Source organism: Streptomyces sp. NBC_00273 (assembly GCF_036178145.1).
GTDB lineage: Bacteria > Actinomycetota > Actinomycetes > Streptomycetales > Streptomycetaceae > Streptomyces.
Map to the genome: position 1 here is coordinate 9749212 of NZ_CP108067.1, position 54856 is coordinate 9804067.

The window sequence follows — 54856 nt, forward strand, 5'->3', positions numbered from 1 at the left end:
GCGTTGGCTGCGAGCAGACCGGTGGAGCCGACGAGGTGCACGCCGATCGCGGCGGCGCCCACGGGTGCCCACATGGCCCACCCCGAGCTCGCGATCCTGGCACCTTCCTCCCAGCTCTTGCCTTGAGCTTTCGCGGCACCGTTGAGGCCGACCGCACCCATCAAGGAACCGCCGAACCAGGCGGCCAGGCCAACGTCGTGCAGGCTGCGCAGGACGGTGTTGCGTTCCGGCATCGGGTGACTCCTCGCGCGCGCGGGAGTGTCGACGGGCCGCCGACACTCCCGCCACCGTCACCCTGAGAGCCGTGCCGTGCCACTGTGGCTGCTCCGAACGGGGGCTTGGGCTCGTTGCGCGCGTTCCTCGATCAGGCGGCGGAAGCCAGCCAGGGTGTATCGCTTACCTGTCGAGGAGGAGGGGCCCGGCTTCCCGGCGACCTGTGCCATGAGTTCCTGGGGCTGGCTCTGCCAGCCGACGACCAGAACCCGCAAGCCCAGGCATTCACCCTGCCGGTGCGAGTCCAGAAGCGCGAGGAGTCCCGTGACGTCCATGGACGTCACGTTGTGCAGATCGATCATGAGGTCCCGGTCCGAGGCGGTGACCTGGTCCAGGGCCTGCTGCAGTGCAATGTCAGCCTGCTCCCCGAGGTGCCCGTCGACGCCGATCAGGAGCGAGTTTCCGCAACGCTGCACCTCCGTAGTGATCACTCTGGGGCCCCTTCCTCCGGTGCCCACCGCTGTCGAGCACCACTGGCAGCCCATCGTGGCCTGCCGATCTCGGCAACGGTGCCCGGCACGCCGCCTGCCCGGAGCTGGACTCGAAGGCGACCACGTCCCGCATGCGCGCGGCCCCCAACGGGTTCGTCCGCCCCGGGTTTGGTCGATAACAGCCGCTCGCCTCACGCGGGCAACGGGCCCGGGGCCTGGCATCAGGTGCGGGGCCGGCTGGCGGTGTCGAGGTAGAAGGAGTCGATGCTCTGCACCGCCTGCTCGAATTCCTCACGTTGACGGGCTTGGTCACGTACGCGTTCACGTGGCTTTGGTAGGCGCCGGCGACGTCGTCCGGCGCGGAGGAGGTGGTGAGAACCACCACGGGGATGGTCTGGAGGTCCTCGTCGGTCTTCAGGACGCGGAGCAGGTCGCGCGGAGTTGCTGGATGTGCCGGGTCAGAGCGTCGATGCGTTCGGCAAGTTCGGCGTCCTGGGGCCGCAGGTGGGTCCGGGTGTCGGTCAGGGGGCGCACGAGGTGGGCGGCGCCGTCGTGGCCGAGGGCGAGGTTCAGGGCGCCGACCGCGTCTGCGGCGTCGGCGGGAAGGCCGGTGAGGGCGGCGATCTGGCCTGCGAGGCGCGGAGGCCTGCTGCGTTGTCGCGGGCCCAGGCGGTGATCGTTCGGTCGGCGGCGCGGGTGTCGCCCTCCGGTTCTGTTGTCGGTATCGCGCCCTACCTGCTGCCCGGTCCGTTGTGCCCCCGCCCGTAGCCGTTCAACCCGAGGGCACCCGATTACCTCAGAGAGACGCACGCGAAAATCTATGTTGGCCAGAGTAGACATTGGGTGGTGGTGTGGTTATGGTTTCTCTCGTAGCCCAGTCAAGAAAGGCCCGGCAGAGACGAACTGGCGGGCGGCAGTGCCCGCAGTTGCAGTTGTTGGACGGTGCGGCGGTGGAGTTCCGAAGCCAGAGCGGTTACGGCGACGGGACTGACGGCCGGACCGGGTGGCCCGCAGTCATCAGGGGCCGCCGAGGCAATACCGCAGTAACGCAGTGATGGCAGTACCCAGCAGTGAAGTCAGTGAGCAGCACCTCGGTGAAGGCGCCGGCTGCGGGCGCGCGCACCGGGAGGTTCGGCAGTGGGGTTCTAAGCCAGTGCAGATGCAGGATGGGCGACGGGGCTGGCTGCCGGAGCGTGGCGCTCGGTCAGGCCACGAGCAGTATTAGTAGTACCGAGTGGAGCAGTACACGCAGTTCGCAGTTCCCCGCTTGGTAAGCAGTTGATCATCCGAGGGATGAACGGAGGGATTGGGCGCCATCAGGATCGCCCGGGCGGAAGTCTGAGTCCGGGTACCGCAGGACATCGATAGTGAGGTGGTCTCCGGTCAAGCAACCGCGATCCCCGCACCCCCGGCACCGTGCCGGTCGGGTCAGCGGATATGAAACGCCGGCGCAGTATGAGGGTCGGCAGATGGTGTAGCAGTTCCTTCGGGGCCCTGGTGCCATACGGCACCAGGGCCCCTCCACGCGTTCCACGAGAGAGGTGTAAATGACCGCAGACGACTCGTACGACCGTCTCAACGACGACGACTTCCCCGCCTACACCATGGGCCGGGCCGCCGAAATGCTCGGCACCACCCAGGGCTTCCTCCGCGCTCTGGGCGAAGCCCGCCTCATCATCCCGCTCCGCTCCGCCGGCGGGCACCGCCGCTACTCCCGCTACCAGATGCGCATTGCGGCCCGCGCCCGGGAACTCGTCGACCAGGGCACCCCCATCGAGGCCGCCTGCCGCATCATCATCCTCGAAGACCAGCTCGAAGAAGCCCAGAGAATCAACGCCGAATACCGCCGCGCCGCCCAAGCAACCAACCCCTCGAGCGCGACCTCCGAGGGCTAAGCTTGACGTTTAACCTCGCAGGTCACCCGACCTGCTGATCTGCGGTTCTTCCCGGGACAGCAGGGGCGGCCGTTCTCCACGCTTCGAGATGTCGAGTCACGAGGCACCAGAGAACGGCCGCTGCTGATGAGTTTCCCTGCCGCCACGTCCGCAAGCGAGGCGTTGGACGTCTTGTCCCGCTTTCGGGTTGAGTTCTACGAGAGCCTGTACGCCCGCGCGGACGTGCTCTTCGAGCTGACCGACGCGGTGCTGTGCACCGATGGCCCGGTCAAGACACTGGTCGAGCTTTCCCTCGCGCATGAGATGCGGCGCGGGCACGGCGCCCTGTACGCGGCTTTGGACAAGGGCTGGTGCGAACCGGCCCGTATGCGCCGGGCACTGGCCGACCTCCCGCTGCCCCGCGTCACCGACGGCCGCATCGCGTTGGCGGTGGATGTCTCCAATTGGCTGCGTCCCGACGCGAACACCAGCCCTGACCGGCTCTTCTGCCACGTCCACGGCCGCCGCGCCGACCGCAGCTGCGACCAGCTGATCCCCGGCTGGCCCTACTCCTTCGTCGCGGCCCTCGAATCGGGCCGCACCTCCTGGTGTGCCCTGCTGGACGCCGTCCGCCTGGGGCCGGCTGACGACGCCACCACGGTTACCGCCGCCCAGCTGCGTGAAGTCGTCACCCGCATTATCGCCGCAGGCCACTGGCACGACGGTGACCTCGACATGCTGGTTGTGATGGACGCCGGCTACGACAGCGCCTACCTCTCCCACGCCTTGGCCGATCTGCCCGTGGTTCTGGTCGGGCGCCTGCGCTCGGATCGCGTCATGCTCCGCGACGCGGGCCCGTCCCGCTCCGGCCCTCGGGGTGGGCGGCCGCGCAAGCACGGCGGCGTGCTGACCTTCGCCAAGCCGGAGTCCTGGCACGCACCGGCGGTCACCACGTTGACGGACACCACCCGCTACGGGAAGGCGGAGGCGATGGCCTGGGACCGCATGCACCCCCGCCTGACCCATCGCGGACCCTGGCTGGAGCATGCCGCAGAAGAACTCCCGCTGCTGCACGGCACGTTGATCCGTCTCACCGTGGAACGACTGCCCGGCGAGGCCACCCCCAAGCCGGTGTGGCTGTGGTGCTCGGCCACCGGCGCCGCCCCGGCCACCGTGGACCTGTGGTGGCGGACGTTCCTGCGCAGGTTCGACATCGAGCACACCTTCAGAATGATCAAGCAGACACTCGGCTGGACCGCACCCCGTGTCCGTCACCCCGCCGCGGCCGACCTGTGGACCTGGCTGATCATCGCCGCACACACCCAGCTCCGCCTCGCCCGCCCCCTCGCCGAGGTCCTACGCCGCCCCTGGGAACGCCCCGTGAAGACCGAACGGCTGTCCCCAGCCCGCGTCCGGCGGGGGTTTCGCAACCTCCGCCGGAAGGCGGCCCGTCCCGCAGCCGCACCGAAACCGGGCAGGCCCGGCCCTGGGCGTCCGCCCGGCAGCCGCAACCAGCACAAGGCCCGCATCCAGGACGTCGGCAAGACCGTGAAACGCGCCGAAACGATCAAGGAACACGAACAGCAGCGAGGTTAAACGCCAAGCTAAGTAGCCGTTGTTCAATCGAGCTTGGTGATCGTGAGTTCGAGTCTGACGACTCGGTCGGGTGATCCTCTGGTCGGCTGGGCATGGAAGTGGGGCCTCCCGCGCAACTCGGGTGCCAGGACACTGTGTGGCCAGTCCCGCGCCGACACAACGGTTCGAGCCTGCCTACCGAGGGACAGACAGACACCTGACCTGGGAAAACTTGACCCTACCTTCGGATTGGGAACGCTTCTAACAGCCTGCTCAGCCGAGCTGCCCGGTCGGCCGCATGGTGATGTGGTTGATGTCCACGCCGGCTGGTGACGTTGCCGGTGGCGACATCGGCGTCGCCGGTCGCCGGACTGGATCGTCATCGCCAGTTGTGCGGGTGGCTGGTGGGGTGTGGCTGTTGCGTCCTACGGCAGGCGGCTCGCGTCGGTTCAGCCGTCGGTGCGACAACGGTTCGGGCTAATCCCGCCAAAGGCCGTGGTCCTGCGACGGGCATGCCCGCTGGGCGGCCGTGATCCATTCTGCGGCCCTGGCCTGGGCCGTGAGCGGCTCCCTTCCCTACTTACTGACTTCAGCTCGTCGGGGTGAATCTGTGTGAAGTCGCTGACGGGTGTGGGCGGGTGGCTGTATCCGTGGGTGTGTGAGATATGCGGATGGGGGCGGGCTGACTTCGACGGGGCGCCGGCGTCGGGAGTCAGTACGGATGCAGGCGGCGGAACTGTTTGAACAGCAGATCAAGCCGTCGGAGGTTGCGGGGCGGCTGCGGGTGAGTGTGAAGTCGGCCTACCAGTGGCACCAGCTGTGGCGGGATGGTGGTGTCCAGGCCCTGGCCTCTCGTGGTCCGAGCGGGTCGCGTTGCCGTCTGTCTCCGCGGTCTCTGGAGAAGCTGGCCGCGTATCTGGAGGAAGGGCCGGCCGCGCACGGTTGGGTGGAGGACCAGGTGTGGACTGCCTCGAGGGTGGCCACGCTGATCGGCCGGAAGTTCCACATCACCTACAGCGTCTCGGGGGCCACGCGCTTGATGCACCGGCTGGGCTTCAGTCCGCAGGTCCCCGCCCGGCGGGTTGCCGAACGCGACGAGCAGGCCGTCGCCGTGTGGAAGGAGGCGACCTGGGCGGAGGTAAAAGGGCGAGGGCGGCCTGCGGGGGCTATGTCTGCTTCGAGGACGAGGCCGGCTTCACCCGCAGGCCGCCCCGGGGACGGACCTGGGGCCGGCGAGGGATCACCCCGGTCGTGACGGTCAGCGGACGACGCTCGGGCCGGCTCTCGGTGGCCGGCCTGATCGCGATGCGACCAGGCTCGAGGACCCGGCTGTGTCACCGCTTGCGGACCCACCCGGCAGCCAAGGGTGCACGTCGCAGCATGGGCGAGCAGGACTTCATCGCACTCCTCGACGGAGTCCACCAGCTGGTCAAGGCCCCGATCGTGCTGGTCTGGGACCGCCTCAACACCCACGTTTCCCGCAGGATGCAGGGCTTCGTCGCCGAGCGGGAGTGGCTGACCGTGTTCCTGCTGCCCGCCTACTCACCCGATCTCAACCCGGTCGAGTGGGTATGGGCACACGTCAAACGAAGCCTCGCCAACCTCGCCGTCATGGCCCTCGACCGCCTCGAAGCCCTTGTCCGCAACCGCCTCAAACGCCTTCAATACCGGCCCCACACCCTCGACGGCTTCATAGCCGGCACCGGCCTCACCCTCGACAACCCGGCCTCACCCTGATGAGCCGAGGTCAGTAGCGTGATGGGTTCGTGGTTGGTGGGTGACGCTCCGGAGCTGACTTCGGGAGGGGAATTCCCCTTCCGGGAGCTCGACTTGGCGCTCTAGAAGAACCCAACTGCCTTCGGGGAATAGCTGCAATAAAGGTTCTTCGAGTGCTGGTGGTACACGCGCCACACTGCTCCTGACCAGGCAAAATGAAGGCATCTGCCTTAAGTGGGCCTGTGCTGGCCCGCAACTGGCCCGGATCTTGGTCGGCGCCCGAGGCGAGGCCCCGCTCCTGGATGCGGCCTGGCTGCCCGAGCCGTTCGCAGTCGCCGAACGGGTGCTGCTCTGGGCCGTGGCGGGGCTGCCGCATGGACCGAGGCGAGCGGCGCGCCCCGGTCGTCCTGTCGACGTACGGCGCGGCAGGTGCGAGCACGATCTTTCCGCGGACGCGTCCGTTCTCGCTCAGCCGGTGGGCCTTGGTTGCATCGGCCAAGGGCCGCGTCTTCTCAACGAATGGGCGTATGCCGGCGCGGTCCACGAGGTCGGCGAAGCCGGCCAGGTCGGCGGGGGTCGGTTCGAGGTAGTACTCGACGAACCGCATGACGGCAGGACGGGGGGCTGCCCGACGACGGCCGGGCGGCTGCTGTGGCCGAGTGAGTCGAGGTGGTCCCTCAGAGCGGCCGGGTAGCGGTCTGAGGCTTTCGTGGGCCGCGGAACGGCAGCGTCGGACTGAGGACCAGGTTGGTGGTCGTGCTCCCGAACTGGGCCAGCGCGTCGACGATCTCCTCCAGTTGGGCCATCGACGTGGCTGCCACTTTCAGGACGTAGCAGTCCTCTCCAGTGGTGCGCAGGCACTCCAGGATCTCCGAGCGCTCCGCGAGCAGTTGACGCAAGGGCTCGTGCCGGGTGCCTGGATACTTCAGCCGAACCACTGCCAGCGCCATGTATCCGGTCCGCTCGAGGTCCACCTCCGCGCGGTACCCCGTTATCACCTCGGCCGCCTCCAGCCGCCGCACTCGCTCCGTCGTCGCCGACGCGCTCAGATTCACCCGCCGTGCCAGCTCTGTGAACGCGATCCTGCCGTCCCGCTGGAGCTCATCCAGGATCGCCCAGTCGGTCGCGTCAAGATTCTCGGTCATCCGCTCAGATTACCGGTGGATCCACTGGGGAGCCGTGCCTGAACAGGCAGGAATCCCTTCTGGCGGCGCCTGCTCCCTGACTAGCCTTGGTTTCGTGAAGATCGGAATCAACGTCCTCAATTTCGGCCCCGGCACCGACCCGGGCATCCTGCGGAGCTGGGCCCAGACTGTGGAGGGCCTGGGCTTCGACCTACTGATGGTCTCGGACCACATCGCCATCACCCCCGACGTGGCCGAGCGCTATCCGGCACCCTTCTACGAGCCGTTCACCACCTTGTCCTGGCTCGCAGGTCTCACCACTCGGATCCGGCTCGGCACGACGGTACTCATCGCTCCCTACCGGCACCCGCTGCTCACCGCCCGTATGGCGGCCAACCTGGACGAGTTGAGCGGCGGCCGGCTGGTCCTCGGTGTGGGGGTGGGCTGGGCACGGCAGGAGTTCGCCGCCCTCGGGATCCCGTTCGAACGCCGGGGACGGCTGACCGATGATCATTTGCGGGACATCCGGGCGGCCTGGGCGAATACCGCTTCCTATGGGAGCGGAGAGATCCCGGTGTGGGTCGGCGGCAACAGTGACGCGGGGCTGCGCCGTGCCGTGCGGCTCGGCGACGCATGGCATCCACTGCGCTGCACCCTGCCGTGGCTGCGCGAAGCTGCGGTCAGGCTGAAGGGGGCTGCGGACGAGCAGCATCTCCCCGTGCCCGCGCTGGCCCCCCGGATCGCTCTCAAGCTCACCCAGGCGCCGATCACCGGACCGCAACGGCTAGCAGGGGAGGGAACGATCGACCAGATCATGGACGACCTCGACCAACTGCGGCTGCTGGGCGCCGAGACCGTCGTCCTCGACACCTATAGCGGCGACCCCCGCCAGACCTGCCGGCCACAGGCGGCTTGGCAGGCGCTCGCCACGGTGGCCGCTCACTTCTCCTCTCCCCGCACCGGATCGGAACCGTCATGACCACTTCCGACGACCACACCTTCCTCCGGCGGGCCATCGCCCTCGCGGCCAAGGCACGCGAGGGCGGTGACCCGCCGTTCGGGTCGCTGTTGGCGGGGCCGGACGGGACGGTCCTGGCAGAGGCGCACAACACGACCCTCACCGACAGGGACATCACCGCGCACCCGGAGCTGAAGCTGGCGAGGTGGGCCGCGAGGGAGCTGGACGTGGCCACCGCGGCGGAAACCACGATGTACACCAGCTGCCAGCCGTGTGGGATGTGCGCAGCGGTCATCCAACAGGCTGGGCTGCGACGGGTGGTGTTCGCCCTGTCCAACGAACAGCTCCTGGACATCAGGCCGGGCAGCGGGCGGCAGCCGGTGCCTCAGGACGGCCCGGCGTTGCTCGACGAGGTGCGGTCCGTGGTCGAGGGATACTACCGCTGAGCGTCTGCCATAGCCGCCATCTCCCGGTCCCGGTCGTCGCACGGCTGGTCCAGTACCAGCTGTTCTCCCTCGCCCGGCCCGCGGTGCGCCGGACCGCAGCGCCCTGCCCATCGCCGGTGACGACGCGGAGGCCAAGACGGAGGCCACCCGGCTGTTGGACGTCCTCGGTTACGACGCGGTGCGGGAACTGCTCGTACGCCGTCAGCTGCCTGGTGTACTGCCCGCATGGCAGATCAGAAGCAGTGCACGGTCGTGCGGACCGGCACGTATGAAGGAGTCCAGGGCGGCACGTTCGGGGCGGGAATCAGCACCCAGTCAGCGGGCGCGGAGCGGTTGTGTCTGCACCGGCTGGTGATGCTCGCGGGGACGCGGGGGCGTCCTCACCTGCACGAGGGGCACGAGTCGGCCATTTTCATCCAGTCCGGGCAGGTCGAGGTCTGGCACGGGGAACACCTGGCCGAACACGCCGTACTGCGCGCCGGAGACTACATCCACATTCCCGCGGACACGCCCCACATGCCGGTCAACACCGGAGCCGAGGACATGGTGTGCCTGGTCGCACGCACCGACCCCGAAGAACAAGAGGGCGTCCGGCTGCTGGAGCTACCGTCCTGGCTGGAGTCCCGGGTCGCCCCGCTGCCGGTCGGGGCCGGCTGAGCTCGAAGTGACGGGCGTTCAGTGACCCGTGCTGCGCGGGAACGCCTGTTGGGCCACATGCGGGTGCCCGCTCCCGACTGCTCGGCAGGCCAGCGATCTGGGGCGGGACGACGAGCTTGCCGCAGGCCGACCGGACGAGGAGCGACTCGGCATGTCGCGTCGCATTCGACTCGTCGTTGATGAGCAGCTCACCACGACGAGGCCATTCGGACCGGACATGGACCAGATCGTAGTGCTCTGATCACGCACTGTGGGGAGAGCCCCGTGATCCGCAACAACGTCTCCCGCCCTGGGCGGTCAGCCGGCCGATCCGCCGGCGAGTGGAATGGCGGGGCGGTCGGGCATGGCGGCGTGACACCGCCTGACAGGCATCGCCGGGCGCCCGTACGCGGGCGCCGGTGCCCGACGGCCGTCAGGCGGCCCGGACGCGCCTTCAAGATCGCTGATGTGCCAGGCCCGAATCGGGGGCAGGAGCCGGGTTGCAGAGCCATGAAAGAGGCAACGCATGCGGAGCTGGGTGCCGGCGCGCAGCATGGAGGCATGGTGGCACTCCCGCAACCGGATATGCGTTCGAAGGTCTCCGCGTCCGGCGTCGGACCGGTATCCCCGTCGAGCGACTCCCGTACGGGTGCCGACCAGGAGAGCTCCGGGATCCGTGGAAGCCCGATGCCGCCCGGCCTGCCCCGAACGTCCTGCACGGCTCTCGCAGCCCTCCTGACGGCCGTTCTGGCCACCGTGCCGGCAGGCCCCGCCTTTGCCTTCACCGGCGTCAACCACGAGGACATCACCCGGGCCGCACTGCCCTGGGAGCCCATCACACTGACCGCGATGGCCGACGCCCAAGCCGGGGCGATCAACGCCAACGACCACCCTCCGTACTTCGACGTCGGCCCCCTGCACTGCGACAACGCCGACTACCTTGCGCCCCGCAACGCCTCCGATTACCCCCGCACCCGGGACGAGGCAACCACCGAGCTCCTCGCGTGCATCCGTACCTCCGTCACTCGCTTCCGCAACGCGGTCGAGGCCGCCGACGGCCTCGTCGACGCTGACGGCACGGTGCGGGCCGACCAGAGCGACCTGTCTTCGCACTGCACGTGGGACGGGAAGCCCGGGCGGGCCAAGTGCGCCGTTCTCGAACAGCTCGGCCGCGGCTGGCACCAGATCGAGGACTTCTATTCGCACTCCAACTGGAGCGACCGGCCCGCGCCCGGCCCGGTCGGCCTCGACAACCCGCCCGGCCTGGAGCGTACGGACGTCGTACCGTTCCTCGACATCCGTCGCTACAGCGCCATGAAGGACGCCGACTGGACACGGGACGCGCGTGAGCGCATCCCTGCGGACCTCGCCACCGGCTGCTACACCGACACCGATTCCACCGGTGTCAAGCCCGCCGACTGTGACGGGCGCGTCACCCACAACCGTGCCCTGACCAAGGACACCGCCGCATCGCCCCGCTCCAAGACGGGTGACAACTTCCGCCACGCGACGGCCGGCGCCACCGCCGAGATCACGCGCCAGTGGAACGACTTCAAGGCCGAGCTGCTCGCGAAGTACCCGGATCACCGGCGCGGCGCACAGATGGTCTGCGCCCTCGTCCACGACGACCCGGCCGTTGCCTGCCCCTGACAGGGGAGGGAACGGCCGGACGTACGGTCGTTTCGAACTGCTCCACAGTGACCCCAGTAGCCGTGGACCACAGTTCGGCGTCCGGAGCTCTCGACAAGCCAGTACTCGGGATTGGCAGATATGGGCAAATCTGACCTCCACGGTTGGTAGCGCATGCCGGCCGGTTGGCCGCGGGGTGGACGGCGACGGAGGTGGTGCCGGGTACTTTGCCGGGTACCACCCACTGGACTCCGCAGTCCGGTCGCTGCGCCCCGATCAGGCCGTGAGGAGTTTGTTCTTGGCCTGCTGGAACTCGGCTTCCGTGATTTCGCCGCGGTTCTTGAGCTCGGCGAGCCGGGACAGTTCCTCCGCCGCGCTGCCGGCTCCGGCGCTCTGGCGCACGTAGGAGCGGAACTGCTCCTCGTTCCGCTGGGCCTGCTTCAATTCGCGTTCGCCCATTCCACGTCCACGGGCGATCACGTAGACGAACACGCCCAGGAAGGGCACCAGGATCACGAAGATGAGCCATCCGGCCTTGCCCCAGCCGCTCAGCTCGTCGTCTCGGAAGATGTCGCCGATGATGCGGAAGAGCAGGAAGAACCAGAGCACCCAGAGGAAGACCATCATCATGGTCCAGAACATGTTCAGCAGCGGGTAGTCCACTGCCAGGTTCAGCGTCGAGTCCTTCACGGGAGGTCTCCTGTCGGTTGTGACGGGGGCTGTGACAATGCGGCCCCGCGTCATACCGGTTCTGGGGTGAAGGCACACAGCGCATCGGCCCCGGCGTGTACGACGCCGTAGCTGCTCTCGGGTACCTCGTGCCAGGCACCTGGCAGATCGCCGAGAGGTTCGGACACCACCAGGCGGGTCTCGTCGGACACTTCCTGGAGGAACGCCATGTCGGGGTGCAGTTTGCGCAGTGCGTCCACGCGGGTGCTGTAGAAGAGCGACCGTGAGGCGCCCTGGCTGGAGTAGCGGAAGGCCCACACGGTCGTCCCGTCACTGACGGCGACCGTCATTTGTATCGGATACTCCACGCCGTGTTCGCGACCGACGCGTTCCACCAGCCCCACCATCTTGGCGACGGCGCCCGGCGGGTCCTGCTCCAGGCCGAAGGTGAGCGCCAGGTAGAACATCGTCTCCGAGTCCGTCGTCCCCTCGATATCCGAGTACAGCGCGGGATCGACGAGTAGGGTGAGGTCCCGCCGCATCGCGTGGAAGCCGGCGATGGAGCCGTTGTGCATCCACATCCAGCGGCCGTGCCGGAACGGATGGCAGTTCGTCTGCTGTACCGCCGTGCCTGTCGACGCCCGGATGTGGGCGAAGAACAACGGCGAGGTGACGTGGTCCGCGAGCTCCCGCAGGTTGCGGTTGTTCCAGGCGGGGCCGACGTCTCGCATGAGAGCCGGGGTGCCGTCACTGCCTTCCGGATACCACCCGACGCCGAACCCGTCACCGTTCGTCGTCTCGACACCCAGTTTGGAGTGCAGGCTCTGATCGATCAGCGAGTGGGTGGGTTTGTAGAGGATCGTGTCAAGCAGCAGGGGTGTTCCCGAGTAGGCCAGCCATCGGCACATGAGCGATCACCTGTATTTCTCACTTGAAACTGCGGGAGTGCCTTCGTGGCCCGCTCGACCCCCGGCTCCCGGAGTCTGCAAAGAGTTCGCCGCTCACCTCGCTGCCGCGGCCCATTGCCTTGCCGACTCTGTCGTGCGTGCGCCGAGAGTGGAGCGCCGCTATCCCCGTGTCGCGGGCGGCGCCGTGTGCACAGAGCGGGTGGCTCTTGTCCGGCCAACCTCATTTTCGCCTCCTTCGCCGCACATCGCCATGTACCGCGGATCGGACGGCCGCCGCTGCGAGCTCGGGGCGGTGGAACCAGCCGAGCTGTCCGCTCCGAAACCGTCGCGCGACCGACGACCGCCGCGTGGCCGGACTTCGAGGCCCACGCCTTCGACCGGATCGCGAAGCGCGGGACACACCTTCGCCGATTTCCGGCGCAGGAACTCATCACCACCCTGCGCAACCTCAAGGTCGGCTTTGAAGACGGCGTCCGGCACCGCGTGAACCCGACCTGACGGCGTGGCCTCATAGTCCGGGCCGCGATCGCCGGTGGAGAGGGCGGGCCGGAGCGAGTGCGGCGCGAGCACCGGCGCGCCCCCGGTGTGGCCCGGCGCCGGCTGTGCCGAGTGGTCAGGCGGCGGGGAGTTCCTGTGCAGGCAGCCGGCCTGCGTGTACCGCGTCGACCAGAGCTTGATGGTCGCGTTCGTTCTGATCGGCGTAGGCCTCGGCGAATGCGGCGACCGCCCGGTCGAAGACGTCGCCGCGGCCCAGGTACGCGGCGATCGCGATCCGGTCGCCCGACCGCGCGTGCGCACGGGCGAGGGTGATGCCGCACACCTCACCGAACGTCTCCAACTGTGCGGGCGACATCGTCTCCGGCATCGCGATGCCCTTCCAGTCGCGCAACTGGCGGATGTAGAAGTCGCGCTGCTTGCCGTCGATCCCGTCCACCCGCTCCCAGCCGAGGAAGATGTCGCTCGCCGCCTGCATCAGCCGCTGCCCGGAGACCACGCGCTCGCCTTGGTTGCGGTATCTGCTCGCGCCGATGTGGGCGGCGAGCACGGAGGTGTCGGCTTCCTTGGCCTGGAGGAAGAGCGGGTCCTGGCCGTCGCGGCCGAGGAGCAGTAGGATCCAGCAGCGGGTGCCGACGCTGCCGACGCCGACCACCTTGCGGGCGACGTCGACCAGCCGGTAGTCCTCCAGGAGTGCCCGCCGGTCCGACGGCATCGTCAGGCCGTAGCGTTCGACCAGGCGGCGGAGCTGGCGTTCGAACGTGCTGCGCTCGACATCCGGAAGCAGGTCCGCTAGCGGCACCAGCAACGGGGGGTCCGCCGCGATCCTCGGCCGGCCGTCGACCAGTTCCGTGAGTTTGTCGAAGACCTGCAGGGTGTCGTGCGCGCGAGCCTTCGCCATGGCACCGGTCAGCTTCTTCCGCCCGCTCTTGCCGAGCCGACTGGTGGTCAGGGCCTCGAGGCTGTCCGCGTCGATCTTCGCGTACCAGACGTCGAGGTTGCCCATGCCGGCGAAGCCGCGCATCGCCTCGCGGTACGAGCGCACGGCAGAGCTCACGATGCCTGCGCGCTCGGCCTCGTCGAATCCGTTCGCCCGGCCGGCGATGACGAGACTCGCCGACAGCCGTTTGACGTCCCACTCCCAGGGACCGGGCAGGGTCTCGTCGAAGTCGTTGATGTCGAACATTAGCCGGCGCTCCGGAGAGGCCAGCAGCCGGAAGTTCAGCAGGTGCGCGTCCCCGCACAGTTGGGCCGTGATCCCCGAGTCCGGGCTGCCGGCCAGGTCGGAGGCCATGATCGCGGCGGCTCCCCGGTAGAACCGGAAGGGGGACTCCGTCATCCTGCTGTAACGGATGGGGACCAGCTCGGGAACCCGGGCCGCAGACTGTTCCTCCAGTATCGCCAGTGGGTCCGGCCTGTCCGGAGACGGCCGGTACTCGGCGTGCCCGGACCGCGGCGAGCGGCGCCGTGCCTCCTTGCCGTGGTCCGCGCGTTCCTGGGGCGTGCTGTGGGGTGCCGCGCGCATCGCGGTGGTTGCGCTCTGGGACATCAGTGCACTCCTGCCTGCTCTGCTGCCCTCAGGACGGGAACGGCTCCCTGCGCTGCGAGCGCTGTCCTTGGGCATCGGCGACGGCATCGGTGGTGCCGAGTGCCACGATGGCGTTGCCGGCGGCCGTCACGCTGCGGGCGGTGCCCACGACGGGGGCGACGGAGATCAGCACATCCTGCAACCGCTCGGGGGATCTGCCTTGCGCGCCGGTCATGTGGGCGGGTCAGGGGCAGGCGAACGACATGTGACAGTGCGTGCCCGCAGATCACCCGCATGCCTTGCTTCAACTCTAGAACCCCTCCCGATCCTGCGCGCGGGGCAAGGCTCGAGCGGCCCATGTGCGCCGCGCAATGCCGTTCACCGCCCTGCACCCCGCGGAACTCGTCGACGGCGTGGGCTGCGCGGGCGCGTCCGGCTTTGCAGGCACGTCATCCGCACGGCTCGGCCGGGAGGATCCCGGTGGAGCCTGCAACGCCCCGGTTCCGTCGGCATCCCGGTCACAGCCGGCCGGCGACTCAGACGATGGTGGCTCCTGAGGTGATCAGGGCGCCGACCGCCGGTAGGCCGGCTTCCGCCAGGGCGCGGCGCTGGCGGTCGGCCGACGTTCCCCGCTGGAGCAGCCGATGGACGAGCGAGGTCACCTCGCGGTGGTCACCGTTGTCCTCAAGAGCGGGGCCGATGTACCGCAGGAGCGCGCACAGCACGTCCCCGCTGCTCCGCAGCCGCCCTTTCGGGTCCACCAGCATGCTGCTGATCCCGTGCCGGGCCGCATGCCAGGTCGCCGCTTGCAGGAGTTCCGGTCGGCACGGCGTGTGAGCGACTCCCGCCTTTTCCTCGGCGATCGCGGTGGCGGCGAGCCCGCGGACGACGCCGGCGAGCATGACCGCGTCGTCCGCCTCCAGCTGCACGTCACAGCAGCGCACCTCGATGGTCGGGTAGCGCTCGGAGAGCCGGGCCTGCCAGTACAGCTGCCCCCGGTCCGGGATCACCCCGGGTTCCACCAGCGCATCGGCCCGCGCCTCGTAGTCCGCGAGCCCCGCGAAGTGCGGCGGTGGGCCGCTGACCGGCCAGCGGCCGAAGATGATTGTGCGCCAGCTGGCGAAGCCGGTGTCCTGCCCGTCCCACAGGGGGCCGTTCGCGGACATCGCCAGCAGCGTGGGAAGCCAGCCGCGCAGCCGGTTCAGGACAGCCACCCCGGTCTCGCGGTCGGGCATCCCCACATGGACGTGCATTCCGCAGATCAGCTGCTCGTCGACCAGCAATCGGGCCTCTTGCTGCATCTTCACATATCTCGCCGTGCTGGTGATGGGTACGGGTACGGCGTCCCTGACTGGCGAGGTGGCAGAGATGGCGATGCGGCAACCGTTCGCTTGCGCGGCGGAGGCGACTGCGTGGCGCAACCGCAGAAGATGCCCTCCCACCTCCTCGAGAGCCGTGCACACGGGGGTGGCGACTTCGATCTGTGCCTGCAGCAGCTCGTCCTGGACCTCTCGCTCTTCCGCGATGGGTGCCAGGCGGGCCGTGGCACGCACCTCCTGCACGAGCGGTGTGGGAAGCAATGTCTCCGGGTCGACCAGCAAGTACTCCTCTTCGACCCCAACAGTGATCATGCTGGGTGGTACCCGGAACCCGCAGTGATCACCCACGTAAGGGGCCACTACGGCACCGATGGCCCCTTGTGAGTGCGCGAGCGCTCGGCGGTGGAGCGGGGACGAGGACGTTCGGCCCCGCTGGTCGGTGGCGGACCATTCGTGTCCGTAGCGGATCCTGTGCGTCCTACTACGACTCCGGCTGGCAACTCCTGCGGTGCGTCATGCGGGGGGCAGGGTCTGTCGGGCCTTGACCCCGGATGTTGAACACGTCTACGCGGCTTGGGTCAGGGTAGTTGCTGCTGGTCGGAGGGCGTTCTCGTAGGCGATCGGGGAACGCTGGCCGAGGCGGGAGTGCCGGCGGCGGGTGTTGTATCGGGTCAGCCAGCGGAAGGCGTCGAGTCTGGCCTCACGCTCGCTCGACCAGGCCTTCCGGCCTTTGAGCGTCTCCCTCTTGAAGGCGGCGTTGAAGCTTTCCGCGGCGGCGTTGTCCGCGCTGGAGCCGACCGCGCCCATGCTCTGCCGGACCCCTGCTGACCTGCAGAGTTCCGCGAATTTGATCCGGGGGATGGGCCGGTGCTCCAGGTCGACGTCCTCACCCCCAGTAGCGAAGGAAAGTGCGGGCGGTTCATGGTGAAGAGGCCTCCCTGGAGTGCATACGGGCAGAATGACCGGTGGCCGCCTCGGCAGGGTGCGCCAGCGCATCGGGCGCGTCTCCTACGGGCCGCCCGTCAGAACAGGGCTCCCTGTACCGCGTCCGCGTCCGCATCCGGGGCTGCGGGTGGCCGGGTGGGCTGCAATCCGGCGGCCACGTCCAGCTCGAGCAACGTGCTCCACCGGCCGCCGGCGCACCCGTCGTCCAGGAGCCGGGTCAGCACCTGGGCGGTGACCTCGACATCCGGCATCGCCCGATGCCGTCCGGCAGGCTTTGGGATGCCGTAGTGGCTGAGCAGGCTGTCCAATCCGTATGAGCCGAGACCGGTAACGACCGCCTTGGCCAGGCGCAACGTGTCCAGCAGCGGCGTCGCGGCGAGTACGGGACAGTGCTCTGCCTGGCGGGCGATGATTCCGGCTTCCGTCGAGGCGTGGTGGGCGACCAGTCGGTACGGCGGCGAAGTCAGGCGCGCGTCGAGCTGTGCCATCACCTCGGCAGCGGGGGCCGCCGAGGTGAGCATCCGCTGGGTGATGCCCTTGAGCTGGACGTCCCGCGAGGTCACGGGGACGTCGGCAGGCGGTCGCATCAGCTCCTCGAACCGGCCGATTTCCACCAGTCGGCCATCCAGGGTGCGCAGCGCCAGCGCCGCGACCTCGATCGGCCCGGCGGGCCGTCCTGCTGGGGTGAGGCCCTCGAAGTCGATCACCACGAACGTCATCGCGGCGAATCGGGGATCATGCGTCAGCGCGTCCACGGTGGCGCCTCCCCTGTGGCCGCCGTCGGCTCCCGGTCGACGGTTCGGTCGTCGTTCTGGGGGACTGGCACACCGCCGCAGGCCGGGTTTGGCACCCGCTGTGGACGCCGGGCTGCGTACAGCCGATAGCAGACGGCGTTGTCCGGCGTCGGGGAGTCGATCGCCGTGACCGATTCCATTCTGAGGCCGTGTTGGACCAAGAGGTCCTCCCACAGCTGCGGGGTAAGGACCCACATCGTCACGGGGTGGTCCTCGGTGGTACCGGGCAGCCGCAGGATCTCGGGGCGCGGCACCAACGCGGCCGACGGCCCGATGCCTTCCGAGTTGGTGTGCAGCGCCGAGAACAGCAGTCGACCGCCCGGCTCGAGTCCGTTGGCCAGGACGGGCAGCAGCCGGTCTGGGTCCAGGTACGGCATGGAGCCGACGGAGTAGACCAGGTCGTACGGATCGGCGTCGCGCAGGTGGGTCACGGCGTCGGCGCACACCAGGTGCAGACCCGGGGCGTTCGGGTAGCGGGCGAGGGCACGCTGGTGTTGGGCGGGGGAGGCATCCACGGCGGTGACGTCGGCGCCCCGGGCGGCGAGGTGAGCGGCGTGCCGGCCAAGGCCGCTGCCAAGGTCGAGGACGCGCAGCCCGTTCACGTCGCCGAGGGCTTCGATGCCGGGACCGACGTCGCGGATGCCCCAGTCCCACCGCTCCAGTTCGGGCAGCTGCAGACCTCTGGCCAGTTGGTGGGCGCCGTAGGCGTTCCAGGTCTCGACGGTGTCCAACTCAGTGGTCACCAGGTTCTCCATCAGATCGCGGGGCGGCGGGGGTCAGGGGCGCAAGGGGTAGCAGCGCAGGACGTCGAGGTCGGCGGTCTGGACGGTGGACCAGCCCGCGGTGAGGATCTCGGCCTGGGAGGGGGTGATTCCGAGGCCCTGCAAGGGGTCGGTAGCGGCGCGGCGCCCGGAGATCTCGGTGACCACCCAGAAGGTCCCGCCCGGGGCAACGAGGTGGCGGACGTGGTTGAGGGAGGCGGCTTTGCCGTCGATCCACCGGTAGACCAGGCGGCAGGTGACGACCGCGTACGCCGGTTCCGGCAGGACGCCGAGGTCGTCGGTGGTGATGTCCATGCACCGCCAGACCGGTTCGTGACCGGGCCCAGGGTCCTGGGCGGCGGCGAGCACGACGGCGCTGGGGGAGCAGTCGATGCCGGTCGTGCGGTAGCCGAGCCGGGCGAGGCGTCGGGCAAGAGAGCCGTCGCCGCAACCGATGTCGAGGTCAGGGCGCTCGCGGCCGGGGCCGAGGTGGTCCTCCAACAGCCGGTTCTCGGTTTCGTCGAGCTGCCGGTAGCGGCGGCCCTGAGACCAGAGCCGCTCCCAGTGGGTCACGGCCTCGGTGGGCGCTGTGGTCACGAAGGGGCTCCTTCACGGGCGGGCGGCACGGAGGCGCGGGCGTTGACGGCTTCGGGCTCGGTGCTGTGCATGGCGCTCCTTGGCGTCGGGGGAGTGGCGGGGCCGCGCCGCCGTGCGCGGCCCCGCGTGGACCTCTGGTGGGGGCCGCGGGTCAGCGGTCCTGAGCGAGGGCGTACAGCTCGCCGAGCAAACTCCCCTCGGTCGCGACGAGTTCGTCGAAGGAGCCCTGCTCCCGGACGGTTCCCTGGTCGAGGACGATCACCCGGTCGGCCATCCTCACGTTGTCGAGGCGATGGGTGACCACCACGGTGATCCGGTCCGAGGCCATGGCCCGCAGCTCCCTGAAGATCTGGTGCTCCCCTCGGGCGTCCATCTCACTGGTCGGCTCGTCCAGGACGAGCACGGCCGGCTCCCTGTACATCGCCCGCGCGCAGGCCAGCCTCTGCCACTGCCCACCGGACAGCTCGTGGCCGCCCCACACCGACCGGGCGAGCAGCGTCTCCAATTCCTTGGGGAGATCACGCAGGGCCTTGGTCATGCCGACCCGTTCGACCGCGTCCCAAATCCGCTCGTCGCCGTGCTCGCGGGGCTGGCCCAGGGTGACGTTCTCCCGGGCAGCGAGCGGCCAGTGCCCGTTCTTCTGCGGCACCAGGCCCACGTGCCGCCACACCGACTCCGCGTCGGCCTCGGCCAGATCGGTGTCATCCCACAGGACCTTGCCGTCGCTCGCGACGGTCAGTCCGGTGAGCATGCGGATCAGCGTGGACTTGCCGGCGCCGTTCTCCCCGACGAGGGCGACGACTTCGCCGCGGTTCAGGGTCAGGGTGATCGGCTTGACGGCCGCAGCCTCCTTGCTCGGGTAGGTGTAGGAGGCGCCTTCCAAGCGGATCTGCTGCGGGGGCTTGGCCCGCGCGGTGCCGCGCGCCGTGGTCATGGCGCGGACCTCGTCGATGAACTCGTAGTAATCGGAGAGGTAGAGCCCGTGATGGAACATGACCGTCGAGTACCGGATGATCGAGTTCAGGGCGCGGCCGGCGGTCTGCGAGGCGACGACCGCGGTGCCCGCGATCGCGGTCGTCATGGCCCCGGCGAGGACCAGGCCGGCGAGCGAGGCCCACATGCCGAGGGTGAACAGACCGCCGAGTGAGGCGGCCAGCAGCGTGATCCGCAGATACGGGCGCGCCCCGGCGACCTCCCGCATCTCGACCCGGTCACACATGGACCGGTACCAAAAGTGCAGGTAGCCGCGCATGGTGTTGGCGCGGAGCTCGTCGGCGAGCTCGGCCGTCGTCAGCCACCAGCGCATCATTCCGCGGACGTTGCGGGCGGAGATGGTCTGGTCGTGGACGCGGTAGTCGACCCGGGCGGCGATCACGCCGCCGAGACCGCGGGGGACGACGGACAGCAGCAGCACACCGAGGAGAAGAGGGTGCAAGGTGGTGAGCACCACGGCCGCGGAGGCGAGCTGGACGAGTCCGTTGGTGAGGGTCTTGGCATCGTCGGCGAGGTCGACGGCGCGCAGCGCGCCGATCTCCGCCGCCTGGCTCCGGTCGCCGAACCCTTCCGCGTCGTAGGCGGCGAGTTCGGCCCGCATGTGGAGATCCACGAGCTGCAGGTCCGCGGCCGAGGCGATCTTCGGATTCAGGCGCCGGGTCGCCCAGTCAGCGAGGATCCACATGGCCGCGCCGGTGGCCATCGCGACGACGGCGACGGTCAGCGCCGGCCACGCGTGGGACAGGCCCTGGCGGGGGTTGTCGACCATCAGCTGCGGCAGGGCCCTCGCGACGGCGGTGAGCATCACCGCCGTGCCGACGCCGGACAGCAGCTGGCACACGACGATCGTCAGGGCCATGCGCCGGTCGACGCTCCAGGCCAGGCGGGCCGTCTGGATCAGGGCCGCGGGGATGCGGCGGGCCATGTCCCACAAGGTGGCGTCGTCCATCGCCCGCCGGTGCTTGCGCCCGTTGTAGTCGAGCTCAGGCGGCGCCGAGGGTTGCGGAGCGCCCGTCCGCGCGGCGGGGAGGGACGCCGTCTCGCCGCCGATGGTTGCTGCGTCGACGGCCGGGGGGTCGGTCCGGTGGTGCGGTGCGGTCATGCGAACACCCCCGCCATCAGCCGGTCCAGGGTCCGCCGTCCGCGTGCGGTGACGTGGGGGTCGTCGAGCTTCGGTCCCCAGACCAGGCAGCTCACCGCGTCGATCGCCGCGAGGCACTTCAAGGCGTGCTGCTCCTCGACGGTGAGGTTGCGGCCGTAGCCCTGGAGGCACGCGGCCCGCAGGTCTGGCCGATCGGTCCAGGTGGAGCAGGCCATCAGCACGAAGTCCTGCACGGCGGTCGCGGCCCGGGAGCGCTCGAAGTCGATCCATCCGGCCTGCTGCCGGGCGGTCGACCACATGAGGTTTCGGTGCCACGCGTCGCCGTGGATGAATGCGAGCGGCAGCGGCGGCAGGGCCCGCAGCTCCTCGGCCAGCCGGCGTACGAGCTTCTGCTCCGGCGCGGTCAGCTCGTCCCCGGCCGCCGCCAGATGCCCTTCGGCACCCTCGGCCGCGGCCTGCAGCGCCTGCTCTGCCTCGGCCCGTCGAGGACCGGACTGATCACTGGCCGCGTGGAGGCGAGCCAGCAGGGCACCACCGTGCCGGTGCGCGCGGGCTTCCTCCACGGGCGAGAGCTCCAGCTGCTTGAGCGGCCGTCCGGGGACGGCGGTCAGCAGTAGTGCCAGATCCTCCGCGCTCGAGGCGCGCAGCTGCGGCGCGCCGCCGGCGCCGAGGGCCGGTGCAGCACTTCGCAGCGCGAGCGTCTCGCGCTCGTACATCACGGCCTTGGGCGAGATCTTCAGGTAGAAGCGGAGTTCGCCGGGCAGGTCGAGCCGCCAGACGCGGGAGTTTGCGCGTGGATGGCTGACGTCCGTGACGGCGGGACGGGCGCCGAGTTCCCGGCTGGCCCACGCGAGCAGGGCAGGGGGCGCAGTGGTCGGGTTGGTCATGCCCCCCACCCCGATGACGGTCGTGATGCTGCGGCGAACAGGACGCGGCGGACGTCGACGGGCCGCCGGTGCGCGAGGGCTTCGGCGGCCGCAGCGGGAGGGTTCTCGAGAACAGGGTGAAGGGTGACCAAGCGGACGGGATTCACGGTTTCTCCTCGGTTCGGAACGGGGGGCAAAGCACCCGGACAACGCACCTGATCACAGGGCCGCTACGGGCAGCCGTGGGCGACGAGTCGAGTGAAAGTTCGACGCCGGGGCGCGGACAGCAAGCGCCGTCTGCACGGGCGGCTCCTCTCGCGTCGTTCGATTCACACGTACGGGGAAGGCGGCGGGACGGTCGCCCGAGCGGCGGATTGCATGACGCGTCGACAGCACCCGGCTCCTTCGGTGTGGTGTGGCTGTGCTCTGCGGACGGACCCTCGCCCAGACCACTGACAACCCGGGGCCGCCGGCACCGTGATCCGGTCATCCCGGGCCCGCCCTGCCGCCACCCGCCACCCGCGAATTGGTGGGCTCTGACCTGGGGTGGTGCCGGGAGAAAGGATTCTTGAACTCTCCAGGCCGGCCCGGAATCAGGCGCTTGCGAGAGTGGCTCGATCTGGTTCGCGGCCCGGGTGAGCTTCCGGAGCGTCCCGCCCCTGGACGGCTCCGAAGGCGGCTAGCATCGGCACCTTCGACGCGGCCGGCGCACGTCCGGGTGAGGTTCTCGCGTTCCGTGCCCGCGCCCGCAGACAGGCCACTACATTCGAACGCGCCGTCCCCCGCTGCGCCCCTGTGGAGCTGCACCGGCACGAGGTCACCAGGAGAGCCATGACCGTTGCCGCCCCGCACCTCCGGTGCTTCCCGGAGCAGCAGTGGCCGCCGGCGGTGACCGGCCGTCCGGTGGAAGCCGCGCACTGGCAGGGCGCCGCGTACCTCGGCCGGGCGGTGCGGTGGTGATCGTTCTTCCAGAGGTGTTCGTGCGGGTCACCGTGGACCGCGAAGGCCCGGCGGGCTCGGCATGGCTCTCCGCCCTCCCCGCCATCGTGAGCGAGGTGGCCGAGCGCTGGGCCTGCACGCCGGACGGTGAACCGCTGTACGGGGGTGTCGGCATCGTCGTCCCGGTGCTGCGCAAGACGACCGAGCCAGCCGTGCTGAAGGTGTCCTTTCCCCATCCCGAGAATCGGTACGAGCCGGACGCGCTCTTGGCCTGGGGCGGGCGCGGAGCGGTCCTGCTGCACGAGCGGGACGATGACCGGTACGCCATGCTCCTGGAGCGGGCGCACCCCACGACGCTGGCTCAGGCCGCGCAGGGCGACGAGGTGGCGGCGATCGCGGGGAGCGTCAGCAGTCGCCTCGCCGTCCCCGCGCCAGCCGGACTGCCCCGGCTTCAAGACCGGGCCGCCACCTGGGAGGAGCAACTGTGTCAGGACGCGCGGGACTTCCCCGAGGCTCTGCCGTCCCGGACGGTGCAGGCCGCGACGGCGACGGTTCGCGAGCTCGCGCTCCACCAGCCGGACACCCTCATCCACGGCGACCTGAACGCGCGGAACATCCTGGCGGGCGCCCGAGAGCCCTGGTTGGCCGTTTCGACCCGAAGGGCTGGGTGGGCGACAGGGCGTACGACTGCGGCACGCTGGCCAAGTCCCGGTCGGTCGTCCTCGCCGAGCAGGGGGACCTGGCCAGGGGGATCGACCGCACCCTCGACGCCTTCACCAGTGCCGCCGAGCTCGATCGGGAACGCGCACGGCGGTGGGCGCAGCTCAGTGCGGTCCAGGCCGCCTACGGCGGCCGCCGACGAGGATTTCGCCGCGGCCGTCACGGAGCCGAACGTACTCGACTCATCGTGCTCGTCGACGAGTTGGCGCGGATCCTCACCGGCCCGTGACCCCACCAACACCGCAGCTGTGCGCTGGCCCTGGCAGGACTTCCGCGAAGCAGGGCGTGCCACCGTGCGCCGGTGACGTTCAGCACCCACGAGGAGCGAGACCATGAAGACCTGCGACAACACCTCGGTCGGCATCGTCATCACCGATCACCAGGGCCGCTTCCTGATGTTCGACCGCGCCACCTTCCCGCCCGGCACGGCACCAGCCGCCGGCCACATCGACGACCACGGGACCGCCGAGGACGCAGCCCGCGCCGAGGTCGAGGAAGAACTCGGCCTCACCGTCACCGGCCTCACGCACGTCACCGGCTGTTGGCGGGGCAACCCATGTCGCCGTCTCCCCGGCGCACGCGGCACCGGCCACGACTGGACCATCTACCAGGCCACCGTCACCGGTGGCCGCACCCCGAGCGCCCGCGAGACGAAGAACGTCCGCTGGATCACGCCCGACGCCCTGCAGGAATTGGCAGACCGGACGGTCGCTTACGCCAAGGGGCGGATCACGGACGCCGCGTTCGAGGCTGCGCCCGGCATCGAGCCGGTATGGATGCAGTGGCTCGCCGACGTCGCCGCGATCCACATCGGCCCGGACGATCTACTTCGAGTCGAGCAGCTCACCAGATGATCGCTGCCCAGTTCTCCTGACCCGCCGCGGCCGCTACCTCCGCTCTCTGGGGCGCGGCGGCCTCGCCTTCCGCATGCGCAGCACCCCGTCCCCTACGACGGATTCGGCAACCAGCCCACCACCGACGAGACACCTCGCCTCGTGCGAGGCCTGGCTGCACTACCGCGCCCACCAGATGGAGGCCTCCGTCCTGCCCTGCTGCTACAGCTGGCCCGGACTGTCGGGTGCGCTGTCCAGGGCTTCTGTTTGCGTGGCCATGAGAGTCATGAACTCAGCGAAGAGCGTCACGCAGGGCCTCCTCCAAGACAGGTAGCTGGTCCAGCAGCATCAGATCGGCCTCGTGCCGCGCCCTGCCGTAGGACTCAAGTGCGGCATCGACGATGTCCGGACGCTTCACTGGTGCCGAGAACGGAAACGTCGAGCAGAGCACGGCTGCACAGCCGACACGGAGCGAGGACACGAGGTCGTTCGCGGACGCCTTGGGGTTGGCGTCCCGGTAGGCCAGGGTGAGATCGGTGTACCCGGTGAGCCAGCCCTCCACGCCGTTGGCCAGCACGCTACTAGGGTCACAGCCCAGCCGTGCGATTTCCCAGGCGAGGTACCCGGGTGTGGGCGGTCGGAAGTCCACGAACGCGGCGGCATCGTCGTCCTTGAACAAGACGTTGGCGCCGGACAGGTCACCGTGCAGGATCTGGACCGTTAGCGGTGGAAGCGAAGCAAGGATGCGCTCGACGCCACCGAAAGGAGCTTGCCGTTCACGCGTCGCCTGCAGCGACCGTGCCTCGAACTCCCCAAGCCTAGGCTTGCTCTGAAACGCGCGAATCAGACCCTCATAGCTGTCTCGTGCGGTAGCCACATCACACACCCCGGCGCCAGGATTCAGGGTGGGTGCGGCGGCGGGGTGAGCGGCGAGCCGACTGTGGAGGCGGCCCATCGCCGTGTCGACGGCTGCCCACCGCGCACCCCACAGGCCGCCTTCGCCGGTCGCGGTGTGCGGCACGAACGACCACAGGGACAGAGGCAGGGGGCCGTGGGTCGCGATGAGTTCGTGCTCGCGCGTGCGGGTGGCCCGCGCGGTCGCGACACCTCCGTCGGCGCAGTACTCGGACAGCGCGACCGACGCCCGCTCCAGATCCAAGTACTCCCGAGTGCGGTAGACCTTGGCGAAGTGCCGCCGGCCCGCCTGGTCCACGACGGCGTAGTTGTCCGTCGCGGTCCCCTCCGGGATACGCGTGATGTCTACCGGGTACATCCCGTACGCGAGCACCAGCGTGTCGGCGACCGCCTTGATCTGTGCCCCTCCGCGGTGCGGCCGGGCGGGGAAGGCGCGGCGACAGGGTTGGTGGCGGGTTGGTGAGATGCGGTGGACATGGTCTCCTCGTCGAAGCGCAGCGAAGTGCTCAGATGCTGAGCGGGCGGCAGGTGGTCGGGTCGATCAGGACGCGGGCACGAACCGCGGCCGCCAGCGCGGCGTGCCGCACCGGGTGCAGCGCGGCGCCGCAAGGTCGCCGGCGGACACGCTCCGTCAATGCGGTCATCTGCTTGCGCCACCCTCGTTCGGGTTGTGGCAGTACCCGAGCCCGACCCGGCACCACCAGCTGCCGACGGGGGACCGGCCGGTCGAGCCGACACCGCAGCGCCCTGCCGCGTGAATCGGCTGATCGAGGCGTTGAACGCGGCAACCGACACCGGCTTCTCGTAGTGAGGGTGACCGGTGCGGCATCGCACAGGCGGCGCGTAGGGCTGGCCGGCGGGCGGAGCGGCACCAAGTAGGGGTGCTCGTCGCATAGAGTGCGGGCGCGCGGGTGTCCACGTCGTTCGCCAAGAGATGATCTGGGGCGCCTTCCTTTTCGTCTCCGCAGGCACCCCTCGGGCCGCACCACCAGGAGGAACCAGTGTCGTCCCCGCAAGTGATCACCCCCGAGGAGATGCTCGCCGACGCGAAGAGGCAGCTGGGCTTCCCGCGTATCGTCGCGATCTGCGGCTCCACTCGCTTCATGGCCCAGATGGCCGAGGCCGATGTGCGGGAGACCAAGGCCGGGAGGATTGTCGTCAAGCCGGGTTGCGATCTGAAGTCGCCGCACGAGCTCTGGTCCGATCCTGTCGAGGCTGAGGCGCTGAAGGTTCGACTCGACGAACTGCACCGGTCGAAGATCAGGCTCGCCGACGAGGTACTGGTGGTCGGCGACTACATCGGAGACAGCACCCGGGCCGAGATCGCCTACTCCCGGGCGCTGGGCCGACCCGTGCGATTCACGCACCCCGAAGTCGACCCCGACGCCTGAGGGCTCGCCACCGCGTCCTCCGCGGGCACCCCGTTGGGATTGATCACCCAGTGGGTGGCGTGGTGGTGAAAGAGAGCTCATGCACCGGCGGAACGCGTCGCGGCCGTGATGGCGGCAGCGAGAGGCTGCCCGTGGTCCATCACGTAGAAGTGGTCGCCCTCGTACATTGCAAGTCCGCGGAAGCGCGTGGTGAACGCTTGCAAGGAGAGCAGGCGGTCCTCGCCGGTCAGCTTGTCGCGGCGGCCCCCGAACACCGAGAGTGGAATGGGCAGCGGCTGGGGGTCGTGGCGAGGCGCCCAGGTGTCCAGGAGTTTGAAGTCGCTGCGGAACACAGGGGCGAACGTGGGCCAGACGGCGTCGTTGTCGAGGAGCTGCGGTGTGCTGCCGCCGACGTTCCGCAGCCACGCGCGCAGTTCGTCGTTGGACATCAGGTGAGGGCGGTCGTCGGTGCTGGCCTCGACTCGCGGGGCGCCGTAGGCGGACACCCCCAGCCAGGTGGGGAGCGGTTCCCCCCTCGTCGTGGAGCCGGCGGGTGAGCTGGTAGGCAATGAGGGCGCCCATGCTGTGGCCGAAGAGCGCGAAGGGCCGGTCGAGCAGGGGAGCGATGGCGTTGTGGACGTAGTCGACCAGCCGGTCGCAGGCGTCGATCAGCGGGTGTGCCTGCAGGTGGCCTCGGCCGGGGGCCTCTATGAGGCAGAGTTCCCAGTCCTGGGGGAAGTGTTCCGCCCAGCCCCGGTAGAGCAGATGTGAGCCGCCGGCGTGGTGGAACAGGAACAAGCGCGCTGCTGGGTCGCTCAGCGGCTTCGGGCGGATGACCGGGTCGGCCGGCGTTTCTCCGAGGCGCTTCGAGATGATGAAGGCGTGCAGCTCGGCGAGGGTCCTGGCACCGCTGATGACCACGGTGTTCTCCGGGACGTTGAACGCGTTCTCCACGCGGGTGGAGATCTCGAGCATCAGCAGCGAGTCGATCTCGAGTTCGTCGGCGAAGTGCGCCTGGTCGGTGACCTCCTCGGGTTCGATCTCCAGTGCTGCGGCTATCAGAGCGCGGAGCTCCTCAATGTTCACGGACGCAGTGGTCATTGGTGTTCCCCTGGCTCCTACGTGGATGGACGACAGGTCGGTGAAGGGGTCAGCAGCACAGCGGCTGCCGCGTCGTGGTGAGGGCCTCCAGCTGTGGCGAGCACGTTCCCGGTGGTGGAGTCGTCGCTCTCCAGATGGGCAGCCGCGGTAGCGCACTGCAGGACGCCCAGCGCTCCGGACAGCGAGCCCAGCTGGGCCTCCAGGTCGATCCGGTGAGTGGCTGCGAGCAGCTGGCACGCGGCGGCACCCGCCTCGTCGATGAGCCACAGTCCGACGGACTTCTCCTCCGTTGCACCGGCGGAGGTCAGCGCCGCGGCGAGGTCCCGGGCCCGTGCGTACCCGGCGATCGTGGCGCGCGGCCGCGCGCCACGGGAAGCGGCTACGTCCGCTGACTCGAGGACGATCGCGACCGCCGCGTCGGTGGACTGCTCGCCGAGTATCCTCGTCGCCACCTCGTTGGCCGGTTCGACTCCGACGACGACAGCTACTTCGGCGCGCCCGGCCACGATGAGGTTGCGGGCCCAGGCGAGGGCGTCCAGACCGCTGGTGGTGCCGTTGCAGACGGTGAGGTTGGGGCCGCGCAGCCCATAGCGGATGGCCACCCAGCCGGCGATGACGTTGCTTGAGGTCTGGGGCAGGCCCAAGGGGCTGAGGCCCCTGACGCCTTCCCGGGCGATGGTGTCGGTGGCTTCGCAGATGCTGTCCGCATTGCCGAGGTTGGTGCTGACCACGACGGCGGTCGCATTGGCCACGCCCGTGAGTGTGGCGTCGGCGTCGGTCAGACCCGCGTTGTGGAGGGCGAACTCGGCGGCTCGCAGGGCGAGCCGGGACGCGCGGTCCTTGTGGCGCAGCTCGCGTCCGCTGAGTCCGGTGGCCGGGTCGAAGCCGCCCTCGCCGGGCAGCGGTCCGAGGAGGTCGCCGTAGGTTGCGACACCGGGGAGCGCCAGCCCGATGCCCGTGACGACGACCTCCCGGGCGCTCGGGTTACTCATCCGTGCGGTGCTCGTCGTACTCATCGGGCTGCCTCCACGATCGCGACGGCGTTGATCCCTCCGAAGCCGAAGGCGTTGACCTGAGCGATGGTCAGGTCGCCGGTTGCGGGGGAGGCCTGCACGAGGCGCAGTCCCGTGGCCTCGGGGATCGGGTCGGTGAGTCCCAGGACCGGGGGTACCGTCCCTTCCTTCATGGCGAGCACCGCCATCAGGAGGCTGAGGAGTCCCGAACCGCCCAGGGTGTGGCCGGTCATCGCCTTGATGGCGGTCATCCGCGGACCGGTTCCGGCGCCCTGGAGGATACGGCTCAGGACGCTCGACTCCGTCGCGTCGTTGAGGGGGGTGCCACTGCCGTGCAGCATCACCAGGTCGATGTCTTCCGCTCCTACCCCGGCCCTGCGATAGGCGTCCTGGACCGCGCGGGTGATGCCGACGGGGTCGGGCGCGGTGGCGTGGTGGGCGTCGCAGGTCATGGACACACCGCGCACCCGGGCGTGGACGAGCCCTCTCCCGGTGCCGGCGCGCTGGACGGCGACGGCTGCCGCGCTCTCACCCATCCGGCGTTCCCGCGCGCGCGGCCGGCCACCACGAGCTCCCGAATCGCACCGTTGATATTCGTGATCGGTACACAGAGCCAACGCGACAGGGGCGGGGGTGTGCTCGACCTCTACGGGAGTCTCACCCGAGACGACCGCCACGGGGCGTTCCTCGGAGAGCGGGACGGAATCTGGAAAGGGGCCCGCGCGGGTGTCCGAATGGGACACCCTGAGATGCCTGCTCCGCGCCGCACCTGAGAAGAACACCGCATGATCGGGGTCCCTGGAGCGCCTGTCCCGCACAGCCTCCCGGAATGGGTGCCCTTCTACCGCGTATCCTCAACGTGACCGCAGCTGTCCAGACCGGCAGCGGCGATGCCGTCGCCGACCACATTCAAGCGGATCGGCGGAAGCAGGCACGGTTCTGCGGTGAATCCCCTCCCCCGGTGGAGTGAGACGCCCGATGGCAGCTCGATCGGTGCCCTGCTGAGCCGGTATCACCAGGTTCATGATCACCAACTTCCGCTGGGGCCTCATGGCCGCCGCCCTCGCCTTCGCCGTCCTCTCACCCGCCTCCCCCGCCCAGGCCGACGAGGTCACCCTCGTGGACGGGATCACCACCCTGCCGGTCGCGGAGGAGATCCGCGACGGCTACAAGCGGGAGCTGTACCCGCACTGGAACGTAGAGCGGTGACGCCGGAGCGCCGTACCGTGCGCAGGGGCCGGTCTGGCTGGGAGCCCAGGTGGCGACCTGCGGGCGGGGCTTGGTGGTGGTCTGCTCGCTCATGCTGCACCCTCCCGTTCTGCCGATACGGGGGTGTGGGTGGCACGCCGCAGCTCGACGCTGCCGGTCCGCCAGGCGGCGGGGGTCGCCCAGTGAGGGTGGGTGCACAGGGTTCCGGAGAGGGTGATCAGCCGGCGCCGCAGCACGGTCGTACCGGCCTCGGCGGGGGCCTGCGCGAGTTCGGCGTAGGTCTGCTGCCACGCCCGTTGGAGCGTGATCAGGTCCTCGGGGAACCGGAACGGTGGTCTCACACCACCAGTGAAACACGTGTTCGATTTTCTCGGCGAGTGCCCACACCCGTCATCAGCCCTGTTCCTGAGACTGAGCGGCCGAGTTGGCCCCTTAGGCGGTGTCTTCAAAGGGGTCTGAGCCAGAGGAACAGGGACGCGATGGTGACGGCTGCCTGGTAGGACTCGCGGGTTTTGTCATAGCGAGTGGCGATCGCGCGGTACTGCTTGAGGCGGTTGAAGCAGCGTTCGACGACGTTGCGTTTCTTGTAGAGCTGTTTGTCGAAGGCAGGTGGTCTGCCTCCGTCGCGGCCGCGGCGGGATCGGTTGGCCCGCTGGTCCCGGCGTTCGGGGATGGTGTGGCCGATCCCGCGTTTACGTAGGTAGGCGCGTATCTTGCGGGAGCTGTAGCCCTTGTCGCCCAGGACGTGGTCCGGGCGGGTTCGGGGTCGCCCGGGCCCGGCCCGGCGGACCTTGATGGTGTCCATGACCTCTTCGAAGCGGGTGCAGTCGGCGGCGTTGCCGCCGGTGAGGACGAAGCCGAGCGGCCGGCCGCGGCCGTCGCAGGCCAGGTGGATTTTCGTGGTCAGTCCGCCTCGGGATCGTCCGAGGGCGTGATCACATATTTCGTCCCCCTGCCCTGCCCCTTTTGCGGGCGCCCGCAGCATGCTGATGGGCCCGCGTGACCGTGGAGTCGACCGACACCAGCCAATCGATGTCACCGGTCGCGTCCTTCTCCGCCTGGACCGCGGCCAGCATCCGCGTGAACGTCCCGTCCAGCGCCCACCTGCGAAAACGGGTGTACAGAGTCCTCCAGGGCCCGTACCGTGCCGGCACATCACGCCACGCCGACCCCGTCCGCAGCTTCCACACGATCCCGTTCAGGACCCGCCGGTCGTCCAACCGCGGCCGCCCCGAGGACGACCGCGGCAACAGCCCGGACAGCGCTTCCCACTCCACATCCGTCAGCTCATGACGACGCACCATGCCGACATGATCCCCCATCAGAACCATTTGAAGACACGGCCTAGTGCTTGAGTTGGCCCCGCTGAGCGTTGTTGTTGGCACGCAGGGTAGCGGTTGGCGCGCTGACCTGCTGTCCAGCTGGCCAGTGCACCCGCTGACGTAGCACGCCCCCGGATCCGGTAGCTTGAACGCGTTCAAGTCGTCGGGTCCGGGGGTTGGTCATGCAGGCCGCTGCACGAGCGAGTATTCATCCATGGCAGTTCGGCCTCGTGCTGTGCGCCGTGATCACCCCCCTACCGGTGCTGATCGTGTGGTTCGCGGATTCCGGCATCACGGCGCTCGCTTTCGCGACCGCCGCGGTGGTCTCCGTGCCGTTGTTCCTGTACGCCCGGCCGTCCGGCTTCGTCTACGTCGCGGGCACCATCGCGGCGCTGCTGGTGCTGTGGTCGTTCATCGGCGCCATGGCCGGGATGTTCCTGTTCTTCCCCTCGGCGCTGCAGCTCCTGCTGGCCACCGGGGCGGACCCGCGCGAACGCCCGACCGCCGCCAAGGTGATGGCCGGCGCCGGACTCCTGCTGTCGGCGGCGGTCGTGGTGCAGTCGTTGAGGCGCTGAGCGCTCCCAGGGGGTGTCCGGCTAGCGGGTGCGCGGCTGGTTGAAGCGGAGCCGCGGGGTGGGTGGAGTCCCGTCGCGGCTGGATGCTTATCGACTTCCCGGTCGACGGCGGACTCTCCTTCCTCTCGGCCGTAGCAAATGCCGGACCGCGGGATGCCTTCTACGTGCGGATGACGCACTGGGCCGCCCCCGACGCGATCAAGCCGATGGATGCGGCAATGTTTCAGGGTGACCAGCCGTCGGACTTCGCCCTGCGCCCCCTGCAGGTCAGCTTCCCTGCCTACGATCTGCCGGAACTGACCTGGCGCCTCCGCGAACACATCGCAGGCCGTACGGTGCCGCCTGCCCCCGCTGACTGGAGCACGGTGGGTCGCTAGCTTCCGACCGGATCGCTCTGGATGCGGGCTCCAGCTGAACGCTCTGATTGGCCAGACGGGCCAAGAGGTCCTAACAGAAGTTGTTGATCATGTGACTTTCGGTTCGGGTGGTCGTTGGTCTGGTCGGGAAACGCCAGTCACGGCCGTGGATCGTGTCGGATGAATTGTGGTCGCTCGTCGAGCCGTTGCTTCCGGATCCGGCGCCGAAGCGGGTGGAGGGCCGTCCGCGGGTGCCGGACCGGCAGGCACTCTGCGGGATCCTGTTCGTGCTGCATACCGGGATCCAGTGGGAGTACCTGCCGCAGTAGCTGGGGTTCGGTTCCGGGATGACCTGCTGGCGGCGTCTGGCCGCGTGGAACGAGGCAGGTGTGTGGGACCAACTGCACCTGGTGCTGTTGAAGAAGCTGCGGGTCGCAAGGAAGCTGGACTGGTCGCGGGCGGTGATCGACTCCTCCCATGTCAGGGCCGCTCGGCGGGGCCCAAAAGCGGTCCCAGCCCGGTCGACCGCGCTCGGCCGGGTAGCAAGCACCACCTGATCGTTGACGGGCAGGGCATCCCGCTGGCTGTCTCGCTGACGGGCGGGAACCGCAACGACGTCACTCAGCTGATGCCGCTGCTGAACAAGATCCCGTCGGTCGCCGGCCTCGTCGGCCGGCCTCGCAGACGCCCGGACAGTGTTCTGGCCGACCGTGGCTACGACCACGACAAGTACCGCCGCCTGGTCTGGGCGCTCGGCGTCAAACCCGTGATCGCCCGCCGCGGAGTCCCACACGGCTCCGGCCTCGGCGTCTACCGGTGGGTCGTGGAACGGACCATCGCCTGGCTTCACGGCTTCCGCCGGCTACGGATCCGATGGGAACGACGCGACGACATCCACGAGGCCTTCCTCGGCCTCGCCACCTGCCTCATCACCCACCGCCACGTCCAACGCCTTTGTTAGGACCTCCAAGTCGTGAGTTCTGACCGCTGTTCCGTGATGCCTACGTCATCCGCGGGATGGTGCCAGCCGCCGGGCGTTGCCAGCTCCCGCTGTTCCGCGGTGTCAGAGCGTGTTGAGATGCTGGCGTCACCGAGTCCGGATGGTGGGAGTAGTGCATGGGAACGTGGGGGACCGGTCCGTTCGACAGCGATATGGCCGCAGATTTCGTCGACGGGCTTGCGGGGATGTCGACTGAGCAGGTCATCGAGGCGATGACGAGGACCGTCCAGAGGGTGGTGGCCTCCGGCTCGCGCGTGGACGGCGGCGATGGGGCCGAAGCCATTGCCGCTGCTGCCCTCGTTGCGTGCCAGATTCCGGGCAGCCAGGTAGTGATCGATCCTGATGACGGTCCTGCTGAGCCGTTGCCCGTCTTGCCGATCTCGCTCCGGCCTGAGGCCGGAAGGGCACTTCGTCGTGTTCTGGAGGACGGCTCAGAGATGGCCGAGGGCTGGGTCGATGGCACTGATGCGGAGGAGTGGCGAGCGATGGTCCAGACGATCACTCGCGCACTGGACGTAGCCCCCTGACGACCGGCGCTCGAAGGGCTGAACTGCAGGATCGTTCCTCCAGGGGATGACGTCGTCATGGAGACGGAATCACTTCGAGACGTCCTTTTCCCAGGTCTGAACGTCGTAGTGCGCCAGGTCACGATCGTGGGTGACAGCCTGATGGTCGACGCGGCATGCTGCGGACCGCCAGGGCCATGTCCCCTGTGTCAACATCCCGCGGCACGCGTTCACAGCCGCTACTGGCGTCACATTGCCGGGCTGCCCGCCAGCGGCCGCCAGATGATCGTCCGCCTCCGCGTGCGTCGGTTCTTCTGTGACCAAAGCCGGTGCCGGCGCCGGACATACGTGGAACAGGTGGCCGGCCTGACCGAGCCGAGACGGCGTACTTCGACGGCGGCCCGGTCGGCGATGAGATCGGTCGCTGTGGAGTTCGGTGGCTGCCCTGGCCAACGTTTGTGCGAGAAGCTACGGATCCACGGCCGACGGACAGCGCTCTTGGGGCAATTGACCGCTCGGCCCGTGCCGACCCGCGCCCCGCGGATACTTGGAATCGACGAGTTCGCGTTCCGCAAAGGCCGGACCTACGGAACCGTCCTCGTCGACGTCGAGTCCTCCAGGCCGGTGGATGTGCTGCCGGACCGAGAGACCAGCACGGTCGCCACATGGCTCCAGGAGCACCCCGGCGCCGAGATCATCTGCCGGGACCGCCTGATGGCATTCACCAAGGCCATCAGACAGGCCGCCCCCGACACGCTGGAGGTGGCAGATCGCTGGCACCTCCTCCAGAACCTCTCCACGGCGGTGGAGAAGACCTGCCGCCGACGTTGCCCAGCTCGACGCCGTTCGGAGTGCCTGCCCCGAGATCGCCCAGGCCTGCGACCTCGCGCGGGAGTTCACCGACATGCTCCGCCAACGCCGCGGCCACCTGCTGCGGGACTGGATTCAGAAGGCCGAGCTGGGCGGCCCGGACGCCATCGGCATCTTCGCCGACTCCACCCGCCAATACCTGCACGCCTTTACCGCCGGCCTCACCCTGCCCTACAGCTCCGGCATCGTCGAAGGCCACGTCAACAGGATCAAGACGATCAAGCGGCAGATGTACGGCAGAGCATCATTCGCCCTACTCAGAGCCCGCATCCTCCTGCAGGCGTAGCCATCACGGAGGAACGGTCAGAACCGGACAGTTGGCCACTGAGCGTTGCAGTTGACGGAGCTGCGCAACGCTGGCCAAGCCGGAGGCTCGACGGGTAACGCCCGAATCCGGGATATGGAGGTGCTGGCTCCTGGCCTGGTTCAGGGGCATTTCAAAGTCCCGGTGATCGCGTGAGTCCGCAGGTCGCGGCGGCGCGAGGAGTGCGGGCCGGGCCGTCACGAACGCATCAAAGCTCCGGTTGAACGGGGTGGCCTTCCCATCTGGACGAGGCGTTCCTCGTCCAGATCGTGCAGCGCTGCCCTGACTGATCTCACGCCTCCTAGGCGCCCGGGCCGGGCCGCAGGTCTTCCCCGAAACGTGATCCCCGCCACATCCGCCCGCGCGACAAACGGAACAGCGGTTCTGTATGTTGAGAGCTAACAAGCAGAACAGAGATTCTTTTTGTAGGAGGTGCGGTGCCGCGACTCACCGACGCACGCAAGGAACTCCGGCGCGCCCAGATCACCGAGGCCGCCGTACGCTGCTTCAGCCGCAACGGCCTGGAGCGGACCTCGATCGCCGACATCACGGCCGAGTCCGGCCTGTCGACAGGCTCGATCTACGCCCACTACCGCAACAAGGCCGACTTGGTTCAGGCCTCCGCCCACGCGGTGCTCGCCAAACGCGCGGAGGCCCTCGGCGAGTACGCCGGGAGCGACACCCCGCCCGACCCCGACGAACTGCTCACTCGCCTGATCGCCGGCATCGACCCGGTCGAAGCCCGGGTCGGCGTGCAGACCTGGAGCGAGGCGACCAACAACCCGGCCATCCACGACATCGTCGTCGACACGATCGACCGGATGCGCGCGATGGTGCACGACAGCGTCACCGCCTGGCTGGTCAAGGTCGAACACCTCGAGCCGACCGCGGCCCAGGAGCGCGCCACCCCGATTGCCCATCAGGTGCAGAGCCTCTACCTGGCCCAACTGCTGTACACCGCCCTGCAGTCACCGGCCGAGGAGACCGCGCCATGACCACCCTGACCGCTCCGTTCGCAGGCCGCACCGTTTTCCGGGTCGGCTACGGCGCCCTGCAACTCGAACGCCTGCACCACAGCCGCAGTGAGGCCGCCGCCCTGCTGCGCCGCGCGGTCGAGCTGGGCGTCGACCACGTGGACACCGCCCAGTTCTACGGCTTCGGGTTCGCGAACCAGGTCATCCGCGAGGCGCTGCGCCCCGAGGACGGCGTCCTGGTCGTCACGAAGGTAGGGGCCGACCCCGACCTGGGCGGGCCTCTGCCACTGCGTCTCGCGCAGCGCCCCGAACAGCTTCGCGCCAGCGTCGAGGACAACCTGCGCAGCCTCGGCGTCGACCGGCTCCCTGTGGTCAACCTCCGCCGGCTCGACTCCGGCCCTGGCCTGCGCCCCGACGGCGACCAGGTGGTCGACCTCGACGACCAGCTCGAAGTGATGACCGCCCTGCGCGACGAGGGCAAGATCGGCGCGATCGGCCTTAGCTGCGTCACCCTCGACGGTCTTCGCCGCGCCCTGCCGGCGGGCATCGCCTGCGTGCAGAACGCGTACAGCCTCGTCTCCCGCGACGACGAGGACCTGCTGCGGCTGTGCGCGGCCGAGGGCATTGCCTGGGTGCCGTTCTTCCCACTCGGCGGGTCCTTCCCGGGCCTGCCCAAGGCGACCGACGAGCCGGCGGTGCACGCCGTGGCCGAATCCCTGGGCGTCACACCCTCCCAGGTCGGCCTCGCCTGGCTACTGCACCGCGCCCCCAACGTGCTGCTCATCCCCGGCACCGCCAACCCCGCTCACCTCGAGGCCAACACGGCCGCCGGCGGGATCACTCTCGACGCCGCCACCCTGGCCACCCTCGACGCCATTGAGTCCCGCTCCGCCGAAGTCCCCATCGGCTGACCCGCCCCCCGACCAGGACGGAATCATGAAAGCCATCGTCTACCGCGACAACGGCGGCCCCGACGTTCTTCGGCTCGTCGACCGCGACCTGCCCGTGCCCGGCTCCGGCGAGGTCCGCGTCCGGGTCGCTGTGTCCGGGATCAACCCGACCGACTGGCAGGCCCGCTCCGGCCCCGCCCATACGAAGCAGTTCTCCGAGGTCACCCCGCACCTGGACGGCGCCGGCGTGATCGACGCCGTCGGTGAGGGAGTCGACCGGAGCCGGGTCGGCCAGCGGGTCTGGCTGTTCATGGCTGCCGCCGGGCGGCCCACCGGCACCGCCGCCGAGTTCACCGTCGTACCGGCCGAGCGGGCCGTGCCGCTGCCCGACGAGGCCGGCTTCGATGTCGGCGCCGCACTCGGCGTCCCTGCGCTGACCGCGCACCGCGCGCTCACCGTCGCCGAGGACGGCCCGCGCCGCCTGCGGCCGGGGGCGCTGGACGGCACGGTCGTGCTCGCTGCCGGCGGGGCCGGGGCGGTCGGGCACGCCGTGATCCAGCTCGCCCGCTGGGCCGGCGCGACCGTGATCAGCACGGTCAGCGGACCGGAGAAGGCCCGACTGGCCACCGCCGCCGGCGCCCACCACGTGGTCAACTATCGAGAGGGGGATCCGGCCGCCGAGATCCGCAGGATCGCCCCGGACGGCGTCGACATCGTCGCCGAAGTGGCGCTCGGCGCGAACATCGCACTGGACCTGGCCGTGCTGCGGGCGCGCGGCACGATCGCGACCTACGCCAACGACGGCGGCAAGCCGGTCGAGCTGGACGTGCGGCACAACATGGTGCTCAACACGCGCCTCCAGTTCCTGGTGCTCTACACGGCCGGTCCGCAGGCGCGCGCCTCGGCCGCCGAGGACATCGCCTCCGCGGTCCGCGACGGCGCCCTGCCGGTCGGCGAGGAACACGGCCTGCCACTGACCCGCTTTCCGCTCCACCGCACCGCCGACGCGCACCGCGCGGTGGAGAGCGGCACAGTCGGCAAGGTCCTGGTGGACATCACGTCCTGACGCCACAGTGCGCCCCACCTCGCCGTGACGGCAGATCCCGCCCCGGACCGGCGCTGTCAGCCAGCGGCGGCCTCGGCAGCGTGAAGTGCGTCCAGGAGCGTAGTCTGTTGCTCGGTCAGCTTCCCTTCGGTGCGGGCCTTCGCCTGCTTGCGCAGCCACGCGCCGGGCCGGAAGGACGGGCCGTCGCCCAGGCCGGTGCGGTTGACCGGGCCAGTGACGGTGCCGCCGGCGGCGGCGAGGTCACGGTCCCGAGCACATGTCGAGCCTGCGCAACCTGGCGATCAACGCGCTCCGCGGCGCGGGACACCGCAACATCGCGGCCGGCATCCGGCACGCCTCCTACAAGCCCTTCACTCGCCCGCTCGACCTGTTGGGCATCGCCTGACCAGCGCGAACACAAGACCACAGGACTTTGCAACGCCCCTGTGGCCTGGTCAGGCAGGATCTCTCCATGTCGACAGATGTCAGCGGAATGATCGAGTGCCGGCCGGGGGCCCGTCTGTGGGGCCCTGACGACGAGGACTCCGTATGGGAGGTCGGCATCGATCTCTTCCTCCTCAACAGGGGCAACGCCTACCAAGGCCTGGCCTGCCTTTTCGGAATCCGGAACTACTTCGGCTTCCGCCCCCCTCGCGGAAGATCGTGGCTTTCCGGATGACGCTTCGGAGGGGCTGCGAGGTGAGTTCGCCGGCTACGGCGGCCCCCACGATGTGCACGGGACCACCTGGCTGACCTGGGCCGAGCTGGAGACCACGAACTGGGAGGAGACCAACGCCTCAGGCACACGAACCCGCGCCTCAGCCGCGGGGATCGACACGGACTGGGGCCGAGTCTGGAAAGTCATGCGCATCCTCAGCGAAATCCACGGAGCGGAGAACGTGCGCCTCGTCGTCTGGTTCCACTGACTCGCGGCTGAGTAACCTAGTCGGCCTGTTTAGCGTGGGCGGGCAAGGTAGTGCTGAGCAGGGCTGACTATGTGGTTTCCGGTGTTCTCGCCGTTGGTTCACCCCGGTCCCGGTGTGCTGGTGGCGTGAGCTCCTTGGTCGACGCCGTACGCGAGGTCGGGCCGGTGTGGTCGCATACCTGCTCCTTTGATGAGTTGTTCCTTCCGTACACCGTGCCGGACGAGGCTGTGGGTCGGCTCGGCGGTGACCCGGACTCGCTGCGTACGTGGACGGCGGTGTGGAAGGCAGGCAAGGCCGACGTCGTCGTACCGGTACGCGATCTCGCAAACGCGCCGGCGTCGGCGTCTGTGCCGGTACGCCGGTTCTCGTGGCGGACCGGCCAGAGACACCGGCCGGGCCTGGAATTCCTGGTGTCCACTGGCCGGCAGCACGGGTTCGAGAGCCTGGCGGAGCGGCGCCTGCTCCTGGCCCTGGACTTCGCCGGCGGGGTGGCCGAGGTGCTGTCGCAGCCGTTCCGTCTCCGGTTCGCCCAGGTCGACGGCACGGACTCGCATACCCCGGACTTCCTGGCGCTGACGCCGGGGGCGGCCTGGCTCCTCGATGTCCGGCCGGCCGGGCGGGTCGAGAAGGAGGACGAGGTGCGGTTCGCGGCGGCGGCCCGGGCGGCGGCCGCGGCCGCTCAACGGTGCGCACGCCGTGACTGGCGGGGCCTGGTCGGCGTACGCCCTACATCTCCCAGTCCGCCGTGTAGAACGTGGCCTCGCTGACCGAGGTGTCCCCGACCCTCGTCGCACCCAGCGCCAGCTGCAGCCCGTCCCAGACCGCCGCTCCGCTGAGGCAGAAGCGCAGACCCAGGTCATGGTCCTCGACATGCTGCATCACGGCCGCGTTGAGGGCGGAAGGTGCCACGCCGACGAGCGGGATGCCGACGTGGAGGACCTGCGGTCCGGTGCGGCCGTACGAGGTCACGGCGCCCAGGCGCGGAACGCCGTCCGGATGCATCCAGTAGTGCGCGCTCACCCCGGTCTTCTCGAACCGGTCCTCGTTGAGATGCCACTGTCCGTCCTCGCCCCACCAGTAGAAGGGAAAGTGGCCGATCCGGCCTGCCGGCACCTCGCCGTCCAGGGTGGCCGCCACCCTGGACGGGCTCATCCCGAACCGGAGCGGCCCGACCCGCTCCAGCGGCACCCACTCCCAGCGTGGGCGCTCGTGGTCGGGCGCCACCGGCCAGGCTCCCGGGTTCCTCCCCCGCTCACGGACGTCACACCAGTGCAGTACCGGCGCCGTCGCGTAGGGGTCGTGGGCCAGCTCGGGCCCGACGAGCAGCGCGGAGGTGACCACCGTGTCCTTCTGCTCCAGCCAGCCCCCGGCGGACAGTCCCCGTTCCCGCCCGGTGCCCATGGACACTCCCCAAGCCGCTACCTCCGGGTCCCCGCTCCAGTTCACCCGCACCGCGGCCCCCTCCGAGCGGGCGAACTCGTGGATCTCAGCACGGACCTCGGAGGGAACCCGGCCGATCAGCTCGACCTCCCCGACCCTGACCCGAGGGCCTTCCACGGCACCGACCACCACGCCGACCAGGATCATCCCCCGGTCGTAGATGCAGGTCAGGCCCGTCTCCCGGTAGTCCTGCCACCACATTCCGTCCGCTGAGACCTGGCCGTTGCCGGCGAGCGGCCCGCCCAGGGCGGCCTTCACCTCGTCGGAGTCCATCCCGAACTGCAGCGGCCCCACCCCCACCAGGGGCTCCAGGATCCAACGCGGCCGGTCCTCCGTTTTCCTCTCCCACCAACCCACTTCAGGCCCCTCCCTACGCGGGCACACCACCCGCCGATCATGAACCGAGACTAAGAGGTCCTAACAAAGGCGTTGGACGTGGCGGTGGGTGATGAGGCAGGTGGCGAGGCCGAGGAAGGCCTCGTGGATGTCGTCGCGTCGTTCCCATCGGATCCGTAGCCGGCGGAAGCCGTGAAGCCAGGCGATGGTCCGTTCCACGACCCACCGGTAGACGCCGAGGCCGGAGCCGTGTGGGACTCCGCGGCGGGCGATCACGGGTTTGACGCCGAGCGCCCAGACCAGGCGGCGGTACTTGTCGTGGTCGTAGCCACGGTCGGCCAGAACACTGTCCGGGCGTCTGCGAGGCCGGCCGACGAGGCCGGCGACCGACGGGATCTTGTTCAGCAGCGGCATCAGCTGAGTGACGTCGTTGCGGTTCCCGCCCGTCAGCGAGACAGCCAGCGGGATGCCCTGCCCGTCAACGATCAGGTGGTGCTTGCTACCCGGCCGAGCGCGGTCGACCGGGCTGGGACCGCTTTTGGGCCCCGCCGAGCGGCCCTGACATGGGAGGAGTCGATCACCGCCCGCGACCAGTCCAGCTTCCTTGCGACCCGCAGCTTCTTCAACAGCACCAGGTGCAGTTGGTCCCACACACCTGCCTCGTTCCACGCGGCCAGACGCCGCCAGCAGGTCATCCCGGAACCGAACCCCAGCTCCTGCGGCAGGTACTCCCACTGGATCCCGGTATGCAGCACGAACAGGATCCCGCAGAGTGCCTGCCGGTCCGGCACCCGCGGACGGCCCTCCACCCGCTTCGGCGCCGGATCCGGAAGCAACGGCTCGACGAGCGACCACAATTCATCCGACACGATCCACGGCCGTGACTGGCGTTTCCCCACGACCAGACCAACGACCACCCGAACCGAAAGTCACATGATCAACAACTTCTGTTAGGACCTCTAAGAGCCCCCTCTGACAGACCCGGTCGCCTGCCTGTGACCGGCATCGATGCCCTGGGCGGCAGCCCACCGCAGCCACACCGTGCCGGCGGCTCCTGTGCATCGAAGTTGTCCGCCTGGGCCACCTAGCGTGCACAGTCACAGCCGCTGTGACTGATTCCCAATGATGGTTGTCAAGCAGCGGGACGTAGGCTGCGGCTCATGGAATCGTTGATCGCTGCCGTCCGTGAGCAGGAAGAAGCTGCCCGTTTTCTCGCTTGGCCGGGTGACTTCGACCTTGACCGAGGCGATCATGTCGAGGAAGTGCACCTTGCCTCGGGTGCCGCGCTTGAGGGGTTCGCCGGCGATGCTGCTGGTGGGACGTTCTTCTTCTGCGGTGAAGGCGGAGAGGAGCGTCCGATCCTGTACGCCGACTCCGAAGGAGGTGCGGCTCTGATTGCCATCGGCCTGCACGAGCTGGTGCGGCTGTTGCTGGTCGTCCCGTGGTGGCAAGGCTGCCAGGCGTTCACGGACGAGGAGAGTCGCGAGCTTGAGGCTGAGTATCTGGAGGACATGCCGGACCTCGCGGCCAGAAGGGATCGTGCTGCCGCAGCCCTTGGCCTCGATCTTCCGGGTCAGGCCGAGGTCCTGGCTCGCTTGAGGGAGGTGGCCACTCGGCTGGGGGAAGACTTCGTTTTGATCTACACGCCGGAGGGACACCCCTACGAGCCGCTCTTTACGGTCTGAGGCTCAGGCCGCGGCGAGGCCCCGCTGGGGAGGCTCAGCCTCGAAGGTGCAGCAGCAGGGTGGGGATGCTGCTGACACCGTGCCGGGCGGGCGTCTCTTGGTTGTCGTCGATGTTGATCTTGGCGACAGTGAGTTTGCCCTGGTGCGTCGCGGCGGCATCGTCCAGAACGGGCGCCATCGCTTTCGACTGCTCTTTCCAATCGGCCCAGAACTCCACCAGTACGGGCCCCTCAGCCTTCAGGACCTCGGCCTCGAAGGTCGCGTCCGTTACGTCCCTGATGAGATCTGACGACATGGTGGGGCCCTTCGCTGGGAGCTCTGCCTACCAGACCGCGGCCGGCAGGGCGCGCAGTCGCAAGGAGGACGGACAACAGCTCCGATCCTCTCCGAGTCGGCACCAGCGCAAACCACACCCTGCTCGCATGTCCTTGGGCTCCGGCCTGTGGCCTGGACGGGGCCGACCAGCTCGGATCCAGACTCGGAGTAGTCGGGACCGCGGCCTGACCTTCCCCCGCCCCGGTACATGCGCCGACGCTGTGCCGGGGCGGAGCCATGTCCGGGGGGTGACCCCGGCGGGTCAAGGTCGTTGGCAGGGCATGAACAACACCAAGCGCGTACTTGTCGCCGTTGCCCTCGCGGGGGCCATCGTCGGAACGGCCTCTTCGGCTCACGCTGACACGGGCTTCGAGCCTCGGTTCAGCCATGCGCTGTCGGACTCCGTCGTTCCCGAGTTCGGGACGCCTGCCCTTCTTCACGGTGTGGCCGGCATCGCCCCCGTGGCCGCTCCCGACCAGTACTGGGGGTTGGGCTGATAGGCCTGCGCGGTTCCGTCGTACACCCATGTGCCCTCATCGTCCGCGGTGGGGGCATTTTGGACGCCGCCGTCACCCAGCTCCGGGCGGACGGATTCGATGTCCGTGATGAGGACGTCGCGCGCCTCTCCCCGTTCGTCCGCCATTACATCAACATGCTCGGCCGGTACTCCTTCCAGCTCCCGGACCTGCCGGGTGGCCTGCGGTCGCTGCGTGACCCCGATGTCGTCGATGAGGAATAACGGTCGTCAACCCGTCATCTTGGTCGCGGCCGCCTTGGCCGGGGTGTCCGGACCCGGGCAGTTGGCCGACCGGCCCTCTCACTGGTCTCGCTGTTGTGCGCTGGTGACGGCGAGCACGGCTGCGGTGAGCGCCCACACCGCGTAGACGGTCCAGGCTCCGCCGGTCGTCCACGGAAAGTCGGTCTGGGGGGAGCCGACCTCCACGAGCCGCAACCACGCCTGGTAGAGCGTGGCGTGGCCGGCGACTGCCGACCAGTGGCGGCCGTCGGTGAAGATGATGGGCAGTACGAGGATGGCTACCACCGAGGCGATCATGGTGGCCGAGGTGTGCCTGATGACGGAGCCGATGGCCATGCCGACGACCGCGCACACGGGCGCGAGGAGGGCGGACGCCGCTACGACGCGCAGGGCGCCCGGATAGCTGATCGAGATGCCTGCGTCCCGGCCGTCGAGGATCGCCTGCGTCAGCCCGAACGAGGCCCCCGCGACGATCGCGCCGAAGACGGTGGTGACGGCCGTGACGACCACCGTTTTGGCGGCCATCACCGAACGGCGGGCCGGAACGGCCGCGAACGTCGTACGGATGGTGCCCGTGCTGTACTCGCCGAGGATCGCGACGGCGCCGATTGCACCGAGGGCGAGCATCATGACCATGACGGCGTTCGCTGTGAACGCCTCCTGCAGCGGAATTCCGGCCCGGACGAAGTCTGCCCGGTCCGCCGCGCTCCGCTCCGGCCAGTAGTTGTAGGTGTCGTAGGCAATGCCCGCGTTGAACGCGATGACGGCCAGTGCGGTGGCCCCGTACGCGATCCAGGTTGAGCGAAGCGACCGAAGCTTGATCCACTCGGCGGCCACCAGGTCGTTAAAGCGGGCGCGGGGTTCGTCGGCGCCAAGTCCGCCAACGGGAGCGTACGTCGTGGTCACTGGGGGTCTCCTGCGAGGTATTGCACGCTGTCGGCGGTGAGCTCCATGAACGCCTCTTCCAATGAGGCGGACCGGGTGCTGAGGTGATGCAGCAAAATGCGGTGCTCCATGGCGATCTCACCGATCCGGACCGCGGTCACACCGGTCACAGCAAGCAGGTCGCCCGCCGTGTCCACGGCCGCGCCCTCGGCCGTCAGTAGATCTCTCAGGACGGCAGCGGCGGGCGTGCCCACCGTGACGCTCTGCTGGGTGCCGCGAGCGGAGAACTCCGCGAGGCTTTCCGCCGCGATCAGTTCGCCGCGGCCGATGACGATCAGCTGGTCGGCGGTGTGCTCCATCTCGGACATGAGATGGCTGGAGACGAACACCGTGCGGCCCTCGGCGGCGAGCCGCCTGAACAGGTCACGCACCCACTTCACGCCTTCCGGGTCGAGGCCGTTGAGCGGTTCGTCGAAGAGCAGGACCGGTGGATCGCCGAGCAGGGCGGAAGCGATGCCGAGCCGCTGCTTCATGCCGAGCGAGAATCCGCCGATGCGGCGCCGGGCGACCTCGGCGAGGCCGACCTCCCGCAGCACCTCCTCCACCCGGCGCTGCGGGATGCGGTTGCTGCGGGCCAGGGCGGACAGCTGCGCCGCCGCGCTGCGCCCGCCGTGCACATCGTGCGCGTCGAGAAGGGAGCCGACATGACGCAGGCCGCGAGGGCGGTCGCGAAAGGAACGGCCGTCGACGGTGACGGTGCCTCTGGTGGGCTCATGCAAGCCGAGGATCATCCGCAGCGTGGTGCTCTTGCCGGCGCCGTTCGGACCGAGAAACCCGGTCACCTGGCCGGGTCGCACGGTGAAGGTCAGATCTTTGACGGCCGTCGTGCCGCCGTATCGCTTCGTGAGCTCGTTGACTTCGATCACGGGGACAACGGTGCCGGTGGGCGACCCCGCCCGTAATCGGACCACCGATGACAATCGGAGAGGACGGGTGTCAACCCTGGTTGTACGGCCACGGTCGGATGTGCCGTCAGATGCAGGTGCTTACGATTAAGGCATGTCCGCCTCACCGCCGCTGCCGTTGCCGCTGCTCAAACGCATACCGCCGGGCCTGTGGACGGCACTGGCGTGGTATGCGGCAGCAGTGGAACCCATCGTCGAGTACGTAGTGATGCCGCAAGTGCCGACGTACTCGCTCAACTACCCCCAGGACGGGCTCGACTCGCTCGGAGCCCAGGCGCTGCTCGCCGTCGCCTTCGTGCTGATCCTGGCCGGCAGCGCGGTGCTGCGCCGCAGGACCTCCGCGGCGTACGGTCTGGTGATCGTCGGTACGGTCATCTCGACGGTGGCTTGGCGTCAGGATGAGATTCCGCCCACGCAGTTCCTGGCCGTGGATTTCGCCCTCTGCTACATCGCAGCCACCCGGCCTCGGCGGAACTCGCTCACCGCGGCCGCCGCAGCGCTCGGCACACTCGCCGGCTACCTCGTCCTGCGGTTGATCACGGGCGACGATTCCAGCGTCGCGCAGGAGCCGTTCGTGGCCCTGACCGTGGTCATCGCCTGGCTCATCGGTAATTCGTCGCATCAGGCCCGTGCCCACACCGCAGAGTTGCACGCCCGGGCCGCCGCCGAGGCCGTCACCGCCGAACGGCTGCGCATCGCCCGCGAGATGCACGACACCGTCGCCCACAGCATCGGCATCATCGCCCTGCAGGCCGGCGCCGCGGCCCGGGTCATCGAAACCCAGCCGGCCAAAGCCCGCGAGGCGATGCTCACCGTGGAGATGGCCGGCCGCGAGACGCTGTCCGGGCTGCGAAGGATGCTCGGCGCGCTGCGCCAGGCCGACCAGGATGAGGAACGTCAAGGCCGCGCGCACACGCCGGCGCCCCTGCGACCGGCCGCCGGCCTGGCGAACGTGGAACAGCTCGCCGCGACGACCACGGCCGCCGGAGTCCGCGTGGAGGTGCGGTGGCAGGGCAGGCGCCGCCCTCTGCCAGCCGACATCGACCTCGCGGCGTTCCGGATCGTCCAGGAGTCGGTGACCAACGCCGTACGGCACTCGGGGGCCGATTCCTGCCTCGTGCGCGTCGAATACCGCGCGGACGAACTCGCCGTCGAGGTCTCGGACCGAGGGAAAGGCGGCGGCACCACCACCGACACCGGGTATGGCCTGATCGGCATGCGCGAGCGTGCTGCCCTGCTGCGCGGCGATTTCACGGCCGGGCCCCGTCCCGGGGGTGGCTTCCTGGTAGCGGTCAGATTGCCGATACCGACAATGACTGAGGCAGAAGAGAAGGCGAGAGCCAGATGACCATCCGCGTCGTACTTACCGACGACCAGCCCCTGGTCCGCGCCGCCCTGCAGATGGTCATCACCGACACCGCGGACATCGAGGTGGTGGGCGAGGCCGGAGACGGCGCGGAAGCGGTACGACTGACGGAGGAACTCGCCCCCGACGTCGTCGTGATGGACCTCCGCATGCCCGGCATGGACGGCATCGAGGCCACCCGGCTGATCACGAAGGGCACCGGCTCCGCACGCGTCGTCGTCCTGACGACCTTCGACGACGACGACTACGTCTACGGGGCCCTGCACGCCGGCGCGTCCGGATTCCTCCTCAAGGACATGGCCCTGGACGACATCCTCTCCGCAATCCGGATCGTTGCCGCCGGGGACGCTCTGATCGCACCAGCCGTCACACGCCGGCTGATCAAAGATTTCACCGCCCGACCCGCAGCGTCACCGCCGCGGCGGGCAGAGCTCGGCGCCATCACCGCCCGGGAACGCGAGGTGCTGACCCTCGTCGGCAGGGGCCTGTCCAATACGGAGATCGCAGGCGAGCTCTGCATCAGCATCGCCACCGCCAAGACCTACCTGACCCGCCTGCTCGCCAAGCTCAATGCCCGCGACCGGGTACAGCTGGTAATCCTGGCCTACGAGGCGGGCCTGGTGGCAACATCCCAGTGAGTGGACGGACTCCCCGCACAGCGAGCACCGTCCGCCGGTGCGCGATCCACGCGAGGCCGATCCAACCCCGCCTGCCGTCAGTACACAGGTTGATCAAGGTTCTGGCTCACCGCCGACTGTCACCGGGGGCCAGAAGGCTGGTCAACTCGGCGATGGCCGCCGGTGAGGGCTTGAAGTAACGGCGGAGGTTCTCCGGCTTCTTGTGACGCGACTTGGCCATCAGCATGAGCAGTGAAGCACCTTGCTCGCCGAGGTGCGTGAGAGCAGAGTGCCGGTACTCGTGAAGGTCCCAACCGCTGCCCGGTCCACGAACTGCGGTATGCCCATCCAGTAGGGCGCGGGCCTGGCCGTACGAGAGCCGGGCGAAGTCTGGGTCCGGACACACGTCTCGCGGGCCCACCACCTTCCCAGGGCCGGCTCGGCGGTGGGTGACGAAAACCGGCCCGCGCGTACGTCCCTTGAGCAACCGGGGCAAAAGCCTGGCCGTGCCCGCGTCCCAGTACACAGTCTCCACCAGCTCCAGCGCGGCACCTCGGACCGGATCCGCAACCGGCGGGTGAACGAACGCACGGGCAAGGAGGTCCAGCTGGAGGACATCGTCAAGGGCTTCGACACCGGCGAGGAGTACGTGCTCGACGAGCCGGGGGAGCTTGACGAGATCGCGCCGGGCCGGTCGAAGAGCTACTTGTCATTTTCGCCGTGGCTTCGGGAAATCAGGACTGGGTCAGCCCTGCTCCTTCGCCCTTGCCGCGTAGACGGGCACGTACTCCTGGCCGGAGACCTCCGCTATGGCCTGCACAATCAGGTCAGAGACAGCCCTTCGGGCACCAGCGTCAGCGGCGGAGTCCCCGTGCAAGGAGAGGTCGACGGGCTTGCCGAAGGTGACCTTGACCTTGGCCGGACGCGGAAGCACCCGCCCGGGCGGCAGGACGCGATCGGTGCCGCTCATGGCTACCGGCACCACGGGCGCGCCGGACTTGAGAGCCAGCCATGCCACGCCCGTCTTGGCCCGGTAGAGCCGGCCGTCCGGGGAGCGTGTGCCCTCGGGGTAGATGCAGAAGACGCCGCCGTCCTTCACCACCCGAAGACACGCGTCAAGCGAGGCTACCGCCGCCCGTTGGTTCTCGCGGTCAACTGGAACCTGCCCACTGCCCCGCATGAAGGACGAGACGATCCGCGTCGGCCAGGAACCTCCCTCAAAGTACTCCGCCTTCGCCATGAAGGTCACCTGTCGGTCCAGTACCAGCGGCAGGAAGGTGGAGTCCACGAGGGACAGGTGGTTGGACGCGAGAATGACGCCGTTCGACTGCGGCACATTCTCCATGCCCACGGCTTCGAGCCGCACCGCGGTACGCAGCATCGGTCCGGTCAGCCGCTTCAAGTGCGCATACATCAATTCGTTCCTCTATCGGATCTGTGCCGGGCTCGCGGCGAGCGAACGCTGCAGGCTGCGCCACCAGCGGAACGGTGCCGTCCAGTGCGACGATCACCGCCCCGGCCACGCTGACGAGAAGCGGGACCTGGCGCCGCAGCCGCCCGGTCATGAGGCCATCGGCCCGAGATGGGCGTCCAGCGCAGCTTCGATCAACCGGTTGTGACTGTCGGAACCCTCGCCGCCGAGGGCGAGTTGCAGGCTGCCCCAGGACCTCAATTGGGCGATGCCGTGCAGGTTCGCCCACAGGGCAGCCGCGGTGACTGCCGCCGAAGGCTCCAGCGCCTGTGCCCGGCACCGAGCGACGAGCTCGGTGAGGCGCTGGAACATCGGGAGCGTCGCCTCCCTCAGCCGAGGCCCGTCCGGAGTTCCACCCTGCTCGCCGCTGTCGAGCATGTCGTGACGGAACATCAACTCGAACATGCCGCGCCGTTCCAGTGCGTAGGCGACGTACACCCGCGCCAGCGCCGCCAACTCATCACGCGGCACGGCAGTCCCTGCCGTGGCTGCGGCGGACCGCGCGCCCAGCTCCTCGAAGCCTCTGCGCGCGATGGCCGACAACAGCGCCCGGTGTGTCGGGAAGTAGCGCCGCGGCGCACCGTGCGACACGCCTGCCCGGCGGGCGATCTCCCGAAGACCGACCGAAGCGGTGCCCTCAGACAGCACCAGCTCTACACCGGCATCGACCAGTCGCTCCCGCAAGGGCCCTTCGACATCCATAGACAGTGTCTACCAGACATTCATAGACAGTGTCTACCGACAACTCGTCTGCGTGGACTGAGGGGTGGAGGTCCGCGTGGGCCTGCGATGCAGGCCGAGCCGGTCAGGCCGAGCCGGTTCACGGGATTCAGCTGCCGGTCGGGAGGAAGACGGCCACACCGTCGCGCGGGGGCGACTGCCGACCGGCACAGGTAGGCGACACCGCCGCGGCTTCGGTCGGCTCGCACCCGCAGGACTCATCGGGGCAGCGGTGCCCCCCCCTCGCGGAGAAGAGGGCCTAGTTCAGAGAAGAGATGAGTCCGAAGGACGGGACCCCGGTCCAGACGGATCAGGCCATCGTTGATCACCACCTTGACGGTCAGTCAGGGGCGTGGCGGCTGGCGAGGACCAAGAGCCGGCCGACGGCGCAGTGTTTCGACGGCGAGCCGGCGGTGCGGAGGGTGGCGGCGTACCGCGGGCCGGGCGGCCTCCTGTGCAGCCGGGGATCTCCGCGCTCGCGTCGGTGGGCGGCAGGGCGGGTGATCGGGGTGGGCCTCAGCCGACCAGGATGCCGCGTGCTTGGTGGACGAGGTGCGGCGGTGGAGCAGGCCTGGGTGGTGGAGTCGGGCTATAGTGCAGGCGTTTTGGGGACAGTCGGTAAGGCCGTGCCCCGATCGCATCGCCGAGGAGGCCGTCCGATGGGACCCGTCACGCTGATCACCGGGGGCTCGACCGGCATTGGTGCCGCCACCGCCCGAGCCCTGCTCAAGGAGGGCCACCGGGTGGCTGTCAGCGGACGGGACGCGGACAAGCTGGCCGCCTTCGCCGCCACGGCCGGAGCGGGCGAGCGGCTGCTGACGATCACCGGGGACACCAGCGACGAGCACGACGTGGCCGCCGCCGTGCGCCGCGTGGCGGACACCTGGGGCCGGCTGGACAACGCCATTGCCAACGCCGGGTTCTCGTTGCCCGGGAATCTGGAGAGCCACGCCCCCGAGGACATGCGGGCCATGATCCTCACCAACGTCCTGGGCCCGGCGCTGCTGGTGCGGGAGACCCTGCCGCAGCTCAGGGAGTCCAAGGGCCGGATCGTGCTGATGGGTTCGGTCGCGGGAGTGCGCCACACGCCCGGCAACCTGTACTCGGTCACCAAATGGGCCGTGCACGCGCTGGCCGAGAACACACGGCTGCTGGTCGGCCAGGACGGGGTCGGCGTGACCGTCGTCGCTCCCGGGGTGGTGGACACCCCGTTCTGGGACGAGCGCGGCGGCAGCCCCGAGACGGCGCTGACCGCCGAGCAGATCGCGAACACGGTCGTCTTCGCCCTCAACCAGCCTGCGGGCGTGGACATCAACCACATCACCATGCGGCCGACCGGGCAGCTCGGCTGAGCAGGCTGTTAGAAGCGTTCCCAATCCGAAGGTAGGGTCAAGTTTTCCCAGGTCAGGTGTCTGTCTGTCCCTCGGCAGGCAGGCTCGAACCGTTGTGTCGGCGCGGGACTGGCCCCACAGTGTCCTGGCACCCGAGTTGCGCGGGAGGCCCCACTTCCATGCCCAGCCGACCAGAGGATCACCCGACCGAGTCGTCAGACTCGAACTCACGATCACCAAGCTCGATTGAACAACGGCTACTGAGCTTGACGTTTAACCTCGCAGGTCACCCGACCTGCTGATCTGCGGTTCTTCCCGGGACAGCAGGGGCGGCCGTTCTCCACGCTTCGAGATGTCGAGTCACGAGGCACCAGAGAACGGCCGCTGCTGATGAGTTTCCCTGCCGCCACGTCCGCAAGCGAGGCGTTGGACGTCTTGTCCCGCTTTCGGGTTGAGTTCTACGAGAGCCTGTACGCCCGCGCGGACGTGCTCTTCGAGCTGACCGACGCGGTGCTGTGCACCGATGGCCCGGTCAAGACACTGGTCGAGCTTTCCCTCGCGCATGAGATGCGGCGCGGGCACGGCGCCCTGTACGCGGCTTTGGACAAGGGCTGGTGCGAACCGGCCCGTATGCGCCGGGCACTGGCCGACCTCCCGCTGCCCCGCGTCACCGACGGCCGCATCGCGTTGGCGGTGGATGTCTCCAATTGGCTGCGTCCCGACGCGAACACCAGCCCTGACCGGCTCTTCTGCCACGTCCACGGCCGCCGCGCCGACCGCAGCTGCGACCAGCTGATCCCCGGCTGGCCCTACTCCTTCGTCGCGGCCCTCGAATCGGGCCGCACCTCCTGGTGTGCCCTGCTGGACGCCGTCCGCCTGGGGCCGGCTGACGACGCCACCACGGTTACCGCCGCCCAGCTGCGTGAAGTCGTCACCCGCATTATCGCCGCAGGCCACTGGCACGACGGTGACCTCGACATGCTGGTTGTGATGGACGCCGGCTACGACAGCGCCTACCTCTCCCACGCCTTGGCCGATCTGCCCGTGGTTCTGGTCGGGCGCCTGCGCTCGGATCGCGTCATGCTCCGCGACGCGGGCCCGTCCCGCTCCGGCCCTCGGGGTGGGCGGCCGCGCAAGCACGGCGGCGTGCTGACCTTCGCCAAGCCGGAGTCCTGGCACGCACCGGCGGTCACCACGTTGACGGACACCACCCGCTACGGGAAGGCGGAGGCGATGGCCTGGGACCGCATGCACCCCCGCCTGACCCATCGCGGACCCTGGCTGGAGCATGCCGCAGAAGAACTCCCGCTGCTGCACGGCACGTTGATCCGTCTCACCGTGGAACGACTGCCCGGCGAGGCCACCCCCAAGCCGGTGTGGCTGTGGTGCTCGGCCACCGGCGCCGCCCCGGCCACCGTGGACCTGTGGTGGCGGACGTTCCTGCGCAGGTTCGACATCGAGCACACCTTCAGAATGATCAAGCAGACACTCGGCTGGACCGCACCCCGTGTCCGTCACCCCGCCGCGGCCGACCTGTGGACCTGGCTGATCATCGCCGCACACACCCAGCTCCGCCTCGCCCGCCCCCTCGCCGAGGTCCTACGCCGCCCCTGGGAACGCCCCGTGAAGACCGAACGGCTGTCCCCAGCCCGCGTCCGGCGGGGGTTTCGCAACCTCCGCCGGAAGGCGGCCCGTCCCGCAGCCGCACCGAAACCGGGCAGGCCCGGCCCTGGGCGTCCGCCCGGCAGCCGCAACCAGCACAAGGCCCGCATCCAGGACGTCGGCAAGACCGTGAAACGCGCCGAAACGATCAAGGAACACGAACAGCAGCGAGGTTAAACGCCAAGCTGAGCAGAATGGCGCAGGTCATCGTGCTGGCCCGGTACGAGGATGAGGTGATGGAGCCGGCTGACGCGGCCGGACGAGGCTCGCACCTGGCGGGGCTGCTTTGTGCAGATCCCCTTGTTCGTCGGGGGCTGGCACATCGAATTCGAGCGGTGGAACCGGCGATGCGGGGTGCTTAAGGACTTTGAGTCCCTGCCCTGGAACGAGCCCGCCTGTGTGCAGGTCATGTTGCACGACGAGGATGATGACCTGCTCGGTCTGTGGATGAGGTGCGGTCGCCGGCGTCGCTGAGTTTGAGCGGAGCCTTGGACGTCGTGCCGTCGTGGCTCAGGAGCAACGTGATGCTGCCGTTGGTGTAGTCCGGGAACCACACCGCGTACAGGTTTTGGGCACCGTCCGCGACGGTACCGACCCGGCGGACTTCCAGGGGTTCGCCGCCGCAGGTCGCAGAGGTCACCTGCTGGTGGTCGGCGGCGAAGAGGCGAACCCAGCCATCGGTGAAGAGGGTTGCTAGCGGGGCCACCCCGCGCGAGTTTCCGATCGCCATGGGATTGGTGGCGCAGGCCCGCTCGGAGAATCCGGTTTCGCCGACCGACGCCCGGCACAGGCGCCGGTCGGACGTCTCCCAGGCGAAGGCGGCGCCGGTCGGCCAGGCCTCGACCAGCATCACGCCCTGGGGGCCCGGGGCGTCGGGGCCCACTGCCCCCGATGACAACAGGGTGGCACGGGTCCGGTTGATCACCTCGGTCGGATCCGGAGGTGAGGGACTCGGCGCAGTGGTTGAGGCGGCGGCTTGGGTGGCTGACGGCTTCGCAGCGGTCCCTTCCCCACCCTGAACAGCCCGTTGAGGCCGTGACCAGCAATGTCACTGTCCCGAGGCGGTGCGAAGTACGTTTCGCATGAGAGTCCCCCTACATTTTTCGCGCCCGCGAGACCGGGGCAGCATCAGAGGATCACACACAGCAGCCGGCTCCGGACCACTACTGGATCAGCACCCGCCGCCCGGCACGGGCGGGGTGAACAGCGCGGCGCGGTACCCGTCGAACTGCTCATAGGCCATCGAGGGGCTGGCAGACGCGCGGGCGGAATCGCCTCGGCGGCCTGCGCAAGCATCGGCTCGACCAGAGAAAGCAGCATCACACCGGCCTCCGTATCGGGTTCCCCGGTTCAGCCGGCACCAGAATGGGCGGTATCGAAGATCGAGAAGGCCCCACACAGGAGGTGTGGGAGGACGGGGAGGGCCTACGCCTAATCGGGCACGTCGGTGGTGAGATGGACATTGACCGCGCTCCGATGCTGAGCCATGCCCTGCACGCGGCGATCACCCGGCCCGGCGGGCCCGAAGAGATCGTCATCGACATGTCCGACCTGTCGTTCTGTGACTCTGCCGGCCTCAGCGTCCTGATCGGTGCCCGGCGCACCGCGGCAGAACACGGGCGGCGTATCACCCTGCGGGGCCAACAACCCCAGTTCTTGCGGCTGTTGGACGTAACCGGCGCCACTGGCCTCTTTCAGATCAGCGGGACCTGACCGGGAAGCAAGTACACGGTCCCCCCATACAGACCGTGCACCGGGCAGCCCTCAGCCGCCCGTGCCACGGTGACGAAGCGAGGAAAGGACCCACGCAGGCGGCGGGCCCAGCCGATCCGTGTCCCCGCGATCACCGGGCCAAGGCCAGAACTCGGCACAGGTGTTGCTTCACTCCGGTCTCTGACCAGCGGTTGAACTCGGTTGCGGTGACGGGCCGGCTCGTGCTGGTGTTCCGGCATGAGCAGAATCGCCGAAGTCATTGTGCTGGCGCAGGACGCGGACGAAATCATGGAGCCGCTGACGCGCCCGGATGACACACGTACCTGGCGCGGCACCTTCTATGAGATGAGACCCGGTGGGCACTGGGGGTTCGGCTGGGGTGCGGAGTTTCTGCGGATGCGCCCACGGTCCGGGCTGCTGAAGCACCTGGAGTCCTTGCCATGGCCCCGACCGGAGACGGTGCAGGTGCTGATCCACGACGAGGAAGACGATTGCTTCGGCCTGTGGATGATCCATGACGGCAGGCTGACGGAGATTCCCCTTCCGCGAACCCGCCGCGCCTACTGGAAGGGGCCGCACAACGAGGAGTTCCCTCCTGATCCCGGGATCCTGAACCGGACGGACGGCGCTCCCATCGACTGGCCGGCGGCGGCCGCCAGCTGACCAGGCGGGGGTCGGGTGCAGTGGCGTTTCCCCGGGCACGCCACCGTGCCGTAGCCCTGCAGAGCGCCCCTGACTGCCCTGCCGCGCCCCTCGGAGGTGCGGAGCGGACCTGCAAACAGCTTCAGCTGGTCAGCAGGCACTGGTGGTGGGTCCCTTGCCACAGCGAAGCGGGGCCCCGCCACGCACGCGGCTCACCGCCTACGCGCGGCCCGATGCCCGCCAGAGGCAGCTGCCAAGAAGGGCGGCACCACGGTCGCCGCGAAGACGCCACCCGCGAAGACGGCTGCCAGGAAGACGCTTTTGAAGAGGAAGTCCCTCGAAGCGCCTGAAGCGGTCGGCTCTCTGGCCGGGCCACCGCGTGCGACGTCGGCCGGTTCCGGCCTCTTCTCCGCTTTCCCTCATGGTCGGCGTGGTCCACATCGT

Annotated in this window: 58 protein-coding genes and 9 pseudogenes (1 of these 67 cut by a window edge); 35 read left to right on the forward strand and 32 right to left on the reverse strand. The window is 69.1% G+C overall.

The genetic code is table 11. The annotated features are described in order from the left end of the window. Both OG386_RS43985 and OG386_RS43990 read right to left on the reverse strand, forming a co-directional pair. Positions 1-233, reverse strand: partial view of a hypothetical protein gene (locus tag OG386_RS43985; protein WP_328792890.1) — the 5' portion only. Its footprint begins 364 nt before the window's first position; the window shows 233 of its 597 coding nt (coding positions 1-233); the start codon lies at positions 231-233; its stop codon lies off the left edge, out of view. Between the two features lie 57 nt (positions 234-290). Then, positions 291-704, reverse strand: a complete 414-nt coding sequence (locus OG386_RS43990; protein WP_328792891.1) for an STAS domain-containing protein — start codon at positions 702-704, stop codon at positions 291-293. Between the two features lie 441 nt (positions 705-1145). Between OG386_RS43990 and OG386_RS47105 the strand changes: the two genes are divergently transcribed. The 4 genes from OG386_RS47105 (at position 1146) to OG386_RS47110 (ending at position 5890) form a co-directional block, all read left to right on the forward strand. Further along, on the forward strand, positions 1146-1472 hold the full coding sequence (locus OG386_RS47105) for a hypothetical protein (protein ID WP_443053286.1): 327 nt from the start codon (positions 1146-1148) through the stop codon (positions 1470-1472). Between the two features lie 779 nt (positions 1473-2251). Next, a complete protein-coding gene (locus OG386_RS44005; RefSeq protein ID WP_328792892.1) occupies positions 2252-2599 on the forward strand; it encodes a MerR family transcriptional regulator in 348 nt (115 codons plus the stop codon). A gap of 126 nt (positions 2600-2725) precedes the next feature. Then, positions 2726-4174 carry an NF041680 family putative transposase gene (locus tag OG386_RS44010; protein ID WP_328792769.1) on the forward strand — a complete coding sequence of 483 codons (1449 nt, stop codon included), beginning with the start codon at positions 2726-2728 and terminating at the stop codon, positions 4172-4174. Between the two features lie 637 nt (positions 4175-4811). Next, positions 4812-5890 (forward strand): IS630 family transposase gene (locus OG386_RS47110; RefSeq protein WP_443053035.1). Its coding sequence is split into 2 segments (ribosomal slippage): positions 4812-5313 and positions 5313-5890, totalling 1080 coding nucleotides; the frame shifts between segments, so codons are not numbered across the junction. A gap of 10 nt (positions 5891-5900) precedes the next feature. On the opposite strand, the gene OG386_RS44025 is transcribed toward OG386_RS47110, so the two are convergent. Further along, a complete protein-coding gene (locus OG386_RS44025) occupies positions 5901-6476 on the reverse strand; it encodes a zinc-binding dehydrogenase (RefSeq protein WP_328792893.1) in 576 nt (191 codons plus the stop codon). A 70-nt stretch (positions 6477-6546) separates the two neighbouring features. Continuing rightward, positions 6547-7014 (reverse strand): Lrp/AsnC family transcriptional regulator, encoded by a 468-nt coding sequence (locus tag OG386_RS44030; protein WP_328792894.1) that lies wholly within the window; start codon positions 7012-7014, stop codon positions 6547-6549. 94 nt (positions 7015-7108) lie between these two features. On the opposite strand from OG386_RS44030, the gene OG386_RS44035 reads away from it, so the two are divergent. The 4 genes from OG386_RS44035 (at position 7109) to OG386_RS44055 (ending at position 10683) form a co-directional block, all read left to right on the forward strand. Then, on the forward strand, positions 7109-7972 hold the full coding sequence (locus OG386_RS44035; protein WP_328792895.1) for a TIGR03619 family F420-dependent LLM class oxidoreductase: 864 nt from the start codon (positions 7109-7111) through the stop codon (positions 7970-7972). Next, positions 7969-8397, forward strand: coding sequence for a nucleoside deaminase (locus OG386_RS44040; protein ID WP_328792896.1), 429 nt, complete (start codon positions 7969-7971; stop codon positions 8395-8397). Before OG386_RS44035 ends, OG386_RS44040 begins: the two co-directional genes overlap by 4 nt. Positions 8398-8622: 225 nt before the next feature. Further along, positions 8623-9054: a cupin domain-containing protein gene (locus tag OG386_RS44050; protein ID WP_328792897.1), complete on the forward strand. Its 432-nt coding sequence runs from the start codon at positions 8623-8625 to the stop codon at positions 9052-9054. A gap of 540 nt (positions 9055-9594) precedes the next feature. Beyond that, positions 9595-10683 carry a CinY protein gene (locus tag OG386_RS44055; protein ID WP_328792898.1) on the forward strand — a complete coding sequence of 363 codons (1089 nt, stop codon included), beginning with the start codon at positions 9595-9597 and terminating at the stop codon, positions 10681-10683. 255 nt (positions 10684-10938) lie between these two features. Here the strand turns inward: OG386_RS44055 and OG386_RS44060 are convergent, their stop codons facing one another. The 11 genes and pseudogenes from OG386_RS44060 to OG386_RS44110 all read right to left on the reverse strand — a co-directional run bounded on the left by OG386_RS44060 (position 10939) and on the right by OG386_RS44110 (position 21660). After that, on the reverse strand, positions 10939-11304 hold the full coding sequence (locus OG386_RS44060; RefSeq protein ID WP_405790557.1) for an SHOCT domain-containing protein: 366 nt from the start codon (positions 11302-11304) through the stop codon (positions 10939-10941). A gap of 98 nt (positions 11305-11402) precedes the next feature. After that, the gene (locus tag OG386_RS44065; RefSeq protein WP_328792900.1) at positions 11403-12239 is read right to left on the reverse strand and encodes a class II glutamine amidotransferase; all 837 of its coding nucleotides are present in this window, start codon (positions 12237-12239) and stop codon (positions 11403-11405) included. Between the two features lie 613 nt (positions 12240-12852). After that, positions 12853-14283, reverse strand: coding sequence for a DUF2252 domain-containing protein (locus tag OG386_RS44070; protein WP_328792901.1), 1431 nt, complete (start codon positions 14281-14283; stop codon positions 12853-12855). 28 nt (positions 14284-14311) lie between these two features. Next, positions 14312-14497 carry a hypothetical protein gene (locus tag OG386_RS44075; protein WP_328792902.1) on the reverse strand — a complete coding sequence of 62 codons (186 nt, stop codon included), beginning with the start codon at positions 14495-14497 and terminating at the stop codon, positions 14312-14314. A gap of 301 nt (positions 14498-14798) precedes the next feature. After that, entirely contained in the window at positions 14799-15893 is a 1095-nt protein-coding gene (locus OG386_RS44080; protein ID WP_328792903.1) for a carboxylate-amine ligase, read from the reverse strand. A 252-nt stretch (positions 15894-16145) separates the two neighbouring features. After that, positions 16146-16430, reverse strand: a pseudogene (locus tag OG386_RS44085) (integrase core domain-containing protein); the annotation flags it as partial. Positions 16431-16603: 173 nt separating this feature from the next. Beyond that, the gene (locus tag OG386_RS44090) at positions 16604-17281 is read right to left on the reverse strand and encodes a 3'-5' exonuclease (protein WP_328792904.1); all 678 of its coding nucleotides are present in this window, start codon (positions 17279-17281) and stop codon (positions 16604-16606) included. Next, positions 17269-18063, reverse strand: coding sequence for a class I SAM-dependent methyltransferase (locus OG386_RS44095; RefSeq protein WP_328792905.1), 795 nt, complete (start codon positions 18061-18063; stop codon positions 17269-17271). Before OG386_RS44095 ends, OG386_RS44090 begins: the two co-directional genes overlap by 13 nt. A gap of 33 nt (positions 18064-18096) precedes the next feature. Then, positions 18097-18678, reverse strand: coding sequence for a class I SAM-dependent methyltransferase (locus OG386_RS44100; RefSeq protein WP_328792906.1), 582 nt, complete (start codon positions 18676-18678; stop codon positions 18097-18099). 151 nt (positions 18679-18829) lie between these two features. Then, a complete protein-coding gene (locus tag OG386_RS44105; protein ID WP_328792907.1) occupies positions 18830-20773 on the reverse strand; it encodes an ABC transporter ATP-binding protein in 1944 nt (647 codons plus the stop codon). Next, positions 20770-21660 carry an aminoglycoside phosphotransferase family protein gene (locus OG386_RS44110; protein ID WP_328792908.1) on the reverse strand — a complete coding sequence of 297 codons (891 nt, stop codon included), beginning with the start codon at positions 21658-21660 and terminating at the stop codon, positions 20770-20772. Before OG386_RS44110 ends, OG386_RS44105 begins: the two co-directional genes overlap by 4 nt. Before the next feature lie 810 nt (positions 21661-22470). Here OG386_RS44110 and OG386_RS44115 point away from each other — a divergent pair. The 3 genes and pseudogenes from OG386_RS44115 (at position 22471) to OG386_RS44125 (ending at position 24152) form a co-directional block, all read left to right on the forward strand. Further along, entirely contained in the window at positions 22471-22599 is a 129-nt protein-coding gene (locus OG386_RS44115; RefSeq protein ID WP_328792909.1) for a hypothetical protein, read from the forward strand. Continuing rightward, positions 22596-23527 (forward strand): annotated as a pseudogene (locus tag OG386_RS44120) (aminoglycoside phosphotransferase family protein). The gene OG386_RS44115 and the pseudogene OG386_RS44120 overlap by 4 nt, the downstream one beginning before the upstream one ends. 103 nt (positions 23528-23630) lie before the next feature. After that, entirely contained in the window at positions 23631-24152 is a 522-nt protein-coding gene (locus OG386_RS44125) for an NUDIX hydrolase (protein ID WP_328792910.1), read from the forward strand. Between the two features lie 271 nt (positions 24153-24423). Here the strand turns inward: OG386_RS44125 and OG386_RS44130 are convergent, their stop codons facing one another. After that, the gene (locus OG386_RS44130) at positions 24424-25419 is read right to left on the reverse strand and encodes a phosphotransferase enzyme family protein (RefSeq protein ID WP_328792911.1); all 996 of its coding nucleotides are present in this window, start codon (positions 25417-25419) and stop codon (positions 24424-24426) included. A gap of 133 nt (positions 25420-25552) precedes the next feature. Next, a complete protein-coding gene (locus OG386_RS44135) occupies positions 25553-25690 on the reverse strand; it encodes a hypothetical protein (protein WP_328793594.1) in 138 nt (45 codons plus the stop codon). A gap of 357 nt (positions 25691-26047) precedes the next feature. Between OG386_RS44135 and OG386_RS44140 the strand changes: the two genes are divergently transcribed. Then, positions 26048-26437 (forward strand): hypothetical protein, encoded by a 390-nt coding sequence (locus OG386_RS44140; protein ID WP_328792912.1) that lies wholly within the window; start codon positions 26048-26050, stop codon positions 26435-26437. Positions 26438-26514: 77 nt separating this feature from the next. Here the strand turns inward: OG386_RS44140 and OG386_RS44145 are convergent, their stop codons facing one another. The 4 genes and pseudogenes from OG386_RS44145 to OG386_RS44160 form a co-directional block, all read right to left on the reverse strand. Beyond that, the gene (locus tag OG386_RS44145) at positions 26515-26922 is read right to left on the reverse strand and encodes a thioesterase II family protein (protein ID WP_328792913.1); all 408 of its coding nucleotides are present in this window, start codon (positions 26920-26922) and stop codon (positions 26515-26517) included. 73 nt (positions 26923-26995) lie between these two features. Beyond that, a pseudogene (locus tag OG386_RS44150) lies at positions 26996-27517 on the reverse strand (thioesterase domain-containing protein); the annotation flags it as partial. Positions 27518-27534: 17 nt separating this feature from the next. After that, a complete protein-coding gene (locus OG386_RS44155; RefSeq protein ID WP_328792914.1) occupies positions 27535-28533 on the reverse strand; it encodes a beta-ketoacyl synthase N-terminal-like domain-containing protein in 999 nt (332 codons plus the stop codon). Further along, positions 28530-29066, reverse strand: a complete 537-nt coding sequence (locus OG386_RS44160) for a hypothetical protein (RefSeq protein ID WP_328792915.1) — start codon at positions 29064-29066, stop codon at positions 28530-28532. The genes OG386_RS44155 and OG386_RS44160 overlap by 4 nt, the downstream gene beginning before the upstream one ends. A 487-nt stretch (positions 29067-29553) precedes the next feature. Between OG386_RS44160 and OG386_RS44165 the strand changes: the two genes are divergently transcribed. Then, entirely contained in the window at positions 29554-29739 is a 186-nt protein-coding gene (locus OG386_RS44165) for a hypothetical protein (protein WP_328792916.1), read from the forward strand. 89 nt (positions 29740-29828) lie between these two features. On the opposite strand, the gene OG386_RS44170 is transcribed toward OG386_RS44165, so the two are convergent. After that, positions 29829-30080, reverse strand: a complete 252-nt coding sequence (locus OG386_RS44170) for a hypothetical protein (RefSeq protein WP_328792917.1) — start codon at positions 30078-30080, stop codon at positions 29829-29831. Between the two features lie 104 nt (positions 30081-30184). Then, positions 30185-31043 (reverse strand): IS5 family transposase gene (locus OG386_RS44175; RefSeq protein WP_443053333.1). Its coding sequence is split into 2 segments (ribosomal slippage): positions 30185-30677 and positions 30676-31043, totalling 861 coding nucleotides; the frame shifts between segments, so codons are not numbered across the junction. 260 nt (positions 31044-31303) lie between these two features. Here OG386_RS44175 and OG386_RS44180 point away from each other — a divergent pair. From OG386_RS44180 to OG386_RS44230, 12 genes and pseudogenes are all read left to right on the forward strand, one after another. Continuing rightward, complete coding sequence (locus tag OG386_RS44180; RefSeq protein ID WP_266385549.1) at positions 31304-31636, forward strand: hypothetical protein; 333 nt, start codon at positions 31304-31306, stop codon at positions 31634-31636. Between the two features lie 83 nt (positions 31637-31719). Then, a complete protein-coding gene (locus OG386_RS44185) occupies positions 31720-32013 on the forward strand; it encodes a hypothetical protein (protein ID WP_328792918.1) in 294 nt (97 codons plus the stop codon). A 149-nt stretch (positions 32014-32162) separates the two neighbouring features. Next, positions 32163-32953: pseudogene (locus OG386_RS44190) on the forward strand (IS5 family transposase). A 155-nt stretch (positions 32954-33108) separates the two neighbouring features. Further along, positions 33109-33519, forward strand: coding sequence for a DUF4259 domain-containing protein (locus OG386_RS44195; RefSeq protein ID WP_328792919.1), 411 nt, complete (start codon positions 33109-33111; stop codon positions 33517-33519). 141 nt (positions 33520-33660) lie between these two features. Next, positions 33661-34317 (forward strand): annotated as a pseudogene (locus tag OG386_RS44200) (ISL3 family transposase); the annotation flags it as partial. Next, positions 34268-34654 carry a transposase gene (locus OG386_RS47115; RefSeq protein WP_405790555.1) on the forward strand — a complete coding sequence of 129 codons (387 nt, stop codon included), beginning with the start codon at positions 34268-34270 and terminating at the stop codon, positions 34652-34654. The pseudogene OG386_RS44200 and the gene OG386_RS47115, both read left to right, overlap by 50 nt. 455 nt (positions 34655-35109) lie before the next feature. After that, a complete protein-coding gene (locus OG386_RS44205; protein ID WP_328792920.1) occupies positions 35110-35667 on the forward strand; it encodes a TetR/AcrR family transcriptional regulator in 558 nt (185 codons plus the stop codon). Then, positions 35664-36557, forward strand: a complete 894-nt coding sequence (locus tag OG386_RS44210) for an aldo/keto reductase (protein ID WP_328792921.1) — start codon at positions 35664-35666, stop codon at positions 36555-36557. The genes OG386_RS44205 and OG386_RS44210 overlap by 4 nt, the downstream gene beginning before the upstream one ends. Positions 36558-36582: 25 nt before the next feature. After that, complete coding sequence (locus OG386_RS44215; RefSeq protein WP_328792922.1) at positions 36583-37602, forward strand: NADPH:quinone reductase; 1020 nt, start codon at positions 36583-36585, stop codon at positions 37600-37602. Between the two features lie 256 nt (positions 37603-37858). Next, a complete protein-coding gene (locus OG386_RS44220; protein WP_328792923.1) occupies positions 37859-37987 on the forward strand; it encodes a hypothetical protein in 129 nt (42 codons plus the stop codon). A gap of 325 nt (positions 37988-38312) precedes the next feature. Further along, a complete protein-coding gene (locus OG386_RS44225) occupies positions 38313-38507 on the forward strand; it encodes a hypothetical protein (protein WP_328792924.1) in 195 nt (64 codons plus the stop codon). Positions 38508-38632: 125 nt separating this feature from the next. Further along, entirely contained in the window at positions 38633-39274 is a 642-nt protein-coding gene (locus OG386_RS44230) for a hypothetical protein (protein WP_328792925.1), read from the forward strand. On the opposite strand, the gene OG386_RS44235 is transcribed toward OG386_RS44230, so the two are convergent. Beyond that, the gene (locus OG386_RS44235; RefSeq protein WP_328792926.1) at positions 39234-40247 is read right to left on the reverse strand and encodes a hypothetical protein; all 1014 of its coding nucleotides are present in this window, start codon (positions 40245-40247) and stop codon (positions 39234-39236) included. The genes OG386_RS44230 and OG386_RS44235 overlap by 41 nt on opposite strands. 117 nt (positions 40248-40364) lie before the next feature. Beyond that, positions 40365-41200: pseudogene (locus tag OG386_RS44240) on the reverse strand (IS5 family transposase). Between the two features lie 243 nt (positions 41201-41443). On the opposite strand from OG386_RS44240, the gene OG386_RS44245 reads away from it, so the two are divergent. Further along, positions 41444-41968: a hypothetical protein gene (locus OG386_RS44245; RefSeq protein WP_328792927.1), complete on the forward strand. Its 525-nt coding sequence runs from the start codon at positions 41444-41446 to the stop codon at positions 41966-41968. Positions 41969-42002: 34 nt separating this feature from the next. On the opposite strand, the gene OG386_RS44250 is transcribed toward OG386_RS44245, so the two are convergent. Beyond that, entirely contained in the window at positions 42003-42263 is a 261-nt protein-coding gene (locus OG386_RS44250) for a thioredoxin family protein (protein WP_328792928.1), read from the reverse strand. A gap of 301 nt (positions 42264-42564) precedes the next feature. Here OG386_RS44250 and OG386_RS44255 point away from each other — a divergent pair, with 301 nt between their 5' ends. Both OG386_RS44255 and OG386_RS44260 read left to right on the forward strand, forming a co-directional pair. After that, positions 42565-42780, forward strand: coding sequence for a hypothetical protein (locus OG386_RS44255; protein ID WP_328792929.1), 216 nt, complete (start codon positions 42565-42567; stop codon positions 42778-42780). Continuing rightward, positions 42780-43022 (forward strand): annotated as a pseudogene (locus OG386_RS44260) (Tn3 family transposase); the annotation flags it as partial. The gene OG386_RS44255 and the pseudogene OG386_RS44260, both read left to right, overlap by 1 nt. Before the next feature lie 78 nt (positions 43023-43100). Here OG386_RS44260 and OG386_RS44265 read toward each other — a convergent pair. Next, positions 43101-43946 (reverse strand): ABC transporter permease subunit, encoded by an 846-nt coding sequence (locus OG386_RS44265; RefSeq protein ID WP_328792931.1) that lies wholly within the window; start codon positions 43944-43946, stop codon positions 43101-43103. Beyond that, positions 43943-44851, reverse strand: a complete 909-nt coding sequence (locus OG386_RS44270; protein WP_328792932.1) for an ABC transporter ATP-binding protein — start codon at positions 44849-44851, stop codon at positions 43943-43945. Before OG386_RS44270 ends, OG386_RS44265 begins: the two co-directional genes overlap by 4 nt. 133 nt (positions 44852-44984) lie before the next feature. Here OG386_RS44270 and OG386_RS44275 point away from each other — a divergent pair, with 133 nt between their 5' ends. Together OG386_RS44275 and OG386_RS44280 are read left to right on the forward strand one after the other, a co-directional pair. Beyond that, complete coding sequence (locus OG386_RS44275; RefSeq protein WP_328792933.1) at positions 44985-46238, forward strand: sensor histidine kinase; 1254 nt, start codon at positions 44985-44987, stop codon at positions 46236-46238. After that, entirely contained in the window at positions 46235-46894 is a 660-nt protein-coding gene (locus OG386_RS44280; RefSeq protein ID WP_328792934.1) for a response regulator transcription factor, read from the forward strand. Before OG386_RS44275 ends, OG386_RS44280 begins: the two co-directional genes overlap by 4 nt. Before the next feature lie 106 nt (positions 46895-47000). Here OG386_RS44280 and OG386_RS44285 read toward each other — a convergent pair. Next, a pseudogene (locus OG386_RS44285) lies at positions 47001-47405 on the reverse strand (site-specific integrase); the annotation flags it as partial. Positions 47406-47450: 45 nt separating this feature from the next. Between OG386_RS44285 and OG386_RS47120 the strand changes: the two are divergent. Continuing rightward, a pseudogene (locus OG386_RS47120) lies at positions 47451-47513 on the forward strand (hypothetical protein); the annotation flags it as partial. A 105-nt stretch (positions 47514-47618) separates the two neighbouring features. On the opposite strand, the gene OG386_RS44295 reads toward OG386_RS47120, so the two are convergent. Both OG386_RS44295 and OG386_RS44300 read right to left on the reverse strand, forming a co-directional pair. Further along, positions 47619-48275, reverse strand: coding sequence for a lysophospholipid acyltransferase family protein (locus tag OG386_RS44295; RefSeq protein WP_328792935.1), 657 nt, complete (start codon positions 48273-48275; stop codon positions 47619-47621). Between the two features lie 159 nt (positions 48276-48434). Continuing rightward, a complete protein-coding gene (locus OG386_RS44300) occupies positions 48435-49046 on the reverse strand; it encodes a TetR/AcrR family transcriptional regulator (RefSeq protein WP_328792936.1) in 612 nt (203 codons plus the stop codon). Positions 49047-49723: 677 nt separating this feature from the next. Here OG386_RS44300 and OG386_RS44305 point away from each other — a divergent pair. Beyond that, entirely contained in the window at positions 49724-50416 is a 693-nt protein-coding gene (locus OG386_RS44305) for an SDR family oxidoreductase (RefSeq protein ID WP_328792937.1), read from the forward strand. A gap of 369 nt (positions 50417-50785) precedes the next feature. Continuing rightward, positions 50786-52234: an NF041680 family putative transposase gene (locus tag OG386_RS44310; RefSeq protein ID WP_328792769.1), complete on the forward strand. Its 1449-nt coding sequence runs from the start codon at positions 50786-50788 to the stop codon at positions 52232-52234. A 229-nt stretch (positions 52235-52463) separates the two neighbouring features. Here OG386_RS44310 and OG386_RS44315 read toward each other — a convergent pair whose 3' ends face one another. Beyond that, positions 52464-52907 (reverse strand): hypothetical protein, encoded by a 444-nt coding sequence (locus tag OG386_RS44315; protein ID WP_328792938.1) that lies wholly within the window; start codon positions 52905-52907, stop codon positions 52464-52466. A gap of 515 nt (positions 52908-53422) precedes the next feature. On the opposite strand from OG386_RS44315, the gene OG386_RS44320 reads away from it, so the two are divergent. Then, positions 53423-53770 (forward strand): STAS domain-containing protein, encoded by a 348-nt coding sequence (locus OG386_RS44320; RefSeq protein ID WP_328792939.1) that lies wholly within the window; start codon positions 53423-53425, stop codon positions 53768-53770. 237 nt (positions 53771-54007) lie between these two features. Further along, entirely contained in the window at positions 54008-54433 is a 426-nt protein-coding gene (locus OG386_RS44325; protein WP_328792940.1) for a hypothetical protein, read from the forward strand. The last annotated feature ends 423 nt before the right edge of the window (positions 54434-54856 follow it).

Bases quoted from the DNA above. Each gene is read 5' to 3' on its own strand.
- OG386_RS44005 (WP_328792892.1), top strand. From the start codon at position 2,252: ATGACCGCAGACGACTCGTACGACCGTCTCAACGACGACGACTTCCCC.
- OG386_RS44010 (WP_328792769.1), top strand. From the start codon at position 2,726: ATGAGTTTCCCTGCCGCCACGTCCGCAAGCGAGGCGTTGGACGTCTTG.
- OG386_RS44025 (WP_328792893.1), bottom strand. From the start codon at position 6,476: ATGCGGTTCGTCGAGTACTACCTCGAACCGACCCCCGCCGACCTGGCC.
- OG386_RS44030 (WP_328792894.1), bottom strand. From the start codon at position 7,014: ATGACCGAGAATCTTGACGCGACCGACTGGGCGATCCTGGATGAGCTC.
- OG386_RS44040 (WP_328792896.1), top strand. From the start codon at position 7,969: ATGACCACTTCCGACGACCACACCTTCCTCCGGCGGGCCATCGCCCTC.
- OG386_RS44050 (WP_328792897.1), top strand. From the start codon at position 8,623: ATGGCAGATCAGAAGCAGTGCACGGTCGTGCGGACCGGCACGTATGAA.
- OG386_RS44055 (WP_328792898.1), top strand. From the start codon at position 9,595: ATGGTGGCACTCCCGCAACCGGATATGCGTTCGAAGGTCTCCGCGTCC.
- OG386_RS44060 (WP_405790557.1), bottom strand. From the start codon at position 11,304: ATGTTCTGGACCATGATGATGGTCTTCCTCTGGGTGCTCTGGTTCTTC.
- OG386_RS44065 (WP_328792900.1), bottom strand. From the start codon at position 12,239: ATGTGCCGATGGCTGGCCTACTCGGGAACACCCCTGCTGCTTGACACG.
- OG386_RS44070 (WP_328792901.1), bottom strand. From the start codon at position 14,283: ATGTCCCAGAGCGCAACCACCGCGATGCGCGCGGCACCCCACAGCACG.
- OG386_RS44075 (WP_328792902.1), bottom strand. From the start codon at position 14,497: ATGACCGGCGCGCAAGGCAGATCCCCCGAGCGGTTGCAGGATGTGCTG.
- OG386_RS44080 (WP_328792903.1), bottom strand. From the start codon at position 15,893: ATGATCACTGTTGGGGTCGAAGAGGAGTACTTGCTGGTCGACCCGGAG.
- OG386_RS44105 (WP_328792907.1), bottom strand. From the start codon at position 20,773: ATGACCGCACCGCACCACCGGACCGACCCCCCGGCCGTCGACGCAGCA.
- OG386_RS44110 (WP_328792908.1), bottom strand. From the start codon at position 21,660: ATGACCAACCCGACCACTGCGCCCCCTGCCCTGCTCGCGTGGGCCAGC.
- OG386_RS44115 (WP_328792909.1), top strand. From the start codon at position 22,471: ATGACCGTTGCCGCCCCGCACCTCCGGTGCTTCCCGGAGCAGCAGTGG.
- OG386_RS44125 (WP_328792910.1), top strand. From the start codon at position 23,631: ATGAAGACCTGCGACAACACCTCGGTCGGCATCGTCATCACCGATCAC.
- OG386_RS44135 (WP_328793594.1), bottom strand. From the start codon at position 25,690: ATGACCGCATTGACGGAGCGTGTCCGCCGGCGACCTTGCGGCGCCGCG.
- OG386_RS44155 (WP_328792914.1), bottom strand. From the start codon at position 28,533: ATGAGTACGACGAGCACCGCACGGATGAGTAACCCGAGCGCCCGGGAG.
- OG386_RS44160 (WP_328792915.1), bottom strand. From the start codon at position 29,066: ATGGGTGAGAGCGCGGCAGCCGTCGCCGTCCAGCGCGCCGGCACCGGG.
- OG386_RS44165 (WP_328792916.1), top strand. From the start codon at position 29,554: ATGATCACCAACTTCCGCTGGGGCCTCATGGCCGCCGCCCTCGCCTTC.
- OG386_RS44185 (WP_328792918.1), top strand. From the start codon at position 31,720: ATGCTTATCGACTTCCCGGTCGACGGCGGACTCTCCTTCCTCTCGGCC.
- OG386_RS44195 (WP_328792919.1), top strand. From the start codon at position 33,109: ATGGGAACGTGGGGGACCGGTCCGTTCGACAGCGATATGGCCGCAGAT.
- OG386_RS44210 (WP_328792921.1), top strand. From the start codon at position 35,664: ATGACCACCCTGACCGCTCCGTTCGCAGGCCGCACCGTTTTCCGGGTC.
- OG386_RS44215 (WP_328792922.1), top strand. From the start codon at position 36,583: ATGAAAGCCATCGTCTACCGCGACAACGGCGGCCCCGACGTTCTTCGG.
- OG386_RS44220 (WP_328792923.1), top strand. From the start codon at position 37,859: ATGTCGAGCCTGCGCAACCTGGCGATCAACGCGCTCCGCGGCGCGGGA.
- OG386_RS44245 (WP_328792927.1), top strand. From the start codon at position 41,444: ATGGAATCGTTGATCGCTGCCGTCCGTGAGCAGGAAGAAGCTGCCCGT.
- OG386_RS44250 (WP_328792928.1), bottom strand. From the start codon at position 42,263: ATGTCGTCAGATCTCATCAGGGACGTAACGGACGCGACCTTCGAGGCC.
- OG386_RS44255 (WP_328792929.1), top strand. From the start codon at position 42,565: ATGAACAACACCAAGCGCGTACTTGTCGCCGTTGCCCTCGCGGGGGCC.
- OG386_RS44275 (WP_328792933.1), top strand. From the start codon at position 44,985: ATGTCCGCCTCACCGCCGCTGCCGTTGCCGCTGCTCAAACGCATACCG.
- OG386_RS44280 (WP_328792934.1), top strand. From the start codon at position 46,235: ATGACCATCCGCGTCGTACTTACCGACGACCAGCCCCTGGTCCGCGCC.
- OG386_RS44300 (WP_328792936.1), bottom strand. From the start codon at position 49,046: ATGGATGTCGAAGGGCCCTTGCGGGAGCGACTGGTCGATGCCGGTGTA.
- OG386_RS44305 (WP_328792937.1), top strand. From the start codon at position 49,724: ATGGGACCCGTCACGCTGATCACCGGGGGCTCGACCGGCATTGGTGCC.
- OG386_RS44310 (WP_328792769.1), top strand. From the start codon at position 50,786: ATGAGTTTCCCTGCCGCCACGTCCGCAAGCGAGGCGTTGGACGTCTTG.
- OG386_RS44315 (WP_328792938.1), bottom strand. From the start codon at position 52,907: ATGCTGGTCGAGGCCTGGCCGACCGGCGCCGCCTTCGCCTGGGAGACG.
- OG386_RS44320 (WP_328792939.1), top strand. From the start codon at position 53,423: ATGGGCGGTATCGAAGATCGAGAAGGCCCCACACAGGAGGTGTGGGAG.
- OG386_RS44325 (WP_328792940.1), top strand. From the start codon at position 54,008: ATGAGCAGAATCGCCGAAGTCATTGTGCTGGCGCAGGACGCGGACGAA.